This is a genomic window from Mycobacterium sp. PO1 (assembly GCF_017312405.1).
Taxonomy (GTDB): domain Bacteria; phylum Actinomycetota; class Actinomycetes; order Mycobacteriales; family Mycobacteriaceae; genus Mycobacterium.
The window spans coordinates 1-57,671 of sequence record NZ_BLTG01000036.1 but is presented as its reverse complement, the minus strand read 5'-3'; the positions used below and the strand labels follow the sequence as shown (position 1 = coordinate 57,671).

The following is a 57,671-nucleotide window of genomic DNA, read 5'->3' as shown; positions in this document are numbered from 1 at the left end:
CGGGTGGCGACCCAGTCGCCGATCTCGAAGGGCTGCTCGAAGAGCACGAGCAGCCCCGAGATGACCTGCCCTACGGAGTTCTGCAGCGTCAGGCCGAGCACGATCGAGCCGATGCCCAGCGCGGTGAACAGACCGCCGACGTTGGCGCCCCAGATGAACGCGAAGATCAGCGCGACACCGACGGTGATCAGGACGAACCGGGCGACGTCGAGGAAGATCGACGGAACCCGCTTGCGCCAACTGCCTTCCGGCGCGCTCTGGAACACCGTCGCGTTGAGGCCGGACAGCAGCAGGACCAGGACGACGAACCCGAGCACGGTGGCCACCACCCGCACGGTGGTGGCATCGGCGCGCACCTCGGTCGCTTTGAGCAGCAACAACAGCAGTGCCCCCAGCGGCAGCACGTAGTTGCGCACCAGGCTCACCGGCCGGGCCAGATAACTGTCGCGCCGCAGCAGCGCGTTGTGCACCTCGGTGAGCACCACCAGCGAGATGGGCAGTGCCACCGCGATCGCGATGGCCCACCAGAACCACGGCGCGGAGAAGATCTCGCTCATCGCTGGTCACCCGAGAGACGCCACAGGTGTTCGACGCGATCGTTGGCGACGACCTCGCCGTCGGCGGTGAAGTCGCGGATATCCCGCATCGCCTCGTACACCGGACGGGTCACATAGACCCCGGCCGTCGCCGGGCTCTTGTGCGCCTGGTAGGCGAGGTTGACCGCCGAACCCCAGATGTCGTAGACGAGGTTCGACTGTCCGAGCAGACCACTGGTCACGATGCCGGTGTTGATCCCGGCCCGCAGGCTGAGCCGGTGCCCCGTCTCGCCGTTGAACCGATCGATGATGTGCTGCATCTCCACGGCCAGGTCGACCGTCCGGCGCGCGCTGTCGAGCCGGGGCACGGTCAGACCGCAGCTGGCCAGGTATCCGTCGTGCAGCGTGCGCACCCGCTCGACACCCAGATTGTCTGCCGCGGCGTCGAACTGGCGAACCAGCCGGTTCACCACCGCCAGCGATTCCTGCGCGGTCAGCTGTTCGGCGAGGTCGTCGAGTCCGTCGACGTTGGCGAACAGCACCGTCACATCCTGGTGCTCCTCGGCGATGTTCTCCTCCCCGTCGCGGTAGCGCTCGAGTACCGGTTCGGGCATGAGCGACAACAGCAGCCGGTGGTTCTCGGCGCGTTGTTCGGTGAGCTGTCGCTCCTTGGTCTGCAGATTGCTGCTCATCTGGTTGAACGCGCGGGTGAGATCGCCGAATTCGTCGCGCGAGGTGACGGGCAGCTCGACATCGAAGTCACCGGCGCCGATCTGCTCGGCCCCGGCCTCCAGCCTGCGGATCGGGCGCACGAACACCCGGGCCAGCAGCAGCGCGGCGATGCAGACCACCAGGACGATCGCGACGGTGGACAGCACCAGGGTGCGGGTGAACGTGGCGACGGGAGCGAACGCCTCGGCCACGTCGATCTTGGCGACGAGCACCCAGTTCAATCCCGCGGTCTGCACCGGTGAGTACGCCTGCAGCGTCCGGCGACCCTCATAGTCCTCGGTGATCAGAGTTCCGGTCGCCCCCTGCAGGGCCTGCCCGACCGCGTCGGTGTCCACGGGCTGCACGAGAATGGTGCTGCCCTGGCGGATCGCCTCGTCGGCCACTTCGACGGGCGTGCCGGCGGCCACCACGTCGCTGCGGTAGGCGTCGGGGTCCTCCAGGAACAGTCGTGACTCCGAGCGCATCAGCAGATCGGGCCCGACCAGGATCGTCTCACCGGTTTTGCCCAGCCCGGCACCCTGCCAGTCGCCGTTGAACGTGAGACCGCGGTTGAGGTTGTCCACCGGCAGCGCGAGCGCCATCACGCCCTGCACGTTGCCGGCCGGACCGATCGGCGACACCATCCAGGCGGTGGGCGTCCCCGACGGTTGGTAGGTGTCGAAGTCCCGGACCACGACCTCGTCGAGCGAGTTGGAGTTCATCGCCTCCTTGAACGCCTCGGCGAGGTTGCTGCCGCGGTAGGGCCCGTACTGGATGTTGGTTCCCAGGTCGATGCCCTTGCCGACGCTGTAGACGACGTTGCCACGGGCATCGATCAACAGAGCGTCGGCGGAGTGCTGCCGCTTGATCACCTGGCGGAAGAACTCGTTGTACTGGGCGTTCGCCGCCGACCAGGCACTGCCGTCCCCGGGATCGTCGATCTCGATGCGGTCCTCGGGGGTGTCGGCGGCCAGCGTGTAGGTGGTCTGCAGGTAGCGCTGCGAGTTGCCGCGGGGCAGCAGTGCCTGGACCCGGGCCTGAGCGGCGTCGCGGTCGGCGTCGGCGTCGGTCTCGCCGTAGTTGCGCTGGTAGAACTCGACGAGGGCCTGCTGCCGGTCGGGCGGCACCTCGGCGTCACGGAGCTCGTCGTATCCGGCGGTGAACGCGGCGATCGCCTGCTCGGCGGTGCTGCCGCGGGTGTAGACGACCATCGAGCTGGTCAGGTCCCGCATCGCTTTTTCCAGCATGCGGGCCTGGGCGCTGCGAATGAGGGTGAGCTGTTCGAACACCGATTCACGCAGCGATTCGCGGCCGGACTGAAAGCCGATCGCGCCCACCACGGCCACCGACAGCACGCTGGTCAGCAGCAGCATCAGCAGCAGCTTGGACTGGATGCTGATGCGCGAGAAACGCCGTGGGGTGTCCGGCACACTTGCCCTTCCGTCGCTGGCGAAACTCCGGTGCTACACCTGTCGGAACGGCAGCGTCGCGGTCTGCTTCCGCAAGCGGCGCGGGCCAGCCTACCCTGCGGGGTGTTCGCTCGGGGCGGGCTGGTGGCGGTCGACTGTTTCCAGCCAAGTCGCCGATTCATGGCCTCCAGGACAGGTGTTCCGCGTATTTTTACGCCCGCGGCAACTTTGCCGCAGCGGTGTCAGTCAGGCGGCCCCGAGGAGATGTCCCATGAACCATGCCAAGTACATCGGTCGGGTGGGAGGGCTCGCGGTCGCACTGGGCGTCGGGCTCGCCGTGGCCAGCGCGCCGGGGATCGCCGCGGCCGAGACCGCAGATTCGTCGAGGGATTCCTCGACCACGAGTCAGGCCGGCGACTCGGGAGGTTCGGCGTCGTCGGGGGCCGCCGGCGCCGCGTCGTCGGACCGCACGGACGATACGACGACACAGCAGGAGGAGTCCGCCGCCTCGGATGACGGGGGACAGGGTCTCGGCGCCGACGAGGATTCGGACGCGGACTCCGATCTCGGGGACGACCTCGCAGACGACCTCGACGAAGCCGGTGATGGCGCAACCGACGTCGGCGAGGGCACCGACCTCGACGCTCCGCAGGTCACCGACGCCGGCGCGGACCTGGACGAGGACGCGACCGACGACGCGGTGGTCGCGTCCGGGTACGCCACCGAAGCGCCGGCCTCGGCGCCCGCCCAGGCCGCTGATGTCGCGATCGAACAGCCCGCACCGCAGCCGGTTCCCGACGCTCCCGCACCTGCGGTGCTGCCGATGGCGTTGGCGACGCTGGCCGGTGCCCGGGAGGAGTCCGAGCGCGCCGCGCTGCGCAGCAGCGCCGTCGCTCCACCCGAGATCGAGTTGCTGGCCGATCCCTCGCCCAACGTCCTGGTCATCGGCGTCGACGGCACGAATCTGAGCAGAGTGCTCGCCGATCTCGCGAACACCAACTTCTTCGGCCTGATCCAGGACGGCACCACCGCACCGGCGAGCATCGCCGGACACACCACCATCTCCAACCCGTCGTGGACGTCCATCCTCACCGGGGCGTGGGGCGAGAAGACGGGCGTCATCAACAACGTGTTCACCCCGTGGACCTATGACGACTGGCCCACGGTGTTCACCCAACTCGAAGCGTTCAACTCGGCAATCCAGACCACGTCGATCGCCAACTGGAACGTCATCTCCGCCATCGCGGGCGCGGGCGCCACGCCGGCCGACGAGATCGTCGACATCGGCCAGATCGAAGGAGACACCGACTGGTTGCTGACCGACGACGCGGTCGGCGACGCCACCGAACTGGCGATCATGGCCGCCGACCCGATGGTCCCCAACTTCGTCTTCAGCTACTTCGTCGGCGTCGACGAGAACGGCCACATGTACGGCGGCGCCTCGCCGCAGTACGCCGCCGCGATCCGCAACGTCGACCGCAATCTCGGTGAGATCCTGCAGGCGGTCGACGCGTGGGAGGCCCTCACCGGCGAACAGTGGACCATCCTGGTCGTCACCGACCACGGCCACCAGCCGCAGCGGGGCTTCGGCCACGGGTTTCAGTCACCCGACGAGACGTCGACCTTCGTCATCGCCGAGAACCCGAACCTGTTCGCGGCCGGCGCGATCAACCTCAAGTACCAGATCGTCGACGTCACCCCGACCGTCATGACGCTGTTCGGCGGCACCCCGTCCACCGACTCCGACGGCGTGTCGCTCACCACGCTCGGCGCCAGCGATGTCTTCCCCGTCGACGACGACGAGGCGCTGCGGGGAGCGTTGCAGGACGCGATCGCGATGTACGGCTACCCCGACATCGGGACGAACATCGCGCTGGGGGTGCGCACCGTCGCCGCCACCGTGCCCTACATCGTGTACGGGCTCACCGAGAGCCTCACCGCGGGCCTGCAGCAGATCGTCGATCAGGACATCTTCCTGATCAGTCCGCTTGCGGCGCTGGCGATCGTGCCGGTCCGGCTGATCGGCAACCTCACCTACGTGGTGACCAACGTCGTCGCGCAGATCGTGGCCAGACTGACCGGGGTGACCGGTGCGAGCATCTTCCCGCTGTGGCCGCCGGCCCCGCCGTCGGTCGAATCTCCGCTGGACGCCGCGCAGCTGTGCGACGGGGACAACGCGGCGGCGCTGCCCGCCTGCGGTCAGATCGCCGTCTAGGGCTAGGACTGCATCGAAGCGATGTAGTAGGTCTCGTCACCGTCGGGATAACCGCCACCGATGGTGGCGATGTGGATGTGGTCGAAGTGGTTGAGCGTCTCGTTGCCGTAGTCGGCGGTCCAGCTCGGCGCACCGATGCCCGGATAGAAGCCCTGCCGCCAGATCACGTGCAGCACCCCCCAGCGTTCCGCATTGGCGAGTGCGTACCCGGCGATCTGGTTGCCGAGCTCGATGCCCTCGTCACTGTGGTAGTTCGGGATCATCACGTCGATCGCCAGCCCGTTGGGATGCCACTTCAACGGATCCTGGCGATAGCCGCCGATGGTGGTGATCTCCGGGAACAGGGCACTGATCGCCCGGGCGGCCCAGATGGTGTTGACCTGCAGGCCACCCTCCGGCGCGACGCCGGCGGGCAGGGCAAGGTCGAAGACGCGGCCGTCGACCGGGGCGCTGGCGGCCAGCAACTCCGCCTCCGAGAGCCGGACCCGCTCCGGTGCGGCACTCGGTTCCGCGCCCTGGGCGCTCGGTGGTGGCGACGGCTCGGGGGCGCAGCACGGCGGCGCGGCGTTCTGGGCGTAGATCATGCCGCCCGAGACGACCAGAGACACCACGACCGCGAGCCATCGGCCCCGGCCCTTGGCAAACACGTCCCTGCGCACGATCAGCACCTTAGTGGCGCGACCCCGCCATGCGGCCAGGTTTGCCGGCAATTGCGTCTGGCGCGTCGGTCGGCCGTTGGCCCGCACCGGGCCGCTGCAGGTCGCCGGCTCAGACGGATTCGCTGACTGGAAGGGTGACCGTGATTGTCGTGCCCTGCCCTGGTCCGGCGCTGGCGGCACTGATGTCGCCGCCGTGGGCCTCGGTCAGCGCCTTGGCTATCGCCAGACCGATGCCCGCACCGCCACCGACCCGGTTGCGCGACGGATCGGCCCGATAGAACCGCTCGAACAGGTGCGGCAGGTGCTGCGGTGCGACGCCTTCGCCGTCGTCGGCCACCCGTACGATCACCTGCCGGCCCACGCGATCCGCGCTCAGCTGCACCGCGCCACCACCGGGTGTGTGGCGCAAGGCGTTGTCGAGGAGGTTGGCCAGCACCTGCGCCAGACGCTGCGGGTCCGCCCAGACCGGTGGAACATCTCCACCGACGGCCACAGTCAGCGCGACCCCCTTGTCGTCGAATCGTTCGGCGACCGCAGCCGCGCAGCGCTCCAGCAGCGCAGCGACCGCCACACGGCAGAACGACACGTTCGCGGTGTTCTCCTCGGCCTGAGCCAGCGCCGCCACGTCCTCGGAGAAACGCACCAGCCTGCGGGTCTGGTCCCGGAGCACCTCGGCCGTCTCGGGCGTCAACATGCGCACGCCGTCCTCCAGCGCTTCGATGTAGGCGTCGAGCACCGACACCGGCGTGCGGATCTCGTGGGCCAAGTCCCCGAACAGACGTCGCCGGGTGGCCTCCACCGACTCCAGCCGTGTCGCCATCTGGTTGAAAGCGCGGGCGAGGCTGTCGAACTCCTCACCCAACTCTTGCGGTGCGACCCTGATCTCGTAGCGGCCGTCGGCGACCGCGGTGGCCGCCGACGCGACTTCGGCAACCGATCGCTGCAGGCGCCGGCCGGCGTAGCCGCTCACCGCCAGCGCGGCCAGCGCCGAGACCGCGACCGCGCCTCCGATCGACAGGGCCGTCGCGTATCGGTACGCCTCCTCGGCGTGCAGTTCCTCCAGCGAATCAGCCGGAACGCCGGCCCGGTGCAGGTGCTCGCGGAACAGCGGAGGGCCGACGATCGCGGCCACCACCCACACCGCGGCCGCCGCGACCAGCAGCACGAGGGCCTGGGCCGCCAACAGTCGTACGCCGATCCCGGCCCGCCGCCACCGAGATCGCATCATGACCGCCGCCCCGCGCTGTCCATGGCACCATCGTCCCCCCAGCTGCGGAAGAACTTCGGCGCTACGGGAGTTTGGCCACCGTCAGCAGTAACGCGGAGTCGGCGAGCGCGACCAGCGAGTGCCGGGCATCGGGAACCTTCAACAGGTCGCCCGCGCGCGCGTCCCACTGCTCGTCACCCGAGGACATCCGGACCGATCCTTTGATCACGTACACGGTTGCCTCGCCGGGATTCTCGTGTTCACCCATCTCCGCGCCGGCAACCATCCCGATGACGGTCTGGCGCAGGACCTTCTCGTGACCGCCGACCACGGTGTCGGCGGCGTTGCGGTTGTTGGCGGTCGCGAGCTGCAACTGCTGGCGGGCCAAAGCTTCGATCGACACCTTCTGCATGTCTGCCATTCGATGCCCGGCAGCACCCGCTCGTCAACCCGGCAGGGCGCCGCTCAGAACGGTGCGACCCGCGCAGCACTGACCACCGCGCCGTGGCCGGTGGCGTCATGGGTGAATCGCAGCTCCGAGGCGTTGGCGACGATGGTCCACCCCAAGGCGCGGTAGGTTCGCTCGGCCAACGGAGTCGGGGCCGCGGCGCCGAGATTGCCGTCCACCCACGAACCGGTGCCGTCGGTGTTCACCCGCACCCCGTGGTAAGGACCGCTGCCGTCAGCGTGCTGTTGCCAATTGCGAGCGGCCGTCTGGCATCCCACGAACGTGGTCTCGACGATGCACTGCGGGTCACCCGCCGCGGTGGTCACCACGACGTAACCGAACTGGTTGGGCGGAATCGTCGTCACCTCGGCAGACGGCACGGCACCGGGCAGCTGCTCGGTGGCACGGGCCAACGCCGGCGACCGGTAGGACGCCACGGTGAAGCCGAATCCGGACAGTGGGGCCAGGTCCTCGGCCTCGCCGTCGGGTGTCCAGATCGCCAGCGGACGGTCGTCGAGCGTCGTCGTCGCGACCTGAGGGGACGGCGCCCACGACAGCATCGCGTCCATCGCGGGCACCGAGTCGAAATGGTCGAAGTTGACCACCCCGTCGCCGTCGTGGGGGACGCAGGTACTGCCGTCGACGATGTGTCGGGTGCCCGAGTCGGTTTCGGTCCCGTCGCGGCACACCGCGTCCTGCCACTGCTCGACGGTGCCCGATACCGGCGGCGTCCCGGCCGCGTTTGCCGTGCCATCGGGTGTCTGCGGCGCCGAGCAGCCCGCCACCGCGACGAGCACCCCCAGCGCCGCCGCGACGCTGCGAACACAGTCTTTGCTCCCGGCCCATGTCATGGCCGTGAATGTAGCGGCGGGACGTGCGCCGGCCGGCTCGACGCGCCGCGCCGAAGCCCGACCGTGACCGAGCACCGCAGGTCTGGCCCGCCCTGTCGTCGCCGCAGTTGGGTAGGCTCCGCCTGAAGGGTGCGGTGCCGCGATACTGACTGCCGGATACCGACGACCAGCCGATGGTCACCGGCCCCGACGCGAGCCGCCACGAACTGACCGAAACCGATGCCGGGAGAACACCACATGAGCGCCGAGCAGCCGACCATCATCTACACGCTGACCGACGAGGCGCCTCTGCTGGCGACCTACGCCTTCCTGCCCGTGGTCCGCACCTTCGCAGACGCAGCCGGCATCTCCGTCAGCTCCAGTGACATCTCCGTGGCCGCGCGCATCCTGGCCGAATTCCCCGACTATCTGACCGAGGAACAGCGGGTGCCCGACAACCTCGGGGAGTTGGGCAAGCTGACCCAGCTGCCCGAGACCAACATCATCAAGCTGCCCAACATCAGCGCCTCGGTTCCGCAGCTGCTGGCCGCGATCAAGGAGCTTCGCGAGAAGGGCTACAACCTGCCCGACTACCCGGGCGAGCCGAAGTCCGACGAGGAGAAGGAGATCAAGGCGCGCTACTCCAAGGTGCTCGGTAGCGCGGTCAATCCGATACTGCGCGAAGGCAACTCGGACCGGCGCGCACCCCAGGCGGTCAAGGCGTATGCGCGTAAACACCCGCACAGCATGGGGGAGTGGTCGCAGGCCTCCCGCACCCACGTCGCCACGATGAAGCACGGCGACTTCTACCACGGCGAGAAGTCGATGACGATCGACAAGGCCCGCACGGTGAAGATGGTCCTCAAGACCGACAGCGGCGAGACCGTCCTCAAGCCCGAGGTGGCCCTCGACGAGGGCGACATCATCGACAGCATGTTCATGAGCAAGAAAGCTCTGTGCGAGTTCTTCGAAGAGCAGATCGAAGACGCCTACAAGACCGGCGTCATGTTCTCGTTGCATGTCAAGGCGACCATGATGAAGGTCAGCCATCCGATCGTGTTCGGCCACGCGGTCAAGGTGTTCTACAAGGACGCGTTCGCCAAGCACCAGCAGGTCCTCGACGAGCTCGGCGTGAACGTCAACAACGGCATGTCGGATCTGTACTCCAAGATCGAGTCGCTGCCCGCCTCGCAGCGCGAGGAGATCATCCGCGACATCCACGCCGTGCACGAGCACCGGCCCGAGCTCGCGATGGTGGACTCGGCGCGCGGCATCACCAACTTCCACTCGCCGAGCGATGTCATCGTCGACGCCTCGATGCCGGCGATGATCCGCGCTGGCGGGAAGATGTACGGCGCCGACGGCAAGCTCAAGGACACCAAGGCCGTCAATCCGGAGTCGACGTTCTCGCGGATCTACCAGGAGATGGTCAACTTCTGTAAGACGCACGGCCAGTTCGACCCGACGACGATGGGCACCGTGCCCAACGTCGGTCTCATGGCCCAGCGCGCCGAGGAGTACGGCAGCCACGACAAGACCTTCGAGATCCCGGAGGACGGCGTGGCCGACATCGTCGACGTCGAGACCGGCGAGGTGCTGCTGAGCCACAACGTCGAGGCCGGCGACATCTGGCGGATGCCCATCGTCAAGGACCCGGCGATCCGCGACTGGGTCAAGCTTGCCGTCACGCGGGCGCGGGCGTCGGGCATGACCGCGGTGTTCTGGCTCGACACCGAGCGCCCGCACGAGGCCGAGCTGCGCAAGAAGGTCAAGGCCTACCTCAAAGACCACGACACCGAGGGACTCGAGATCCAGATCATGCCGCAGGTGTGGGCCATGCGGTACACGCTGGAGCGGGTCATCCGCGGCCAGGACACCATCGCCGTGACCGGCAACATCCTGCGCGACTACCTCACCGACCTGTTCCCCATCCTGGAGCTGGGTACCAGCGCCAAGATGCTCTCGATCGTTCCGCTGATGGCCGGCGGCGGAATGTACGAGACCGGCGCCGGCGGCTCGGCGCCCAAGCATGTTCACCAGCTGATCGAGGAGAACCATCTGCGCTGGGATTCACTGGGTGAATTCCTGGCGTTGGGGGCCAGCTTCGAGGACATGGGCCGCAAGTCGGACAACAAGAAGGCGACCCTGCTGGGCAAGACCATGGACGCCGCGATCGGCAGACTCCTCGACAACAACAAGGGCCCGTCGCGGAAAGCCGGTGAGCTCGACAACCGGGGCAGCCAGTTCTATCTGGCCATGTACTGGGCGCAGGAGCTGGCCGAGCAGACCGAAGACCCCGAACTCGCCGAGCACTTCGCCTCCCTGGCCAAGTCCCTGGCCGAGAACGAGGACAAGATCATCGCGGAGTTCAACGACGTGCAGGGCAGCCCCGCCGACATCGGCGGCTACTACTACCCGCAGGACGAGAAGCTCATGACCGTCATGCGGCCCAGCACAACCTTCAACGAGGCGCTCGAAGCGGCCAAGAGCTGAGGCGAGCCGCACGCTTCACCGGCGGCGGGGCGGCCGGTTGCCCTACCATGCGGGCATGAGACGCCCCGGCGCGACGGTTCTGATCGCCGCGATGCTTCCGCTGGGCGGCGTGGTCACCGCCGGCTTCGCCGCCGCCGAACCGCCCCCGCCGTGCGCGTTCACCCTGTCGGCGCCGCAGGTGGTGCACCACGACGGGGTCGACGCCGTGGCGGCGACGGTGGCGCCCGCCGACTGCGGTCCACCCGCCGCGCCCCATATGAGCGTGGCCTGTGTCCAACCGGCAGACGCCGGCGCGCCGATGCAGTGTGCGCAGGGCACGGGTGCCCAGCCGGCCCAGGTGTACTTCACGCCACTCGTCCCGGGAGTCACCTACACCGCCACCGGCCGCGGTTGTGGTAGCTGGATCGGCACCGATCCGGCTCCGCTATGTCAGCAACTCGGACCGCTGACTGCGGCATTCTGAGAACAGCGCACACCGCTAGCTACCCTCTCTAATTCGCCGAAATGGTTAATTAAGGATTCGCTCACGCGGCTGATCTCAATCGAGTAACGTGCGTAACATCGGACCCAGGCACGCCGATACAAAGCTAACACCGGCAGTTGTCGAGGGGTAACTATGCGCGTGGTATTGGGTCTGTCACTGACAGCGACAAGTGCAGTCTGGGCGCTGGTCGACACCAAGGACGGTGCGATCCTGGCTGACGAAGTCGTCGCTCTCGATTCGGTAAACGAGATAGCCAGAGCGACGGCCCGCAGCGTGCAGGCATTCGCCCTGCAAAGCGACCGCGACATCGACGGCATCCGCATGACATGGACCGACGACGGACGCGATCACGGCATCCGGCTGCGCTCCAAGCTGCGACTGTTCGGTTTCGACACCATCGAGCACGTCACGGAGGAGGAGGCTCGGGAAGGCCGCAACCAGACGGCCCGCCACATCGCTCCCCACCTGACCCTGGCCTACGGGGCCGCTCGCGCGCATCCCGCCGACGAGGCGCACCACCTGCTGCGGCGGCTGACCTCCCGCGTGCCCGTCGCCCGCGCCACCATCGCCCGGGTGCCGATGCGCATCACCATGGCGGCGAGCATCGCCGCAGTGTGTGCCGTCGCGGCGCTCGGGGTCTTCGCGACCATGGGCGGTTCTCCGTCGCAGCCGGTCGAGACCGCCAACGCCGAGCCGGCGCCGGCAGCAGCGCCCCCGGCAGCGCTCACCCCGCCGGCCCGGACCGACCCAGCGCCGGTCGCGGCGCCCGCGCCTGCCCGCCAGCCCGCGGCACCGGCGCCCCAGGCGCCGGTGGTGGACACCCCGGCGCCCGCATCGGCGCAGATCGTCGCCGAACCGCAGCCTGCCTCGGCTCCCCAGGTCGTCGCCGACCCGCAGCCCGTGTCGGCTCCCGAGGTGATCGCTCAACCGCGGCCCGTCTCGGCGCCGCAGGTCGACACCGACACCCAGCCCGCCTCGGCCGCGCAGGTCACTTCCTCGCAGCCGGCGACCACCCCGCACCACATGATGGTGTCGCAGCCCGCTTCCGGGCCCGACACCCTCGACGCTCCCGCCGTCGCCACGGATCCGACCGCCGCGGGCACGCTGCCCGCGGAGGCGGCCCCGGTTGCCGTGCGCGTGGGCCAACCGCACCTGACCGACAGTGCGCCGCTGGCGGGGCCGTCCCCGGCCCAGGCGGTGAAGAATCCGGCCACCGCGCCGGCTCCGCCTCAGAACCCTCTCGACATCCTGTCGGCGCTGCCCTGATTCAGGGCCGCTGATGGCACCGGCGCCGGCGACCCTGGCACTGGCACTGGCACTGGCGCTAATGCCGCCACGCTGAGAGTGCCGAGACTGCTCTCGATGCCGCCACTGCTCACGATGCCGTAGTACTACTCAGTCGCGGAGCGTCGCGGGCGGGCATGCTTGAGGTCATGGCGCACCCCGTCCGCCCGACCGACTCCACGCCCGACGTGATTCCCCCGGGCCGAGACCGAGCAATCGACGTCGCCCGTCTCGCGGCGCTCGTCGTCGTGATGTTCGGGCACTGTGCGTTGCTACTGGCGACCATCGACACCCGCGGAGTGCGTATCGGCAACACCCTCGGGGCGCTGCCCGCGCTGACGCCGGTGACGTGGGTCCTGCAGGTGATGCCGCTGTTCTTCCTGGCCGGCGGTGCGGCCGGCGCCTACGGTTATCACGCCGGAACATCCTGGGGGAGTTGGCTGTTCACGCGTGCGCAACGCTTGTGTCGACCGGTGTTCTGGTATCTGGCGGCGTGGTCTGCCATTCTGCTGCTGGTTCGGGCCGTCCTGGGGGAGGCGTCCGAGGCGCGCCTTGGCGGCGAAAGCGTGGCGCTGCTGTGGTTCCTCGGGGTCTACCTGCTCGCCCTCGCGTTCGTGCCGGCACTGACCCGGTTGACCACCTCCTGGGCGCTGACCGGGCTGCTCGTTTCGCTGCTGGTGGCGATCGCTGCCCTCGATGCGGTCCGTTTCGCGGTGGACTCCCCGATGGTGGCCGTGGCCAACTTCGTGCTGGTGTGGCTCATCCCGGTGGTGTTCGGTGTCGGGTACGCGCATCGTCTCCTCGGGGTCCGGACTGCGGGCGTGGTGGCCGTCGTCGCGTTCACGGCCCAAGTCGGCCTCGTCGCCCTCGGGCCCTACGAGGTGTCGCTGGTGGTCACCGGGGCCGACCGGGTGTCCAACGTGTCGCCGCCGACGCTGGTCCTGGCCCTGCAGTGCGTGTGGATGTCGAGCGCGTTCGTGGTCGTGGCGAGGTCGATCCAGCGGTGGGCGCAGCGCCGCCGGGTCTGGCGTGTCGTGGCCCGGGGCAACGCCGGGGCGATGACGCTGTACCTGTGGCACATCCCGGCCATCGCGGTGGCCGCCGTCGGACTGCACCTGGTGGGGCTGGACGCCTATGACGTCCACGAGCCAGGCTTCTGGGGCCGATTGGCGTTGCGCGCGTTGGTGTTCGCCGCGGTGATGCTGGCGCTGTTCTGGTTGCTCGCCCCGCTGGAACACCGGCCGCTGCCATGGTGGGACGCGCCGGTGCGGGCGGTCGGTGCACGCGCTGGTGTCGCCGGCCTGTCCGTCTGCGCCGCCGGTATCGCACTGGTGCTGATGGCGAAATCGGGACTCGGGGAGGCGCCCGGCTGGTGCGCGCTCGCCGGCTTCGTGGCCACCGCCGCACTGGGCCGGATCGCCGCCGGCCGACCGACGACACCGCGACCCGGGCGCAACTATCCAAATAACGAACGAATTCGGTTGTCCATCAAGCAATCCGGTGGGCAATCCGGCCGATAATCTTGATCCCATCCAGTTTTCACGACAGTATCGAGTGGATGGGTCACGATCCGGACTACGCCGAGGTTCTCAAGGGCGCCTCGCTGCGTGTCACCCGCCCACGGATGGCAGTGCTGCACGCCGTGGAGCACCATCCGCACGCGGACACCGAGCTCATCATCCGGGCCGCGCGGGAACGACAACCCGACGTGTCCCGCCAGACCGTGTACGACGCGCTCAGTGCGCTGACGACTGCCGGGCTGGTGCGCCGTATCCAGCCGGCCAACTCGCTGGCCCGCTACGAATCCCGGGTCGGCGACAACCACCACCACGTCGTGTGCCGCAGTTGCGGCACGATTCGCGATGTGGACTGTGCCGTCGGCGACGCACCGTGTCTGACGGCATCCGACGAGCAGGGCTTCGACGTCGACGAGGCCGAAGTCATCTACTGGGGGCTGTGCCCCGACTGCTCTGCGCAGCACACTTCCCGATCACACCCGTGATCACAGCTCGACCACCGCAGGAAGATGGAAGGGAAACACACTGTGTCATCATCTGATACCTCCGACGCCAAGCCGCCGTTCCCCGAGGAAGCGACGCACAGCAGCGGCAGCGAGAGCGAGAACCCGGCCATCCGTTCCCCGGAGCCCAAGGCACACCGACCTCTGACCAACCAGGACTGGTGGCCGGAGCAGATCGACGTCACCAAGCTGCACGCCCACTCCAGCAAGGGCAACCCGCTGGGCGAGGATTTCGATTACGCCGGCGAGTTCGCCAAGCTGGATCCGGAGGCGCTCAAAGCCGACGTGATGTCGGTGATCACCACGTCGCAGGACTGGTGGCCGGCCGACTACGGCAGCTATGCCGGCCTGTTCATCCGGATGAGCTGGCACGCCGCGGGTACCTACCGCATCTATGACGGCCGCGGCGGCGGCGGCCAGGGCATGCAGCGTTTCGCGCCGCTGAACAGCTGGCCGGACAACGCCAACCTGGACAAGGCGCGTCGGCTGCTGTGGCCGGTGAAGAAGAAGTACGGCAACAAGATCTCGTGGTCGGACCTGTTGGTGTTCGCCGGCAACGTCTCACTGGAGTCCGCGGGCTTCCAGACCTTCGGGTTCGGCTTCGGCCGGCCTGACTTCTGGGAACCCGAGGAAGTCATCTTCGGCGAGGAAGAGGAATGGCTCGGCACCGACAAGCGCTACGAGGGCTCAGCCCAGGGTGCTCGCGAGCTCGAGGAGCGCTACGGCGCCACCACCATGGGCTTGATCTACGTCAACCCCGAAGGTCCCGAAGGCGAGCCGGATCCGTTGAAAGCCGCTCACGACATCCGCGTCACGTTCGGCCGGATGGCGATGAACGACGAGGAGACCGCTGCGCTGATCGTCGGCGGGCACACGCTGGGTAAGACGCACGGGGCCGGCGACGGCGACCTGGTCGGACCCGAACCCGAGGGCGCCCCGGTCGAGCAACAGGGACTCGGCTGGAAGTGCGCGTTCGCCTCCGGCAAGGCCGCCGACACCATCACCAGCGGACTGGAGGTCGTGTGGACCCCCACTCCGACCAAATGGAGCAACTCCTACCTGGAACTGCTCTACGGCTACGAGTGGGAGCTGACCAAAAGCCCCGGCGGCGCATGGCAGTTCGAGGCCAAGGACGCCGAGGCGATCATTCCCGGTCCGTTCGGCGGCCCGCCGCGCAAGCCCACCATGCTCGTCACCGACGTGTCGATGCGCGTCGACCCGATCTACGGCGAGATCACCCGCCGGTGGCTCGACCACCCCGAGGAACTCAACGAGGCCTTCGCCAAGGCCTGGTACAAGCTGCTGCACCGTGACATGGGGCCGGTGTCGCGGTACCTCGGACCGTGGATCCCCGAACCACAGCTGTGGCAGGACCCGGTGCCTGCGGTGGAGGGCGAGCTGATCGGCGAGTCCGAGATCGCGTCGCTCAAGGCGAAGGTCCTTGACGCCGGGCTGTCCGTGCCGCAGCTGGTCAAGACAGCGTGGGCGTCGGCGGCCAGCTTCCGCAGCACCGACAAGCGCGGCGGTGCGAACGGCGCACGGTTGCGCCTGGAGCCGCAACGCAACTGGGAGGTCAACGAGCCGGCCGAGCTCGACAAGGTGTTGCCGGTGCTGGAGAAGATCCAGCAGGAGTTCAACGGCTCGAGTGCGAAGAAGGTGTCGCTGGCCGATCTCATCGTGCTGGCCGGTTCTGCGGCGGTCGAAAAAGCCGCGAAGGACGCCGGTTTCGAGATCGACGTGCACTTCGCGCCCGGTCGCACGGACGCGACACAGGAGACCACGGATGTCGATTCGTTCGCGGTGCTCGAGCCGCGCGCCGACGGCTTCCGCAACTACGTGCGCCCGGGGGAGAAGGCCCAGCTCGAGGAATTGCTGCTGGACCGCGCCTACATGCTCGACGTGACCTCCCCCGAACTGACCGTCCTGATCGGCGGCATGCGGGCTCTGGGTGCCAACCACGGCGGGACGAAGCACGGCGTGTTCACCGACAAGCCCGGGGTCCTCACCAACGACTTCTTCGTCAACCTGCTCGACATGGGCACCGAGTGGAAGGTCTCCGAGACGACGGAGAACGTCTACGACGGTGTCGACCGCGCTACGGGGACCAAGAAGTGGACCGCGACCGTCAACGACCTGGTCTTCGGTTCGCACTCCATCCTGCGGGCGCTGGCCGAGGTGTACGCCCAGGACGACAACCAGGGCAAGTTCGTCGAGGACTTCGTCGCCGCCTGGGTGAAGGTGATGAACAACGACCGGTTCGACCTGCGTTGACCTGGCTGCCCGGGGGCCGGCTGCTACAGCCGGTTCTCGGGCACCAGCACCGCCCACACCACCTTGCCGGCGGGTACGGGGATTACGCCCCAGGCCCGGCTCAGCGCGGCGACGATGGCCAGCCCGGAAATCGCACAAGCAGAGTCGGCCGTGTCCTCCCGGCGGGCCGGAAGGTGCGGGCTGCTGTCGTGGACCGCAACGGTGAGCCGCCCGTCCATCGTCTCCAGCCGAAGAGTGGGACAGCTGAGGGTGTGGTCGATGACGTTCTCGACGAAGATGGTGGCCACCGTGCTGGCCGTGAGAATCATTTCCCGGCAATCCCACTGCGTGAGCCACTCGTCTACCAGTTCGCGGGAACGCCGCAGAGTGCTCCGATTCCTGGCCACCTCACAGTGGGCGCGGCGGCGGAACCCGACGCCGTCCTCGACTGACCGTGCGACCGACCGTGCGGCGGACTGCGCGGTTGCGTGCACCGGCACGTAGCGTGCCGCACCACTGCGGGTGATCGCGTCTCGCCCGTCCTGATGTGCGCACACCAAGACAACGGGAACATCGGGCCACGTGCTCACATGCCAACGTGCGCTGCTGAACGCCGCCCACGCCGATTCCGACGGCACCGACAACGCGGTGACGTCGACGAGGACTGCCCGCGGTTCCTCCAGCGCCGCCTTGATCACGCTGTCCCGGACCTCATGGTAGGTACGTTCGTCCAGCGTCCCGGCCATGGTCATCAGCGCGCCGACCGGCGCAGTCACCGCCGCGATGCCGATGTCGCCGTGCTCAACCATCGTCCAAGCGGCATTCGGTTTCGACGAGCCGCTCACGTCGCGCGGTCAACGCTGTGTCGGTTTCACCGACCAGCACGCAGTAGCCGTGCCGCGGAGTGGGCGACGTCGCCGACTCGACCAGTTCAACTGCCAGCCCGAATTTTTCGTACAGCCGCCGCCGGACCGGGTGCCCGCCAGTCCGTAGGCGGTGGGAGATGTCGCCATCGATTCCACGAAAGCGAAATCCTCGGGCAAACGTCAGGCGCCGACACATAGAGCCGCCACGCCGACTGCAGAGCTGTCGGTCGTCATGGCCCCGGCGGCCGGGGTGTCCGCATCATTGCCCATGAAGCTCGGACTACCCGATGTGGGGGCCGGTAACCGGCACATCGGAACAAAGCCCGCTCGTCGGTCCGCAATGCGAACAGATTCGGACATCAGACGAAGCATTGTCGCGGGATTGTTTCGCGAACAACTTTTTCGGCCCTCCAGAGGGATAGGAACCGTCCCGCGACCGGGGCGGCCGCCAATGCCGATCCGAAGGGCTTTCATGCGACTGGCGATAGTAGGCGCAACACCGGACAACGCGAGAGTGGCGGGAGGCAACGACGGCTGCTATGACATCGCGAGCCTGGCAAACGCTCTGGCAGGCAGGGGGCACGACGTCACGCTCTACACCGCCTCGCCGACAACTCCGGAATCCCCCGGCGACTACCAGGTGGTCACGCTGCCGGCTGAATCCGGCTTCGACGGGCCGCCCGAGGCGTTGATGCCGCTGATCGGTGATCTCGGACGTCAGTTGGTCGACGAATGGTCGCATCGCCCTCCGGACGTGGTGCACTGCCACGGCTGGGCATACGGGATGGCGAGCCAGCTGGCGGCCAACCGACGTCCTGTGCCCACGGTGCAGTCCTTTCACGGACTGGGCACCCTGATGCGTCTGCCCAGGGATGAGGCCGGCACGTTGGAAACCCGGATCAAACTGCAGACGCTGCTGGCCAAAAACGCCACCGCGGTCGCTGCCGCGTGCACCGACGACCTCTTCGAGCTGGTTCGGTTCGGATGCCCGCGCACCAAGATCTCGGTGGTGCCGACCGGCATCTCCGTCGACGAGAACAGCGTCGGTTTGGCGCACGCATCTCGCGGACAGGACGATCACGAGGTCGTCGCCGTCGCGAGCGGACCCGCACGCCCGGATCGGCTGACCGAAGTGGTGAGGGCCGTCGCGGTGCTTCCACACACTCGGTTACGCATCGTCGACGACGGTGGCGAAGACCAACGCGACATCCACCGGATTCTCGCCCTGGCGGAGAAACTGGGCCTCGGTGACCGTTGCCGGGTCGCGTCTGTGGACAACGACGGTGACCTCGATGCGGTACTGCAGTCGGCGGATGTGGTCGTGTGCCCTGCCTCCTACGACGCCTATGGCACCGTCGCGCTGCAGGCGATGGCCAGCGGCACCGCGGTCGTCGCCGCGGCAACCGGCGGTATGCGCGACGCGGTCATTCCCGACGTCACCGGAGTTCTGGTACCACCGGCCAATGTGGACGCGCTGCGTCGGGCGTTGAAGTCGATCCTCGGCCAGCCGGTACTGCGGGAGGGCATGGGGCTGGCCGGACGTTCCCGTGCGAGGTCCCGGTACAGCTGGGATCGCATCGCCGTCGATGCCGAGGTGACCTATCACGACGCTGCCACACGTCCCAGCGGTGTCGCTCGCCGCGCGATGGCGTGAGACGGCCGAGCCAGTCACCCGCGACCTCGAGAACGCTGCACATCGACGCCGGCTCTCAGCTCTCACGCGTGACGATCTGCCGTGCAGTGACATTCGCGTCCAGAAGCGATGCAGCACCTCTTCGTGCGGATGGCTGCGCGTCGACCTCATCGGCGCCGTGTCTCGAATCTCTGACCCAGTCCGAAATCACCGCCCGAAGGGGCATTTCGCAGATGCACGTGTCGAGGCTGCTGAGCCAGTCGCTGTACCGCCTGCGCGAGGCATTGGCCGGGGGAGGGCCGGCCAGCACGGTCGCCTGATCGAGCCTCCCGGTGGTGCGGGGCGGCCTGTCCGGCACCGTCGTGTCCGCAGCCCTTCTGTCGGGCTGATTCGGTAGGGTCCTGCGCGTGAATTCGAGCGCCACCGAGAAGAGTCGATCGACCGCCCTGCCCTCGCTGAGCACCCGGCTCGCCGCCGAGCTGGCGGTGGGTGAGAACCAGGTCGCCGCCGCCATCCGGCTGCTCGACGAGGGCTCGACGGTGCCGTTCATCGCCCGGTACCGCAAAGAGGCCACCGGCAGCCTCGACGACGCCCAGCTGCGTCAGCTCGACGAGCGTCTGGGCTATCTGCGCGAGCTCGACGACCGCCGCAACGCGGTGCTCGCCTCGATCGATGAGCAGGGCAAGCTGACCGCCGAACTCACCGCGGCGCTGATGTCTGCCGACACCAAGGCCCGAGTCGAGGACATCTATCTGCCCTTCAAGCCCAAACGGCGCACCAAGGCCCAGATCGCTCGCGAAGCGGGCCTCGAGCCGTTGGCCGACCGGCTGCTCGCCGACCCCACCCTGGTACCCGAGACCGCCGCCGCCGACTTCATCGGCACCGCCGTCGCCGACACCGCCGCGGCACTCGACGGTGCCCGCCACATCATCGTCGAGCGCGCCGCCGAGGACGCCCGGCTCGTGGGCGCCTTGCGCGAACGGTTCTGGGACAACGGCTGGGTGCGCACCCGGGCCGCGTCGGAGACGGCGGAGAAGACCGCTGCGGCGCAGAAGTTCCGGGACTATTTCGACTACTCCGAGCCGCTGACCAGTATGCCCGGCCACCGGGTGCTCGCCGTGCTGCGGGGCGAGAAGGAGCAGGCCCTCACGCTGACCCTCCACGGCGGCGTGCCCGACGACCCAGACGCCGGCGCCGACGAGGTCTACCAGGCGATGATCGCCGCGGCGCTCGGCATCGACCGCGCCGCTCCGGGAGCGGCAACCCCGTGGCTCAGCAACACCGTCGGCTTCGCGTGGCGCACCCGGCTGTCGGTGTCGGCGTCGGTGGACGCGCGAGTGCGGCTTCGTCGCGGCGCCGAAGAGGACGCCGTGTCGGTGTTCGCCAAGAACCTCAAGGATCTGCTGCTCGCCGCGCCTGCCGGTAATCGCACGACACTGGGACTCGATCCCGGGTTCCGCACCGGGGTCAAGGTGGCCGTCGTCGACGGCACCGGCAAGGTCCTCGACACCTGCGCGATCTACCCGCACCAGCCACAGAAGCAATGGGACACCGCGAAAGCCACGCTGGCCGCTTTGGTCGCCCGTCACGGTGTCGAACTGATCGCGGTGGGCAACGGCACGGCGTCGCGCGAGACCGACCTGCTGGCAACCGAATTGATCTCCGAGATCCGGTCGGCGGGCGCCGCCGTCCCGGCCAAGGCCATGGTCAGCGAGGCGGGCGCGTCGGTGTACTCCGCTTCGGCATACGCCGCACACGAACTGCCCGGCCTCGACGTCACACTGCGCGGTGCGGTGTCGATCGCGCGCCGCCTGCAGGATCCGCTGGCCGAACTGGTCAAGATCGAGCCGAAGTCGATCGGCGTCGGCCAGTACCAGCACGACGTCACCCCCGCCCTGCTGAGCCGCAGCCTGGGCGCGGTCGTCGAAGACGCGGTCAACGCCGTGGGCGTCGACCTCAACACCGCCTCGGCACCGCTGCTGGCGCGGGTATCCGGTATCACCGAGACGCTGGCCGAGGCGATCGTCGCGCACCGCGACCAAGCCGGCCGGTTCGCCAGCCGGCGCCAGCTGCTCGACGTTCCGCGCCTGGGCCCCAAGGCATTCGAACAATGCGCCGGCTTCCTGCGGATCCGTGACGGGGAGGACCCGCTGGATGGTTCCGGCGTGCATCCCGAGGCGTATCCCGTCGTCCGCAGAATCCTGGACCGGGCCGGGGTCGGTCTGGCCGAGATCATCGGCGACCAACGGGCGTTGCGCGCCATCCGACCCGCCGACTTCGCCGACGACCGGTTCGGTATCCCCACGATCACCGACATCCTCGCCGAATTGGAAAAGCCCGGTCGTGATCCGCGGCCGGCGTTCGTCACCGCCAGCTTCGCGGCCGGGGTGGAGAAGGTCGCCGATCTGAAGGTCGGCATGGTGCTCGAAGGGGTGGTCACGAATGTGGCCGCGTTCGGGGCGTTCGTCGACGTGGGTGTGCACCAGGACGGTCTGGTGCACGTCTCGGCGATGGCCGACCGTTTCGTCTCCGATCCGCACGAGGTGGTGCGATCCGGGCAGGTGGTGCGCGTCAAGGTGGTCGATGTCGACGTCGAACGCCAGCGCATCGGGCTGAGCCTGCGGTTGAACGACGATGTTCGGGCACAAGGTGCCGATCGACGCACCGACGCGACCCGGCCTGTACGCGGTGACCAGCGTCGCGCCGCTCAGCAGCGCAACCGGCCACGCGGGGACAACGCCCCGCGGCGCGACCGCGCCGCGGGCGGCTCGATGGCCCAGGCGTTGCGGGACGCCGGTTTCGGGCGGTGAGCATGTCAGCCCGCCGACGAGCGCGCGCACGTGCAGGTGTGCTCGCTGCGGCGGGCAGCGTGGTCCTGGTGGCGGCGTGCACCCGCCACGTCGACGACGCCACCGCGACCGCGGGTTCGGTCGCGGCGCCGATCCTCACCACCCAGGTCGCCGACCTGTTGAGCCCCGACGTCCGCGGCGAGGAAGGCAATCTGTTCGCGGTCGTCGAACCACAGCGCTGCGCGGGGCTGGCCCGTGAAGTCGACCCGCCCTTCATCCAGGCGCACCGGCCGCTGGCCACCGACGGCGGACACTGGACGACCCCGGACGGATCGATCTACATCGAGGAGATGGTCGCGGTCTACCGCTACGACTTCGATCCGGCAGCGGCGCTGGACCTGGTGCGCCGCACGGCTGACGAGTGCCGCGACCAGACACTGACCGTCACCACGATGAAAGACCGCACCTATCTGTTCGACGTCGCTCCGGGGAGCGCGCCCCAGCCGCAGAACAGTGTGCTCTGGCAGCTGCGTGCGGTCGACTGGAATTGCGACAACACCTTCGTCGCGGCACACAACGCCGCCGTGGAGATCACCGCATGCGGAGAGTCGGGGAACCCCGGTGCCGCCGATCTCGCCGAGGAGGCGCTGGCCCGCATCGAGGCGTTGGCGAACACCGCCGCCTAACGGGCAGCACGCCGATTCGCGAGGAGGGTCGGCAACAACGCCTCAGCGCACTCACGCGGAAACTCCTCGTGCGCGAAGAGTTTTCCTCGCGCGATCACGTCGAGCTGCACCGGTCCGGAAAAAGTGGTGACCATCTGACGGGTCCACGACAGCGGAAAGAACGCATCCCGCTCACCGTGCGCCAGGTGGACAGGCACGGCGATCCGGTGGTGCAACTCGGTCAGCGCGCCGAAGGCGCCGAGGTCGAACTGCCGGCCGAAATCCCCGGCCGCTCGACGGCGAGCCGCGTCGTGACGCAGAGGGCGGAGGAAGAACTCGGCGAACTCACCGTCGAGCAGATCACGATCGGTGAAGCAGTCACCCAGGACGAGCTTGTTGCGGCGAATCCGCGGTTTGTTGACGAGGTAGGCCAGCAGGTTCTCGAAGCGGGGCACCACACGGATGGCCAGAAACGAACGGAAGCGAAGACTCGGGCCCTGCGGCTGCTCGGTGTCGATCAGGCCCCAGGAACGGACCCGGGGATCACCGGCGAGGGCGTGACGGGCGATGAGCCCTCCGCTGTCATGGCCGACCACCGCCACATCGCCGAAGTTCATGGCGTCCACCACCTGCCGAACCGCCGCGGCGTGATCACCGATGCCGAAGCGGGAGTCCGGGCCGAACCGGCTGTCACCCGCCCCGACCAGATCGACGACATGGCAACGGAGGTGGGGGCTCAGGTGGGGCAGCAGACCGCGGAACGTTGCGCCCGACACCGGCCAGCCGTGGACGAACAGCACATCGGGGCCGGTGCCCACACTGCGCACCGCGACCTGCCCGTTGCCCACGCAGATGTGGCGGTCGGCGGGCCGGCGGAACAGGTCGGCGGCCTCCGCCCGGGTCAACGTCGACATCGCAATGCCCTCCTTCGCGGGAAGATCCGCTGCCCGCCGATCTCGGTAAAGCTTGGATTCCTCACCGGGGCGCCGCAATGACCTGACGAGGTAACGACTGCGGCGTTCCAGGCTGGATTACTGTCGCTGTCGTGCACCGACACGGGGCGCAGAGATACGCCGACGATCGCCGCGGGCTGTATTCGACCTTGCTGCGGCACTGGCGCAGGCGCCGAGGGATGAGCCAGCTCGACCTCGCGCTGGCGGCCGACGTGTCCACCCGTCACCTGAGCTTCCTCGAAACCGGCCGGTCGTCACCGAGCGTCGAGATGGTTCTGCGGCTGGCAGCTGCGCTGGATGTACCTCTGCGGCAAGCCAATGCGATGCTGCGCGCGGCCGGCCACCCACCGCGATACGCCGAGCCCGCCGAGGGCTTCCCGCCAGAGGTGTCCTCGGCACTGGAGCTGATGAAAAAGCACCACGAGCCGTTTCCGCTGTTCGTGATGGACCGCAGCTACCGGGTGCTGGACGCCAACGAGGGCGGCCGAGCGGTGCTCGGTGCCGCGCTGCCGGAGCTGGCACCCGGACATCTCGGCGAGGCGAATCTGGCCCTGCTCACGCTCGATCCCGGCATCGGCGGACGCGTCATCGTCAACCACGCGACGGTGGCGCGCGAACTGATGTGGCGGCTGCAGCGGGAGATGCTGGCCGACCCCGACAACGGGTCGTTACGCGAACTCCTCGACCACGTCGAAGCATCGCCCGGCCTGGATCAGGACTGGCGGCGCCCCGATCCCACGACGCCGTCCGCTGCGACCGTGGAGTTGAAGCTCAGGGTCGGCGCGGCGACGTGGTCATTTCTGCTGCTGGTCAGCGTTCTGCAGGCGCCGCTGGAGGTGAGCGTCGAAGACATCCGCATCGAGCAGTGGTTTCCCGTCGACGGGGTCACCGCAGCGGGGTGCGCCGAGTTGGCGCGCGATCAGCCCAGCGCGGGCTGACCTCCGTCGTCACCGAGCAGTGCCGGTGAGGTGTCCTTGAGCGCGACCCCCGAGCGTCCGAGTTGACGGGCTCCGGAGATCAGCGCGGCGGTGGTGCGGGCAGCGCGGTGATATCCCAGCCCGTCCGGCGGGTGGATGTTGGAGATGCAATTGCGGTCGGCGTCGGTGCGGCCCGGCCGCGGCAGGTGGGTCAGGTAGATCCCCAGGCTGTCGGCGACCGACAGCCCCGGCCGCTCACCGATCACCATCACGAGCGTGGCGACGTCCAGCGCCGCGCCGATGTGGTCACCGAGTGCCACCCGCGCCTGCGTCGCGATCACCGGTGGCGCCAGCCGGTAACGGCCGGCGAATTCGTCCACCAACGCACTCAGCAGCCCGACACCGTGATCGACCAGTGCGCGCGGCGACAACCCGTCGGCCAGCACGATGCCGACGTCGGCGCCGGTGGACGGAAGCGCGCTCACGTCGGCCGGGGTGCGGCCGAGGTCGGGCCTGCGCAGGTACTCGCTGCGGGACTCCGCGCGGCTGCTGACCAGCACCGGCGCCCCGAGCCCGACCGCCTCGACCTGCTCGGCGAACTGATCGGCGTCCAGCGGGACATGCACGGCGTCCCGGGCCGCGGAATGCGCGGCTTTGAACTCCAGCACCCGCCGCGACGGCAGCGCATTGCCCGCCCGGCCCAGTCCGATACGCGCCTGTGTGGTGCGCCGCAACGGTGCCCAGACATCGTCTGCGGGTCGGTGGTCCGCGTCGTTCACTGACCCGACGCCAATCCGAGCAGGGGGGAGCCGGCGGGGTCGACGGGCAGCACCCGGCCCTCACCGTCGGCCATACCCAACCGGGCCAGCCACGCTTCGAACTCCGGCGCCGGCCGCAGTCCCAGAGCCTTGCGCACGTACAGCGCATCGTGAAACGCCAGGCTCTGATAGCCGAGCATGACGTCGTCGGCGCCCGGCACGGTGATCACGAATGCCGCCCCCGCGACGCCGAGCAGCGTGAGCAGCGTGTCCATGTCGTCCTGGTCGGCCTCGGCGTGGTTGGTGTAGCAGACGTCCACCCCCATCGGCAGACCCAGCAGCTTCCCGCAGAAGTGATCTTCGAGCCCGGCCCGGACGATCTGCTTGCCGTCGTAGAGGTATTCCGGCCCGATGAATCCGACAACGGTGTTGACCAGCAGCGGATCCAGCGCGCGCGCCACTGCGTAGGCTCTGGTCTCCAACGTCTGTTGATCCACCGGACGGCCTCCGGTACCCAGGTGCGCGCCGGCCGACAATGCCGAACCCTGCCCGGTCTCCAGATACATCACGTTGTCGCCGATCGTGCCCCGGCCCAGGCTGCGGCCCGCCTCGTTGGCCTCGGTGAGCATGGCCAGCGTGATGCCGAAACTGGTGTTGGCGCCCTGTGTCCCGGCGATGGACTGGAACACCAGATCGACCGGCGCACCGCGGTCGATCAACTCCATGGTCGTCGTGACGTGGGACAGCACGCACGACTGCATCGGGATCTCGAAACGCTGCCTGATCTCGTCGAGCAGATGCAGCAGATCCGAGGTGTGTTGCGGTGAGTCGGTCGCGGGGTTGATGCCGATGACCGCGTCGCCGCAGCCCATCAGCAGCCCATCGAGGGTGGCCGCGGCGATGCCGCGCGGGTTGTCTGTCGGGTGGTTGGGCTGCAGACGGGTCGCCAACGTGCCAGGCACCCCGATCGAGGTCCGAAACGCCGCACTGACGGTGCACGCGGCCGCTACGGCGATCAGATCCTGGTTGCGCATGATCTTCGACACCGCCGCGACCATCTCTGGTGTCAGTCCCGCAGCCACCGCGGCGATGCGCTCGGCGCTGTCGTCCTGGCTCGCCGCGTCGAGCAACCAGTCTCGGAAGCCTCCGACCGTCAGATGGGAGATCTGCGAGAAGACCTGCCGATCGTGGCTGTCGATGATCAGTCGGGTGACGTCGTCGGTTTCGTAGGGGACGACGGCTTCGTCGAGAAACGTCGACAGCGGCAGATCGGCGAGCACCCAGGCCGCGGCGGCACGTTCGGCGTCGGACTCCGCCGCGCATCCGGCGAGTTCGTCACCGGAGCGCAGCGGAGTCGCCTTGGCCAGAACGTCGACCAGACCGTCGAACTGGTAGGTGTGTCCGGAAATCTGCTGGCGATAGGTCAATTCAGCTCTTCCTCGGCTGCGGCCAGAGCGGCGAATTCCTCGTCGGGGGAGTTCGCCACCAGGTGGTGCCGGCTGTAGAGCCCGAAATAGGCCATGAACAACGCGAATACGATCAGGCAACCCAGCGCGGCGACGCTGTCGACCAGGAAGGTGGCGATGACCGCGAGTACCGCGATGACGAGCGCGAAGCCGGTGGTGACCAAGCCACCGGGGGTGCGGTACGGCCGCTCCATCTCGGGAGCCCGGACCCGCAACACGATGTGGCTGACCATCATCAGCACGTAGCTCAGCGCTGCGCCGAAGACAGCCATGTTGAGCAACAACGCACCCTGGCCGGTCAGTGACAGCGCGAACCCGATGACGCCGGGCACCACGAGGGCCAACGTGGGCGCCTTGCGCGAGTTCGTCACCGACAGGGCGGTCGGCAGGTAGCCGGCCCGGGACAACGCGAAGAGCTGGCGCGAGTAGGCGTAGATGATGGAGAAGAAGCTGGCGATCAGACCGGCCAGGCCGATGTAGTTGACGACCTTGGCCATCGTGCCGTCGCCGAGGGCCTCGACCAACGGGTTACCCGACTCCGACATCGCCGCGGCGCCACCGGCTCCGGGCGTGAGCACCAGCACCGTCAGGCACGTTACGAGCAGCACCGCGATGCCGGCGATGATGCCGCGGGGAACGTTGCGGGCCGGGTTGGCGGCTTCCTCGGCAGCCAGCGGGACACCTTCGATCGCCAGGAAGAACCAGATCGCGAACGGGATCGCCGCCCAGATACCCAGATAGCCGAACGGCAGCCACTCCGAGGCGCCCGCCGCGTCAGTCACGGCGATGTCGGTCAGATTCGCCGCGTCGAACTGCCCTATCGCCGAGATCGCGAAGATCACCAGACCGAGCAGGGCGATACCGGTGATCACGAACATCACCTTGAGCGCTTCGCCGACTCCGGAGAGATGGATGCCGATGAAGATAGCGTAGGCGGCCAGGTAGACCCACCAGCCGTCCTGGATGCCGAACAGGTTCAGCGATTCGACGTAGGCACCGATGAAGGTGGCGATGGCCGCCGGCGCGATGGCGTATTCGATGAGGATCGCGGTGCCCGTGGCGAAGCCGCCCCAGGGACCCAGCGCACGCCGTGCGAACGTGTAGCCGCCACCGGCCGCGGGCAGGGCCGAGGACATCTCAGCCATGCCGAGAACCAGGGCGAGGTACATGCCGGCGATGATGACGGCGGCGATGGCCAAACCGCCGAACCCGCCCTGGCCCAGTCCGAAGTTCCAGCCGGAGTAGTCGCCCGAGATGACATAGCCGACGCCGAGGCTGGCCAGCAGCAGCCACCCAGCGGTTCCCGTCTTCAGCTGGCGCTTCTGCAGGTAGTCATCCGACTCGTTGTGCTCTTCCACGCCACGTCGCGGGTGGTGGGGGTGACTGTCGCTACTCATGGCATGAGACTCCGTTCGTAGGTGTGAACTAGCACACTATGCTCCACCCGGTTGCACCACCGTTGCAGATTTTCACCGAAACCAGTTGGGACACAATGCAATAACGAGACACAATTCACGCGCAGGCCATCACCGACGGCGGCGCGACCGCATCGTCGCGCCGTCGGCGCGCACAAAGCGCGTGTCAGCGTTACGCTCCTGCCGATTCGTCGAGCACCGGACAGAACTCAAAGGTCGGCCAGTCGACCTTTAGAAGGAGCTTATGGGCTGGGTCTCACCTTGTCCAGCCGTGAGGCGCATGTAACAGCACGTCGGAGCACCGCGATACACCGCACACACCGAATCCGTCGTCGGAAGGGGATCACCGTGGGCACGGTGATGGGACTGTCTCTGACCGCCGACATGGTGGGTTGGGTGTTGGTGGACGTCGACGCCGGTGGACTGCTCGACCACGATGTCCTGGAGGTCACCGCCGGCGCGGAGATTGCAGGCGCGGCGGTGTTGGGTGCCCATGCCATCGCCGCCACCGCCGGTCACGAGATCGACCGTGTCCGCATCACGTGGAGTGACGACGCCGGACACGACGGGTTGCGACTGCAGAGTCGACTTCGCAGCCTGGCTCTGTCGCCCGTCGAGGCGGTGCCGCAGTCGCGGGCGCTGGCGGTGCTCGTCGACCCCGAGGACGCCGACCTGCCGGTCGACATCGCGCTGGCCTACGGTGCCGCGATGGCGGCCGCCGACCACGACGAGACGATCCCCGACCCGGTGGGCGTCGACCCGGTCCGGCGGAGTCCTGCGCGGCGGCTTCTCACCTCGGCGCTCGGTGTCGCAGCAGCCGTGGCAATCGGTGTCTTCTTTCTCGGAGCGGCCGGTGGTCCGGACGTCGCTCCCGCCGCGACGGCGGTCGAGCAGCCCAGCGCCGCCGAGCCGGGCTGGGTTGCGGTGCCGGTGACACCGCCGAACACGGTCACCATTCCGGCCCGGAAAGTGGTCGCTGTGCCATCCCCGCGTAGTGCCCGGCCCGAGCCGGTGTCCAGCTATCAACCGGCACAGTCCGCGGCCACCGTTCCCGCTCCGCAGGTGGCACCGGCCCCGGCGGCTGTGACGGCCGCCGAGCCCGAGGGGCAGCCGCTGCTGAGCGAGACACCACCAGAGGTCGTACCGCATCTGGGCGGCCAGCAACCGGAGGCGGTGCCTCAGCTGGGCACTCCGCAACCGGGGGCGGTGCCGCACCACGGCGGCCCGCAGCCGGATGCGGTGCCGCCCCTGGGCGGCTCCGAACCGCGGGCCGTCACACAGCCCGACGCTGCCGGCCCGGTGCCGGCAGCCCCCGTGGGCACAATGGCCGAACCGGCGGCCGTCCCCCACGTCTCCGAGTCGATGTCACCCCATGCTCCGGGGCCGTCGACCGTCGTCACGGGAGGCGCACCCGCACCAGAGATGACAGATTCGGCGAACCTGTTCACTGCGCTGCCCTGACGCAGTACCGTCGAGGCCGTGACGGCGGCGACGCAGAACCTCTCGCAACCCATCCGTGCCGACGGGCTTGTCGACCTGGCCCGCGGGCTGCGCGATCTAGTCCGATCACAGGCTGCCGACTCTGAGCGTGCCCGCACGCTGACGCCCGACATCGTCGAGGCCATGTGGTCGTCGGGTCTGATGTCGTCGTTCAATCCCGGAGCCGCCGGCGGCGTCGAACCATCGTTCGCCGAGATGATCGAGACATGGATCGAGATGGCTTGGCAGGATGGCTCGTTCGGGTGGATCGGGATCGCCAATCTGCCCTCGGCGTTCGCTGCCGCGACCTACCTGCCCGAGGACGGGTTCGCCGAGGTGTTCAGCGCCCGGTCGAACCGGGTCACGATGGGCGGCCAGTTCTTCCCGAACGGACAGGGCGTCGCCGTCGACGGTGGTTACCGGTTGACCGGATCCTGGAGTTTCGGTTCGGGCACCGGCCACGCGGAGTACGTCGCGGCCGGGTTCCTGCCGATGGTGGACGGCGAGATGCGCTGGGCCGGTGAGGGAATCCCCGATATGCAGGTTGCGATCGTCCCGCGTGATCAGGTGGTGTTCAAAGACGGCTGGCATGTGCAGGGGTTGAAAGGCACCGGCTCCTACGACTACGCGATCGACGATGTCTTCGTCCCGCAGTGCCGCACGTTTGCGCTGTTCACCCGTGAGCCTGCGCGGGGGAGTTCGCCTGCCACCAGGATGGGGATGATGCCGGTGACAGCCGCCGGTCACGCGGCCTGGGCGCTCGGCGTGGCCAAGAGCATGCTCGACGACGTCGCCGAGTTGGCCGAGACCAAGTTCCGGATGAGCGATATGGCGGCGCTGGCCACCCGGCCGACATTTCAGAAGGGGTTGGCCCATCACGTCGCTGCCTGGCGGGCTGCCCGGTTGCTGGTGCTCGATGCGTTCGGCACCGCCGAGTCCGCGGTGGCGGCTGGGGGAGAGCTGACCCCGACGCTGCGCGCCGACATGCGCGTGGCCGCGGTGTTTGCCACCGACACCGCACGCGAGTGCGCCGAGTGGGCGCATCTCGCGGCGGGCACGAGCGCGATTCGGGAAGGTAGCCGACTCGAACGGGCCTTCCGGGACATCTACACCGGCACCCAGCATGCGTTCATCAGCGAGAAGGTCGCGATCGACGCGGCGCAGATCTGGCTGGGGATCGTGGAGGACCAGTTCGGGCTCTGATCGCGGAGCGATCGATCCGGCCGCAGATCGCGGAGCGATCGATCCGGCCGCAGATCGCGGAGCGATCAATCCGGCCGCAGATCGCGGAGCGATCGATCAGGCGACGATCTCGCGCAGGAAGCGCCTGCTGGCGAGCAGGTAGCACACGATGGCGCCGACCTGCATGACCGGCACGACACTCAGCAGCGCCCAGCCCAGCGACATGTCCCCATGGTCTGTCCGCAGCGCGTCGCTGATCAGGCCGGTCAGAAGCGGCCCGACCGACCCGAGGATCGCACTGAAGAACAGAAAGATCGCCGACGCGGTCGCGCGCTGCTCGGCTGAAACGAGGCGCTGGATGGCCGCGATCGACGGCGCCATGTAGGCGGTGCCGACCACGTAACTCAGCGCGATGAAGCACACCGAAAGCGTGGAACTGTCCACCAGGAAGCCGAGTGTCGAGAACGGGATCAGCGCGGCGGTCATGGCGGCGACCAACCAGAGCAGCCAGCGGCCGTCGATGCCGGACAGCTTGTCGGCGATGCGGCTGACAACGATCAGCCCGACGATTCCGGTCAGGCCGCTGGCGATGCCGTACTGCAGGCCCACGTCACCCAGTGTCATCCCGCGGGCGCGCATCAAAAACGCCGGCGCGAAGGTGGTCAGGGCGTAGCCTGCCACGGAGATGCACGCGGCACCGCTGACGATCGCGAGATAACTCGGCTTGCGGAGAATGTCCCACCATCTCACCGGAAGCTGTTGTACAGCAACCATTTCGACGTGTTCGGCCGGTACGTTCTGGCGCCGGCCGACGACGGCCAGCACGACGGGCACGAAGGCGACGCTGAGCGCTCCCATGGCGACGAAGGCCCAGCGCCAGCCCAGCGCCTCGGCCAACAGTCCGCCGCCGATGAGGCTGGCCGCCGAGGCCAGCGGAATCGCCAACGTGATGACCGCAAGCGGCGCCGCACGACGCTCGGGCACGAAGTTGCGTGCCACGTAAGCGTGCGCCGCGGGGGTGGATCCCGCTTCCCCGATCGCGACGCCGACCCGGGTGAGGGCGAGTTGAAAACCGGACTGAACGGCACCGCCGAGCATCGTCATGGCGCCCCACAGGGTCAGGCATCCGGAGATCACCAGCCCGTAGGCGCCGCGGTCGGAAATCCTCGCGATCGGGATCCCGATGAGCGCGTAGACCGCGAGAAAGCCGAATCCGTTGATGATTCCGATCGCGGTGTCCGACAACGCCAGATCCTGGCGGATGGGTTCGGCGAGCACCGCGGGCAGGAAGCGGTCGGCGTAGTTGAGCGTCCCGACGACGGCGAGCACCGACACCGCCGCCCACGCCCGACGGGGCCTGTGGGTGCCGGTATCGGTCGCTGAAGTCTGCGACGGTGCGGACATGCAATCTCCTCGATCGCCGGATGGCGTTACAGATCAGAGAAAGATTGTCACCATGTGGGCGGCACCGTTCGGTAATCGCGAACTTCCCGCGCGAGCGCGCGCTTGCGGTCACGCTGGGGCGCAGGCGGGCGCCGGGCTTCACACGCTGGTCGCAGCGATCCACGCCCCGGGGTCGAGCGCGGCGGTGGTGTCACGGTCGGGCCGAACCGGGCCGACCGTTCAACCAGGATCAGACAGGCCAGTTCCAGACCGACATGTCGCCGCGCGGGTACTCCATGCAGACGTCGGTGGCGTGGGCGACCACACCCTTGTTGTTGAAGAAGATCTTCGCCCAGTTACCCCAGCGCGTCGCGACCTGCTCGTAGAACACGTTCGTCGCGGTGTTCTCCGAATACTGGCGCCGACCCACCGGGTCGAGCGAGAAGAACCAGTGGATGCGGTCGAAGGCCATCTGCTGGACGTCTGGCGGTCGGTTGCTGCGGTCGATCATGTATCGCTCGTAGTACACCGGGCTGGTGTCGCGCACCGCCGCCAGATACTGCTCGACGTCGCACGTGGTGTGGATGATCCGGCGTGGGATCGGATAGTCCTCGGTGGAATCGGCCATGGCCGGTCCGGCTCCGCCGAAGAACACCATCGCGGCTCCCGCGAGCCCCAGCCCCATCCGCGCGAGGCGACCTCTCGGTCCTGTCATCGTCACTCCTACCTCGTCGTTGCCTGTCGGTCCGGTCGTGTGTGCGCCGGCGTCATCGGTCAGCCGCCTCCGGTGACGGGGTTGGACGACAGGATCAGGAATCCGCCGTTCTTCCACACCCCCCAGCGCCCGCCCCACGCGGAGGTCCACACGACAGGCTCGCCGATCCAGAACTCGGCGGGTTTGGGCGGCGCCCACGCCGGCACCGGCTCACCCTGACCGGGGGCCGGTGGCGGCGGCTGGGCCCCAGCCGGTGCGCCGCCCCCCGCCATCATCCCCGCCGCCAGAGCGGCGACGGTGGCGGCGGTGGTCAGCGCCGAGAAACGCCGGGACCGACTCATTGCCGGGCCTGATCCAGGATGGGCAGGCGGTCCGGGCAGTAGGTGCGCAGACCCGCTGCCAGGAATTGCCACGCCTGTTCGGTGGTGGAGTCGTTCTCCAACTGGTTGTGCACGAAATCCGCGGCCTCGAACGCGTTCGCGTCGACACCGGTGGCGATCCGCTTGCACGTGATCTTGCCGATCCACGCGTTGTAGTCCTTCTGGCCGTAGATCCCGTAGGTGTTCAGCTCGTTGGTGAACGCCGTGTCGGGGTCGGCGACGGCCGGGGCGGCGAAGCCCAGAGCTGATCCCAGCCCGACGGCGGCCGCGGCCGCACCGATTATCAACCGCTTCATCAAGGTCTCACTCCATCCGACGGATTCGTCTGCAGCTCAACGGCTTTGGGCCAGGGCGACGGTTTGGGCCGGGTTCGCACCCGTTGCGGCCACCAGAACCACGGGCCGAGCAGGGCGGCGATCGACGGGGTCATGAAGGACCGCACCACCAGGGTGTCGAACAACAGACCCAGGCCGATCGTCGTACCCACCTGGGCGATGACGGTCAGTTCACTCACCGCCATCGACATCATGGTAAGTGCGAACACCAGTCCGGCGGCGGTTACCACCGAGCCACTGCCACCCATGGCCCGGATGATGCCGGTACCCACACCCGCGTGGATCTCCTCTTTGAGCCGGGAGACGAGCAGCAGGTTGTAGTCGGCGCCGACGCCCAGCAGCACGATCACCGCCATCGCGAACACCATCCAGTGCAGCTCGATGCCGAGGATGTGCTGCCACAGCAGGATCGACAGACCGAACGATGCGCCCAGCGAGATGGCCACCGTGCCCACGATGACCGCCGCCGCCACGATCGCGCGGGTCAGGATCAGCATGATGATGAAGATCAGTGACAGAGCGGCGATCCCGGCGATCATCAGGTCGTAGTTGTTGCCGTCCTTCATGTCCTTGAAGGTCGCCGCGGTGCCGCCGAGGTAGATCTTGGACCCTTCCAGCGGCGTGCCCTTGACCGCTTCTTTGGCCGCGGTCTTGATGTGGTCGATCTTCGCCACGCCTTCGGGACTCAGCGGATCACCCTCGTGGGAGATGATGAAACGCACCGCGTGCCCGTCGGGAGACAGGAACTGCTCGAGGCCGCGCTGGAAGTCCTCGTTCTCGAAGATCTCCGGCGGTAGATAGAACGAGTCGTCGTTCATCGAGTCGTCGAACGCCTCGCCCATGGCGTCGGCGTCCTCGGACATCGCCGCCATCTGGTCCTGCATGCCCTTCTGAGACTGATACATCGTCAGCATCATCGTGCGCATGGTCTTCATCGTGTCGATCATCTCGGGCATCAACGCGACCATCTGGGGCATCAGCTCGTTGAGCCGGCGCATCTCCGGAAGGATTTCCTTGAAGTCGTCGGTCATGATGTTGATGCCGTCGAGGGTGTCGAACACCGACCGCAGGGCCCAACACACCGGGATGTTGTAGCAGTGCGGTTCCCAGTAGAAGTAGTTGCGGATGGGACGGAAGAAGTCGTCGAAGTTCGCGATGCTGTCCCGCAGGTCGGCGATGTCGACGTACATGCCTTCCATCTTCTGCACCATGTTGTTGGTGATCGCCGCCATCTGGCCGGTCAGGTTCGACATCTTCTGCATCGTGGCGATGGTGTCGTTCATCTCGTCGGCCTGCACCAGCATGTCGGCCATCCGGTCCTGCATGTACTTCTCGTTGAGCCGCTGGGTGGTGCCCTGCATGCTCATCTGGAACGGGATCGAGGTGTGCTTGATCGGTTTGCCGTCGGGGCGGGTGATCGCCTGCACGCGGGCGATGCCCTCGACCTTGAAGATGGCCTTGGCGATCTTGTCGATGACCAGGAAGTCCGCCGAGTTGCGGAGATCGTGATCGCTTTCGATCATCAGCAGCTCGGGGTTCATCCGGGCCGGGTCGAAGTGCCGGTCGGCCGCGGCGTACCCCTCGTTGGCGGGCAGGTCGGGCGGCAGGTAGTCGCGGTCGTTGTAGTTGGTCTTGTAGCCGGGCAGGGCCAGCAGACCGACCAGAGCCAGCGCGATGGTGGCCACGAGGATCGGTCCCGGCCAGCGCACCACCGCCGCACCGACCTTGCGCCAGCCCCGGATGCGCATGGCCCGCTTGGGTTCCAACAGCTTGCCGAAGCGGGTGACGACGCTGATGATCGCCACCATCAGGACCACGCCGGCGAGCATGACCACGAACATGCCGATCGCCAGAGGCACGCCCAGCGTCTGGAAGTACGGCAACCGCGTGAAGCTCAGGCAGAACGTCGCGCCCGCGATCGTCAACCCCGACCCCAGCACCACGTGCGCGGTGCCGTGGAACATCGTGTAGAACGCGGTTTCTTTGTCCTCGCCCATACTTCGGGCTTCCTGATAGCGGCCTATCAGGAAGATGGCGTAGTCGGTTGCCGCCGCTATCGCGAGTGTCACCAACAGGTTCGTGGCGAAGGTCGAGAGCCCGATCACCTCGTGATAGCCGAGGAAGGCGACCACGCCGCGGGCCGTGGTCAGCGACAGCACCACCATGAACAGTGTGATGACGACCGTCAGGATCGAGCGATACACCAGCAGCAGCATCACGATGATGACGGTGAACGTCGCCATCTCGATGGTGCGCATGCTGCGGTCACCGGCGATGTGCTGGTCGGCCGCGAGCGCCGCGGGTCCGGTCACATAGGCCGTGACGCCCGGCGGCGGATCCAGGTTGTTGACGATGCCCTGCACGGCCTTGACCGACTCGTTGGCCAGCGCCTCGCCCTGATTGCCGGCGAGCTTGACCTGCACGTAGGCGGCTTTGCCGTCGGTGCTCTGGGATCCTGACGCGGTGAGCGGGTCACTCCAGAAGTCCTGCACCGACTGCACGTGCGTGGTGTCGGCCTCCAGCCGCTGGACCAGTTCGTCGTACCAGGCGTGCGCCTCGTCACCGAGCGGTTCCTGACCTTCGAAGACGATCATCACCGAGCTGTCGGAGTCGCCCTCCTCGAACAGCTCGCCGACCTTCTTCATCGAGATCATCGACGGCGCGTCGTCGGGGCTCATCGACACCGCCTGCATCTCGCCGACCGTCTCCAGCTGCGGAACGGTGACGTTGACGACGACGATGAGCGCGATCCACCCGAGCAGGATCGGCACGGCGAACGCGCGGATCATCCGCGGGATGAACGGACGCTTCTGCGGTTGGGCGGGTGGGAACGCGTCGGTGGGTGCGTCGCTGACGGGGGCGCTCATGCCGACTTCACAAAGCAGAAGGTCTGAGCGTTCAAGCCGGTGTTCGTCCTCTCGTCCTTCACCTCGTCGTCGACGATGATGCGGCACGTGATCGAACTGCTGTCACCCTGCGCGACGATGTTGGGCGCGGCCGAGGGCTCGGTGGTCTCCAGCGTCAGCGACCACGGCAGCGCGGCACCGTCGACGCGTTGCGGCTTGGCGTCGAGGTCGAGGTAGTTGATGTCGGCGTAGGAGCCGTTGCCGGCGATCTCGTAGCGCACGACCTTCGGGTCGAACGGTTCGGGCAGGTCGGCGAAGTTCTCCGGCGTCTCGATGATGCCCTCCGAGCCGAAGAAGGTCCGGATGCGCGATACCGTCAAGCCGGCGATCACCACCACCACTATGATCAGCAGCGGAAGCCACACCTTTTTGGCGACTGCGATCACGCCCTCTGCCCCCGACTTCTGTCGCGCATCTGACCCCTGGTTCCCGTGACTCTTGTTCGGCTGATCGTAACTTAGCCGATATAACTTCTCACTCGGCCACAGGCTAGCTCAAGTCATTGTGGCGCTGCTAACTGCTTTGCGTCACCTGCGTGCCAGGTCACTTTTGCGTCAGCTCTTGACCCCCTTTCGGTCCGCTGTTACACATAGCGACAGCACGATGTGCTGAGCGGTCGCACAACAAGGGTCTCCTGCAGGCGGAGAAGCCCCGCGGAACCGTCGGAGGAGCGCCCATGGCAACACCACGATCAGCGGGCACGACCACGACGAGCGCGGCGACAGCCACCGGAACCGCCCACGGCTCGGGCCCGAGATCCGTCCCGGGGGCGGGGCCGGCCACCGGGGCCGAGCCTCAGGTTTACTACGACCCCTACGACACCGGGATCGTCGCCGATCCCTACCCGGTGTACGCGCGGCTGCGCGACCAGGCACCGCTGTACCACAACCCGCGCTACGACTTCTGGGCACTGTCCCGGCACGCCGACGTCGAACGCGCGCTGCTGGACTGGAAGGTGTTCTCCAACCGCCGCAGCGACATCCTCGAACTGGTCAAGTCCGACTTCGACATGCCCGAGGGCGTGATGATGTTCGAGGACCCGCCCGAACACACGATGCTGCGGGGGCTGATGGCACGGGTGTTCACCCCGCGGCGGATGGCCGAGATCGAAGACCGGATCCGGACCTACTGCATCAACTGTCTCGACCCGCTGGTCGGGACCGACGGGTTCGACATCATCGCCGAACTCGCGGCGATGATGCCGATGCGGGTCATCGGCATGTTGCTGGGCATCCCGGAATCGGAGCAGGTCTCGGTGCGCGACGCCAATGACGCCAACCTGCGCACCAGGCCCGGCACCCCGATGAAGGTCACCGATGCGAGCAGAATCGCCGACGGCCGCATCTACGCCGACTACGTCGACTGGCGCGCAGCCAACCCGTCCGACGATCTGATGACGGCGCTACTCAATGTCGAGTTCACCGACGAGCACGGTGTGCACCGCAAGCTCACCCGCCCGGAGGTGCTGCACTACACCCAGGTGGTGGCCGGCGCCGGTAACGAGACGACCGGCCGTCTGATCGGGTGGCTGGCCAAGGTGCTCGCCGAACATCCCGAACAGCGGCGCGAGATCGCCCGGGACCGCTCCCTGCTGACGCGGGCGGTCGACGAGACCCTGCGCTTCGAACCCACCGGCCCCCACGTCGCAAGGTATCTGGCCGCGGACTTCGACTACGCCGGCACGACGGTGCCCGCGGGCAGCGCCATGCTGCTGTTGTTCGGTGCGGCCAACCGCGACGAGCGGCGCTACCGCGATCCCGACACCTTCGACATCCACCGCGACAACATCAGTCATCTCACCTTCGGCAAAGGCCTGCACTACTGCCTGGGCGCCAACCTGGCCCGGCTCGAGGGCCGAGTCGCCCTCGACGAACTCCTCAACCGGTGGCCGGAGTGGGACATCGACCACGACAGCGCGCGGCTGGCGCCGACCTCGACGGTGCGTGGCTGGGAGTATCTGCGAATCCTGGTGCGGTAGCGCAGCCCGGGGAACCGGTCAGCGCCGTCCCGACAACCGGTCAGGCGTCCCGATCAGGCATCGCCGCTGTCGGCCGCGTCGAGGACGCTGACCGCAATGCCGTAGGGCAGGAACCGCACCCGCCGCGCAGGGTCGGTGTTGTTCTTGTTCGCCCGAAGCGCGTCGAGTTCGGTGGGGTAGACCTCTTCGATGTGTGCGCCGCCGTCCTGGCCCACGGTGTAGATCGCCCATACACCGTCGCCCGTCTCGCCGGTCGTCTCCGGCTCCGGGCGGGTGCGCGTCCCGCGGGTGAACTCGTCGAACAGCATCGACCATCCGGCGCGCTCACCCGACGTGTTGACGAACTTGCCCAGCCCGTCCAGCGCGTCGCGCAGCCCCTCGCCCGCTTCGCGGACGACGCGCTCGAAGTCTTCCGGGTCCAGCCCGAACGGACCGTTGTTGCTGCTCATCGTCGTGCCTCCTGACGGCCGCGCTCCCGCGCAGCAGATACCTCCAGTGTGCCCGCGCCGAGAGCGCGGTGTCGACTACCGCTGGTCTGAGGTGGTAGGCAACGTTATGGCCTTCACCCGAGTCGACCTGCTGTCGACGGCGCAGCGGTCGCTGGCCGCGGCCGGCGCCCACGACCGCGACGGCTGGATCGGTCTGTTCACCGCCGACGGCACGATCGAAGACCCCGTCGGGTCGCGACCACACCGGGGCGCGGCGGCGATCGGCAGGTTCTACGACACCTTCATCGGCCCTCGCGCCATCACCTTCCATCCCGACGGCGACATCGTCGTGGACACCACGGTCATTCGCGACGTCGAGCTGATCATCGCGATGACGCCGACCCTGACGTTGCGGGTCCCCACGTTCATTCGGTACGACCTGCGCGGATACGAACGTAACGACGACTCCGAGCTGAAGGTGTGCGCGTTGTCGGCCTACTGGGAGCTACCGGCGATGATCGCGCAGTTCGCACGCAGTGGCCTGGGCGCGGTGCCCAGTGGGATCACCTTGGGCCGCACCATGCTCACCGAGCAGGGCCTCAGCGGCTGCGCGGGCTTCCTGCGCGGCTTTCGCGGTGTCGGGAGCGGGGGGAAGGGCCGGTTCACCGATCTGCTGGACGCCGCCTGCGAGGGTGACGAGCTCGGTCTGCGACGCCGTGTCGGCGACGCGTCGATCACCCAGGGCGACAGGGCCCCGATGACCACCTCGGAGTTGCTCAAGAACCTGTCCGGAGGCAGCTGGACCAAAGCGGTGCAGTCCGGGGCCTCGGTGGCGGCCCGGGTCGAGCGGTCCGGACGACGCTGGGTGCTGATCGGCGAGACCGGACCGGATCGGGGCTCGTTCGGCCGGTTGCGCCTGTTCGGCGAGGCAGTGTCCTGAGGGCGATGTCGGCCACCATGTCGGCCACGATGTCGGCCCCCATGTCGGCCACGTTGACGCAACCTCGTGCGTGGACGTGAGAACGTAACAGCACCATGGATCCAGCTGATTTGGTGACGTACGAGGAGTTCGGGCGCCGGTTCTTCGAGGTCGCGGTGACCGAGGAACGCGTCGGTGACGCGATCGGCGCGATCGCCGGCGACGCCTTCGAGATGGGCCCGATCGCGCAGGGACCCGGCCGGCTGGCGAAGGTGACGGCCAAAGTGCGGATCATGGCGCCCCGGGTCACCCGCGATCTCGGCGAGACCATCACGTTCTCGATCCGCATTCCACTGGAAATCGACATGGTCGTCGATCTGCGGATCGACAAACCGAAGTTCATGGTCTTCGGCGAGATCTCGTTGCGCGCCACCGCTCGCGCCGCCAAACCGCTGCTGCTGATTCTCGACGTCGAGAAGCCGCGCTCGTCCGACATCGCCATCCACGTCACGTCGAAGTCGTTGCGGGCCGAGGTCGTCCGCATCGTCGGCGGCGTGGACGCCGAGATCAAACGGTTCATCGCCGCGCACGTCGCCGGCGAGATCGACAGTCCGGAGTCCCAGCAGGCCAAGGTGATCGACGTCGCCGAACAGCTCGACGCGACATGGACGGGTATCTAGACCGGCGCCAGCACGGGCCGGCGCGGACTGCGCCCACCGCCGCTGGAGCGACCCCGGACGTGGCGCCACAGCCAAGGCATCAGCATGTTCTGGGTCCACAGCACCTGGGAGTACGCCTGGGAGCGCACTGACGGCGGGGGTGCAGACGGGTCGACGCCGGCCCAGTCGTGACTGCTGCCGGGCAACCCCAGCGCCTCGGCTGCGGCGGCCGCGAAGAGCATGTGCCCCCTGGGGGAACCGTGTACCCGATCCACGCTCCAGGTCTCGGGCTGCGCCATCGACGGCGCATCGAACAGATCGACCAGCCCGAATCCGTACCGCTGCGCCGCGGCGCGGATCTCGTCGTTGATGCGCAGCACGCGGGTGTTGAGCACCCGTCCGATCGGCAGGATTCTCGCCACGTCGGGAAACGTCGTCGTCACGACCGTGGCGCCGGAACCGGCCAACGTCCGGTGCACTTGGTCGAGCCGTGCCAGCGCGCCGTCGAAACCGGGACCGGGCCGGGTCACGTCGTTCATACCGATACACACCGTGACGAGATCCGGGCGCATCGACAGGGCGCGGGGTAGCTGATCGACCAACACATCGCGGATCTGATTGCCGCGAATGGCCAGGTTGGCGTAGCGGAAACCGGGATTGTCGGCGCTGAGCCTCAACGCCAGACGGTCGGCGAACCCGAACAGCCCGGCGTCGTCGTCGCCGTCCCAGAGTCCCTCGGTCTGGCTGTCGCCCAGCGCGACGTAGCGGGCGAATCCGGCCACGCCGGTGACTCTAGAGCGTGAGCGCCGGTGGCGCACCCGGCGAGCCGGCACAACCAACCCGCCGGCGAGCCGGCACAACCAACCCGCCGGCGAGCCGGCCCAACGAACCAGCCGGCCCACTAACCCAGCCGGCCGAGCCGGCTCACCGTCAAGACGACCCCGGTGACGCTGAGCTGGTTGAGGATGTCCTCCAGGCGGGTCCGGGGCAGATCGGCACGCCATTGCGGCACCGTGCCCGACAACCGCACCACGCCCGGGGCAAACGTGATGCCGGTCAGCACAAGCCCCCGGGCCAGCTCCGGCAGCTGTATCGGATACGCCGGGGTCCGCGCGGGTAACCGCCAGCCCCTGGAGCCGACCGTCAGCCGGCTCGCCGTCAGCCACAGGGTGGAACCGTCCACCCGCGCCGCCACCTCGAGGTGACCCAGCCGGGGCCGTCGCGCCAGCCGCAACCTGGCCACGCCGTCGGGGCCGACCTCCCCGGCGAAGCGTGGTGCGGCCGAGCGGAACATCTCGTCGAGCACGGCCGCGGGCACGTCGAGCGTCAACTCCACCGGCGCGGCGACCAGCACGGGCGGGGCGCCGGGCTTCATGTGCACGTTGTGCGCCACCACGGTGGCCCGCCCGAAGGTGCTGCTCCGCCAGCGGACGTCGTCGGCGGTCAGTCGCACGTCATTGAGCTGACCCACCGACAGCCCCCGCGCGTCGAGCCGCGACTCGAACCCGGTGACCGTCATCGTCAGATCACCGTCGTCGAGACGCACTGTGAGCCGTCGCCCCAGCACCAGCCGCCGGATCGTGAGGAACAACGTCCGATATGCGGCGGCGGCGCCGCTGTTCACCGGCACCATCGCGGTGGCCGACCACAGCGAGGTGAGCATGTCGATCGGCCGGAACGGATCGAACCGGCGGACGGACCGTGTCGGCGGCCGCCGCCCCGCCGGCTCCGTGGGACGGGTCATCGTGTGCTCCATCCTCGCACGCGCCTGGTTCAGCTATGGTCCCGTCGTGCCGAAACTCAGTGCCGGGCTGCTGCTCTACCGCGGCGACGGTGATCGCCTCGAGGTGCTTCTCGGCCATCCCGGGGGTCCGTTCTGGGCGCGCAAGGACGACGGCGCCTGGTCGGTGCCCAAAGGCGAGTACGCCGAGGGGGAGGACCCGTGGACGGTCGCTCAGCGGGAGTTCAGCGAGGAGGTGGGAAAGCCGCCCCCGACCGGGCCACGCCTGGATCTCGAACCGGTTCGACAACCCGGCGGCAAGATCGTCACGGTGTTCGCCGTGCATGCCGACCTCGATCTGACCGGCACCGTCAGCAACACGTTCACCATGGAGTGGCCCCGAGGCTCAGGGCAACAGCGGGAGTTCCCCGAGATCGACCGCCTGGCATGGTTCGACCTGGCGGCGGCGCGGGTGAAGTTGCTCACGGGCCAGCGGCCGCTGGTCGACCAGTTGCAGGAGGCAGCCGGACCCGGCGGACCATCGGCGTCTCGATCGCGTTGACGGTCAGCGCGCGGCCGTGGATGCGCCAGCCCCGCGACGTCCTGAGGTATTCGTCGTCGTAGCGCAGGTGCCACACGACATCGGTCACCGTGTCGCCGCGGACGGTCCAGTGGTGGGCGATACAGGTGATCCTGCCCAGCACGTGATCGGCATCGTCGCCGGGTGCGTACACCTCACCGACGATGGCGTGCTCGGTGCGGGCCACCGCAGCCAGGCCCGACATGGCCGCCCGCACACCGGGGGCACCGTGGAGGCGGCGCACCGGGTCGAGCCGCGCGGGCGGCTCGGGGAGCCGCAATTCTGCTGTGCCGGTGAACAATTCGACGACGTCGTCGAACCTGCGGTCGTCCACCGCGGCTGCGTAGAGATGGACCAGATCGGCGATCGCCAGGCGGTCGGAAAGCGGGAGGGGCACGGCTAGAGGTCGAGCGTCAGCCCGCGTGCGCCCGCCGCCCGGGACACGCAGATCAGCATCGTGCCGGCGGCACGTTCCGGGTCGGTCAACAGCGTGTCCCGGTGGTCGACCTCGCCGGCGATCACCCCGGTGCGGCATGTGCCGCAGAACCCCTGCTGACAGGAGTACGGGGCGTTCACCCCGGCCCTGCGCAGCGCCGACAGCAGCGTCTCCTCTGCTCCGACGGCAACGACCTCTCCGGTGCCGGCGACGGTGACCTCGAAGGGCGTGCCGTCGACGACGGGCGGGGCGGCGAAACGTTCGAAGTGCAGCTCGACGTCCGCGCGGCCGACCAGTGCCCCGCGGATCGCGGTCAACATCGGTGCGGGCCCGCACGCGTACACCGCCGTGCCGGGAGGGCAGTCGCCGAGCAGTTCAGCGGCGGTGGGCAGGCCGTGCTCGTCGTCCGTGCGGATCTCGACTGCGGCCCCGAATGCGCCGACCTCGTCGAGGAACGGCAACGCGGCACGGCTGCGGCCCGTGTAGACCATCGACCAGTCGATGCCCAGCGCATCGGCCGCGCCGAGCATCGGCAGGATGGGAGTGATGCCGATGCCGCCGGCGATGAAGCGAAACGCCCGCGCGGGCGACCCGAAGCCGGGCACCGTGAGCGGAAAGGCATTACGCGGGCCGTGGGTGCGAACCGTCGCGCCTTCCGGCAGCTCATGCACCTCGAGGGACCCGCCACCGCCGTCGGGGATGCGGCGCACCGCGATCCGGTAGTGGTCGACAGCCGCCGGGCTGCCGCACAGCGAGTACTGGCGGACCAACCCGCTGGGCAGCACCACATCCAGGTGGGCGCCGGGATACCAGCGCGGCACGGCCGAGCCGTCGGCCGGGACCAGCGTCAACTCGACCACGTCCTGGTCGTGGGCGACCACTCGGCGCCGCGCCACCGTCAACGCCAGCGTGCGTGCCGTCCCGGACGGCGGCGCCAACCGGCGTCGCGACGACGCCGCCAGCAGCCCCGAGACGGCTGTGACGGCGACGCTGAGCGGGACATCGTGCCGGATTCGCCCGGAAGCGCTCGGCGGTGTCCTGCGGTAGTTGTCGAACAGCCTCATCACAGGTGCGCGGCGCGCGCCGCGGGGGAGGAGGCCAGGTACGCCACCGCCTGGGCGGTGGAGCCGAACTCCTCGGGGGAGTATCCGGGGCGGAAGTAGGACAGCGTGGCCGTGCCGAACAGGTAGCGGTAGCGCGGGAGCAGGCCCAGTTTCGAGTCGCGCATCCGCATCCGGTTGAACGTCAGCCAGTTCGCGTCGACATTCGGGTCGGTGCGCATCAGATACCAGGCGGCACGCTGGAAGAACACCGCCAGCATCGTCGCGGCCGTCGTCATCGCCCGGATGCGGCTGAAGTAGCTGTCGTGGAAGTAGACCGCCACATCGTGGGCGACGCTGCGGTGCTCGACCTCCTCACTGCCGTGCCAACGGAACAGGTCGACCAGCGTGGGATCGGCCCCGTAGTCGTCCCAGGTGCAGTTCAGCGCGAAATCCCCCATGACGGCGGTGTAGTGCTCGATCGCCGCGATCAGCCACAACCGGTCGCTGAGATGGTTGAGCCGACGAGTCGGATCGGTCGTCGACGGCGGTGCCAGTGCCTCCCTGAAGAGGTGTTCGACCTGCGCGACGATCGGCGCCGGGTCCACCCCACGGGCTTCCATGAACGAGTGCAGCACCTGCTCGTGCACGTCGGCGTGGGTGGCCTCCTGCCCGACGAAACCGCGGATGTCGTCAGCCAGTTTGGGGTCCTTGACCATCGGCAACGCCTCGTTGAAGGTCTGGACGAACCAGCGCTCACCGGCCGGGAGCACCAGGTTCAGGACACTGACCACGTGCGAGGCCGCCGGATGCCCCGGAATCCAGTGCAGCGGCGCGTCTGCGACATCGAACTGGACCTTGCGGGCCTGGATCTGAACGGGGCCGGGATCGACTTCATCGCGGAAACGACGCGGACGCAACATTGCGGGCACTCCATCGGTGGTGAACTCGAGGGTCTTCCCGCCAGTCTAGAACCCGCGCGACCGGTTACCGGGACCGCGGGTCCCGGATAGCTGTCAGGGTTGGGGCGACGTGTTCGCGACGATCGGCGCGCCCATGCCGGGCGGCGGACCCGCGACCACCGGGGAGCCCGCACCGGGTGCGCCGGGGATCGGCACCATCGGGGTGGGCGTGACGGTTGTCACACCGTTGGCCCCGACGCGGGGGCCGCCCGTGGGTCCCATGGCGGCGATCTGGTCGGCCGCGGCCTGGGTGCAGTCCAACTTCAGCAGCATCCGGCCGCCGCTGGTCACCTTCTGGTGATCGACCAGGCAGGAGGACTGTGGCAACGCGCTGCCCGTCGAACCGCCGAAGTACGCCTTCACGCCCTGGCTCTTCAGGATCGCCAGCGCGCGTCCGTACTGCTCACCGACCACGTTGTAGGGGGAGGTCTCGACCGACGGCTGCGACAGCGCCACGCCGGCGCCCATCAGCGCGGCCGTGCCGGCTACGACGAGCCCGCTGCCGAGCACAGCGACTTTCCTCACGCAGTTCTCCTCGCCTCGTGGTGCGCTGCGAACATATCGCAGCCGTGCCGAATGTGAAACCGCTGCAGAAGCCGTCGGCGTTACAGCATCGAGCGTGACGCCGGTGCGCAGTTTCGCCGGGCGCTGTGCGCAACAACGACGGACTCAGCGTTTCCTGGGCGCCGTCGGCGCGGCTGCAACGGGTTGCGGATGGCCGCTATCGGCGCGGCTCGACCGAGTTGCGCATCGCCTCGCACAGCGCAGCCGCCCGGGCGTCGGTGAACACGTCTTCGAGCAGCACCTGACGTCCGTGCGGGCCACCCAGCGGAACCCGCCAGTTCGGGTACTCGTCGGTCGTGCCGGGCTGATTCTGGGTGCGCACCTCACCGACGGCGTCGGCCAGCGACAGCGCCAGCAGCCGCGACGGGGTGCGGCCCAGGTAGCGGTGCAGGGCCAACACCACCGTGTCGACGTCGGCACCGTCCCCATCGTCGAGACCGCCACCGTCGTCGAAGCCGTCACCGTCGTCGAAGCCGTCACCGCCGTTCGCGCCGTCACGGTCGGCAGCGTGGGCGCCGTCCTCGTCACGGTCGTCGCCGAGCAGACCGACCCGGCGCAACTCGGCCATCCAGGCCTGCTGCGCGGCCCGGTCACTGGCGAGCTCCTCCTCGGCCGGGCGCGTCAACAGGTCCAATTCGGCCCGTAGTCGCACGTGTACGCCGGCCAGATACCCCGCCGTCGGCGGCAGGTCGTGGGTCGTGACCGCGGACAGGCAGTACTCGCGCCACCGCTCGGCAGGCAACGGGCGTCCCTCGTCGTCCTGCTCGAACCACAGGATCGACGTGCCGAACAGTCCGCGGTCGCGCAGGTAGTCGCGCACCCAGGGCTCGACGGTGCCCAGGTCCTCGCCCACCACCACCGCACCGGCGCGGTAGGCCTCCAGCGCGACGATGCCGATCATCGCCTCGTGGTCGTAGCGCACGTAGGTGCCCTCCGTGGGCGGCGCACCCTTCGGAATCCACCACAACCGGAACAAGCCGATGATGTGGTCGATGCGCACCCCACCCGCGTGTCGAAGTACCGCGGCAACCAGCGCGCGGAACGGCTCATAGGCCGCCTCGGCCAGCCGGTCGGGCCGCCATGGCGGCTGCGACCAGTCCTGACCGAGCTGATTGAACTCGTCGGGCGGGGCGCCCGCCGTCACCCCCAGCGCCAGCACGTCCTGCAGCGCCCACGCGTCGGCGCCGTCGGGATCGACGCCGACGGCGAGGTCGGCCATGATGCCCAGCGCCATCCCCGCCTGCACGGCAGAGTGCTGCGCGGCGCCGAACTGCTCGTCGACGACGAACTGCAGCCAGCGGTGGAAGTCCACCTCCGCCTCGTGCTCGATGGCGAAGCGGGCCACCGCCTCGCTGCGCGGGTGCTGCAACTCGGCAGGCCACCCGTGCCAGTCCGCGCCGTGATGTTCCGCCAAGGCGCACCAGGTGGCGAAGTCGTCGAGGCTGCGGCCTTCCCGAGCCCGGAATGCGGCGTAGGCGATCTCCCGGCCGGCCGAGAACTCGACGAGGTAGACGCTCTCCAACGCCGCGCGCTTGGCCTTCCAGGCGCTGTCGCGGTCGATCTGCTCGGCGCGCGCGGCACGGGACTGCACCTGATGCCGGGCTTTGCGGATCCGACCCCGGTGGCGCAGTGAGGCGTACTCGGGAATCGCCTCCACCCGCAGATAGATCGGGTTGACGAACCGGCGCGACGTCGGCAGGTAGGGCGAGGGTTCCATGGGCGCGGTCGGGGCGGCCGCGTGCATCGGGTTGACCAGCACGAAACCGGCTCCGTGCTGGGCGGCCGACCAAACGGCCAGGTCGGTGAGGTCGGTCAAATCGCCGACGCCCCAGGAGTTCTCGGAGCGGACGCTGTAGAGCTGGGCGGCCAGGCCCCAAGCGCGGCCACCGCCGAGCCGGGCCGGCACATCCAGCTTGGCGGGCGTGACGATGACGGGCGTGCTGATGTCGGTGGAACCGATCTGCATGTGCAGGTGGTGGTAGCCGATCGGCACGTCGGCCGGCAGTTCGAAGGTGGCCTCGCCGACCGAGCGACCGTCGAGGTCGAACGGCGGCCGGTTGTTCTCCAGCTGCCGCAGACCGGTGCGCACGCTGCCGTCCTCCAGGCGCATCCACAGCCGGACCGGATCACCGTGGGTGACGTGCACCCAGAACGGTGTCGTCACGCCGTGGCGCCCGACGATCGACGGCGGCAACGACCGCGTCCAGTACTGCCGGTCGTGATCGGCCAGGGCGGCGGTCCGGTCCTCCTCGGTGGCGGCGGGCACACCCAGCGCCTCGAGGACGGCGATCAGCGTGGTCGCGCCGGCACTGACCCGACGGCCGGTCCAGTCCTCGTAGTCCGCCGCCACCCCGTACCGCTGGGCGAGGTCGATCAACGAGGAGGGCGGTTGCGCCGCCACTTCGGTTGCCATGCCGCCAATCTTGCCTGCCGTTGCGCATCTGAGCCCAACATCCCCGCCCAGGGACCCGGGCGGGCGCCGTCGCGCAGGGACGGCCGGTAACCTCGCGGGCATGGCGACCGAACCGCCGATCGGCGGCGAGGTGAGCCACCGCCGGGCCCGGCTGGCCGTGGCGGCCCTGTTCTTCAGCAACGGCGCGCTGTTCGCCACGCTGCTGCCGCGCTATCCCGAGATCAAATCCGATCTCGGGATGTCCAACGCCGGATTCGGTGCGGCCGTGGCGGCCTTCTCGGCCGGGGCACTACTGGCCGGCATGGCGGCGGCCGTGCTGATCCGCCGGTTCGGGTCGGCGCGGGTGGCCTTGGTGACGACCACGCTTCTGGCCGGGTTCATCGTGGCCGCCGCGATGGCACCCGCGCCGTCGATGTTCGCCGGCGCCTTGTTCGTCGCCGGGGCCAGCGACGGGGTGACCGACGTCGCCCAGAACGTCAACGGACTTCGGCTGCAACGACTTTACGGCCGCTCGATCATCAACTCGCTGCACGCGGTGTGGGCGGTGGGAGCCATCGCGGGCGGGTTGACCGGGGCCGCGGCGATCGCGCTGCACATTCCGCGCGGCGGGCATCTGGCCGGTGCGGCGACGTTGTTCTGCGGCCTGGTGATCATCGCCTATCCACACCTGCTGCCCGGCGCCGACCACGACGAACACCCGTCGGCCGGGCGGGTCGCCGACGTCCCGGTGCCTGCGGCGGTCTGGGTCACGCTGGCGGCGCTGGTCGGCATTGCCGTCGCGGGCGCCACCGTCGAAGATGCCGGCAGTTCGTGGGCGACGCTGTATCTGCGCGACAGCCTGGACGCCCCGGGCTCGGTGGCGGCGCTCGGTTATGTCGCACTGGTGGGGTCCATGTTCGTCGGGCGGATGCTCGGCGACCGGCTGGTCGATCGCTTCGGCGACCGTGCCGTGACCCGCGCCGGCGGGGTGGTGGCCGCCGCCGGGATGGGTGCCGCACTGGCGTTCCCGTCTGTGCCGGGCACCATCGCGGGTTTCGCCGCGGCGGGACTGGGCGTCGCGACTGTGGTGCCCGCGGCGATGCGCGCGGCCGACGAGCTGCCGGGACTGCGGGCCGGAACCGGCCTGACGGTACTGACCTGGCTGATGCGCGTCGGATTTCTGGGTGCTCCGTTGATCGTCGGCGTGGTCGCCGACACGGCGAGCCTGCGGGTGGGACTGCTCAGCGTGCCGATCGCCGGCGTGGCGCTGGTGCTGCTGGCCCGGGCGTTGACCGCCAGGCGTGGCAAAACGTCCGGCTTTACACCCCTGGACACGCCGTGAACAGCCACAATGAGGAGGCGCCCGCACGCTGGTACAGTTACGTACCGCCGTGGCAGCCTCCGCGCTGCCGCACCGTCGATCGAAGGAGCTCGGGATGACTGCGGAAGCCACCACCCGCCGCCCAGCCGACGGCCGCCCGGTGGTCGACACCACCCACGGCCCGGTCCGCGGGGTCGACAACGGCATCGTCAAGACCTGGAAGGCCGTGCGCTACGCCGCCGCGCCGGTCGGCGAACTGCGGTGGCGCGCACCCCAGCCGCCGCAGAGGTGGACCGAACCGGCCGACGCGTCGCGCGTGGGCCCGGTGTGCCCCCAGCCCACCGACCCCAAGATCCCGATCGACCTCGGCGCACCCCAGGGCGACGACTTCCTGTCGCTCAATGTCTGGGCGCCGCCCGACACCCAGCCCGGCGACGGCAAGCCGGTGATGGTGTGGGTGCACGGCGGAGCCTACGTGCTCGGCTCTGCCAGTCAGCCGCTCTACCACGGCGCCGCGCTGGCCACCGGCGGCGACGTGATCGTGGTGACCGTCAACTACCGGCTCGGTGCGTTCGGCTTCCTGGAGCTGCCCACCCTGGGCGCCGACAGCGAACGCTTCGCCACCAACCTGGGCCTGCGCGACGTGCTCGCCGCCCTGGAGTGGGTGCGCGACAACATCGCCGCATTCGGCGGAGACCCGGCCAGGGTGACGCTGTTCGGTGAGTCCGCAGGCGGCGGGGTGGTCACCACGCTGCTGGGCAGCCCCGCGGCCGCCGGGCTGTTCAGCGCGGCGATCGCGCAGAGCTCGCCGGCGACGTCGTCCTATGACACCGAACGCGCCCGGCGGGTGGCCGCACGCTTCCTCGAAGTGCTCGACCTCGGAACGGGTGATCTCGACCGCCTGCACGGGTTACCGACCCAGGCTGTCGTGGAGGCGTCACGCACGGTGTTCGACGAGGTGCCGGTCAACACGCCGGGCCTTCTCGCGTTCGCCCCGATCGTGGACGGCGACGTGGTCCCGGACTACCCGGTCGCCACCGCACGGCGGGGGATGACACACCCGGTGCCGCTGATCATCGGCACCAACAAGAACGAGGCCGCGCTGTTCCGGTACATGAAGTCGCCGTTGATGCCCGTCACACCCGAGCGCGTCAAGGCGATGTTCGCCCAGATCGCCTCCGAACAGCCGGACGTGCGGTTGCCCAGCACCGCCGACCTGGATGGGACCTACCGCGGCCGCGGCAAGGTCAAGGGCATGGGTCTCAGCAGCGACCTGGGCTTCCGGATGCCCTCGATCTGGTTCGCCGACGGGCACCGCGCGGTCGCGCCCGTCTACCTCTACCGGTTCGACTTCGCCACCCCGTTCCTCAAGCTGGTGCGCCTGCACGCCGCGCACGCCACCGAGCTGCCGTTCGTGTGGGGCAATCTCGGCTCCGGCCGCAAGGACCCGACATTCGCGCTGGGTGGACGCAAGACCGGGCAGCAGGTCTCCGAGAGGTTGCGTGCCCGCTGGACGAGTTTCGCGCGGCACGGGCGTCCCGACGGCCTGGGCGGGGAACCGGCCTGGCATCCCTACGACGCCGACCGCCGGGCCACCCTCGTCATCGACAAGACCGACACCGTGATCGACGACCTCGACGCCGACGTGCGCCGTGCGTGGGGCGATGACGTGCTGAGTTTCCGGTAGGAAGGCGGTTCCGCTCGTGGATCTCCTCGAAGTGCTGCCACCGCCGATGCGCGACCCGGTGTTGTTCGCGATCCCGTTCTTCCTGCTGCTGCTGATCATCGAGTGGAGCGCCGCGCGCAAGCTGGAGCATCTGGTCGACGAGACCGGCCGACCGAGTTCGGGCTCACATCAGGCCCGCGACTCGTGGGCCAGCATCTCGATGGGCCTGGTTTCGGTGTTCACCATGGGCGCCTGGAAGTTCCTGGCGCTGCTCGGGTATGCGGCGATCTACGCCTATGTGGCGCCGTGGCAGTTGTCGGCAGGGCAGTGGTACACCTGGGTGATCGCGCTCGTCGGGGTGGATCTGCTGTTCTACGCCTATCACCGCACCGCTCATCGGGTGCGGCTGATCTGGGCCACCCATCAGGCCCACCATTCCAGCCGCTACTTCAATTTCGCGACCGCGCTGCGGCAGAAGTGGAACAACAGCGGGGAGATCCTGATGTGGATTCCGTTGCCGCTGTTGGGCGTTCCACCGTGGATGGTGTTCTTCAGTTTCTCGGTGAGCCTGATCTATCAGTTCTGGATCCACACCGAGCGCATCGGCAGGATGTGGGCGCCGTTCGAGTTCGTGTTCAACACGCCGTCGCACCATCGCGTGCATCACGGCATGGATCCCGAGTACCTGGACAAGAACTACGGCGGCATCCTGATCATCTGGGACCGTCTTTTCGGCACGTTCCAGCGCGAGCTGTTCCGGCCGCACTACGGGCTGACCAAGCCGGTGGACACGTTCAACATCTGGACGCTGCAGACTCACGAGTACCGGGCGATCGCCCGTGACGTGCGCGCCGCGACCGGGTTGCGGGACCGGCTCGGTTACCTCTTCGGGCCACCGGGCTGGCAGCCCGCCCACGCGGCCCAGACGACGACGCCCGCCCACGTCAAGCCGTAATGTGCGGGTCATGAAGACGGTGTTCGACGCCGCGGTCGACGCAGCCCTGATCGACCGTTCGCTGGCCGGAACCACACTGGGGTCGGTGTGGCTGGACACCGACCGTCCGGAGCATCCCCCGGCAGCCGGTCCGACGACGTGTGACCTGCTCGTGGTCGGCGGGGGATACACCGGCCTGTGGAGCGCGCTGCACGCGGCGCGCCGCCACCCCGATCGCCGCATCGTGCTCATCGAGGCCGACCGGATCGGCTGGGCCGCCTCCGGGCGCAACGGCGGATTCGTCGACGCCAGCCTCACCCACGGCTACGAGAACGGAAAGTCCCGCTGGCCCAACGAGATCGATGCCCTCGAGCACATGGGGATGGAGAATCTCGACGGCATGCAGGCCGAGATCGCCGAACTCGGGCTGCAGGTCGACTGGCAGCGCACCGGGATGCTCACGGTGGCCACCGAACCGCACCAGATCGAGTGGCTCGACGAGGCGGCCGGGCAGGGCCAGGGTACGGCGCTCGACCAGGCTCAGGTCCGCGCCGAGGTGGACTCGCCCACCTATCTGGCGGGCCTCTTCAGCCCGGACACGTGCGCGATCGTCGACCCGGCGAAGTTGGCGCTGGAACTCGCCCGCGCCTGCGTCGAGGCCGGCGTGGACGTGCACGAACACACCACCGCGCGGCAGCTCATCTCCGGCGGGGCGGCGCTGCGGGTCCACACCGACGGCCCGGTCATCACCTGCCGTCAGGTGGTGCTGGCCACCAACGTCTTTCCCAGCCTGTTGCGCCGCAACCGCTTCCACACGGTGCCGGTCTACGACTACGTGCTGGCGACCGAGCCCCTGTCGGAGGCGCAACTCGACCGCATCGGCTGGCGCAACCGGCAGGGCGTCGGCGATTCGGCCAACCAGTTCCACTACTACCGGCTGACCGCGGACAACAGGATCGTGTGGGGCGGTTACGACGCGATCTACCACTTCGGTCGTCGCATCGACTCGTCGTACGAAGACCGCACCGAGAGCTACCGCCGGTTGGCCGCTCACTTCTTCATCACGTTCCCTCAGCTCGACGACGTGACGTTCACCCACCGCTGGGCCGGACCGATCGACACCAACACCCGCTTCTGCGCGCACTGGGGTCTGGCGCGCGAAGGTCGGGTGGCCTACGTCAACGGCTTCACCGGACTCGGGGTCGCGGCCACCCGGTTCGCCGCCGACGTCTGCCTGGACCTGCTCGACGGGGCGACCACCGCGCGAACCGGGCTGGAGATGGTGCGCAAGAAGCCGTTGCCGTTTCCGCCGGAGCCGCTGGCCAGTGCCGGTATCCAGGCAACGCGCTGGTCGCTGGACCGCGCCGATCACTCAGCGGGCCGGCGCAATCTGCTGCTGCGCGCCCTCGACGCCGCCGGACTGGGCTTCGACTCCTGAGCGGCGCGCACCCCGAGCGCGGCGTGTAACGCCCCGTTATCGGGCCGCGATGAGGCAGTTATACCGTCTGCATCAAAAGAGTCTCGTTCGGGTATCAAACCTGATACCACTCGAGGGGCGGTAGCCGACACCTCACTTCACGGGGAGAGCGGAGGGGGCAGTGCCTACTCAGATGCCTGTTGGGTCGCCTGTCGAGACACCCGCGCGGAGACCTTCTCCGGTGTCCCGGTGGTCACCGCGACGACTGCGACACCTGCTCCTCGCGCTGATCGCTCCGGTTCTGGCCCTGACCCTGGTCACTCCTGCGGCCGAAGCCCAACCCGGAGTCCTGGTGTATCCGGGCATGGAGATTCGGCAGGACCGCGTGCGCTGCACTCTCGGCTACGTCGACCCGCAGACCAGGGTGGCCTTCACCGCCGGCCATTGCCGCGCATCCGGGCTGGTCACCGACCAGAGCGGCCATGTCATCGGCACCCAGGGCTCGTTCCGGGACAACACTCCCGACGGCACCACGATCGACACCAACCACCAGATCACGGACTGGCTGGTGGTTCATCTGGCCAGCGACGTCGCGGTCAACAATGTGCTGCCCGGCGGCCGGGTGCTCGTCACCGATCCCGGTGTGGTGCCCGTGGCGGGGATGCCGGTCTGCCATTTCGGGGTGGTGACGGGGGAGAGCTGCGGCACCGTCCAGGCGGTCAACAACGGGTGGTTCACGATGGCCAACGGCGTGGTGAGCCAGAAGGGCGATTCCGGTGGTCCGGTCTACACGCCGACTCCGGACGGGCGCACGGTGTTGATCGGCATGTTCAACAGCACCTGGGGTAGCTTCCCCGCCGCAGTGTCCTGGCAGGTGACCAGCCAACAGGCCCGAGAGGACGTCATCTCGGCGGCTTCGGCGACGCTGCAGGCCCCGGCGATCCCCTGACACCGAACCTTTCCTGGCACGAAGTCAGTCCAGGAGTTCGAACACCGGAATCGACGGAGCGACCCGCGCCAGCTCGGCCGGCCCCGAGGTCGGCGTCAGACCGCCGACATGGGTTTTGACCTGCCAATACCAGCGGCGGAGATAGCGAATCAGCAGTTCGGGCTTGGCCTCGTCTTCGACCTCGACGACGGTGTGGCGCGCGGGACGTCGCGGCGGACCCAGCTCGACCTCGCCGGCGGCCCGTACGTTGCGCGCCCACTGGGTGTTCCCGCGCGGAGAGACCAGATAGGCCCGCCCGTCGGCAGTCAGCAGATTGACCACCACGGCGTGCGACCGCCCCGAGACGCGGCCTCGCACCCGCAGCGCAGTGCTGCCCTGGATGCTGATCCCCGATTCGGCGAGCCGGCGGATGGAGGCGTTGAACACCCGTGCGCCCACCCCGGGTACGTCGTAGCGCTGAGTCATCGATCGATCCTTTCCCTGACCATTAACGAGAGCATTGCTCTCAAATCAGCGTGACACGCGAACGAGGTCAAAGCAAGAGCGGTGATCTCGTTCTGTGCCAGACTGGTCCCGTGGGCAAACGTCAGGAGTCCCGCGACCGCATCGAACGTCGCATCGTCGAACTGGGCCGGGACCAGCTGATCAGCAAGGGAGCAGCGGGACTGTCGCTGCGCGCGATCGCGCGTGAGCTGGGCATGGTGTCCTCGGCGGTGTACCGGTACGTGGCCAGCCGCGATGAGTTGCTGACGCTGCTGCTCGTCGACGCCTACACCGAACTGGCCGACGCGGTCGAGCGCGCCCGGCCCGACACCGGCACGTGGCGCGAGCAACTGACCGCGATCGGCCGCGCTGCGCGCCGGTGGGCGCTGGGCCAGCCGGCGAGCTGGGCCCTGCTCTACGGCAGCCCCGTACCCGGCTACCACGCACCGCGCGACAGGACCGTGGGTCCGGGCACCCGGGTGGTCGGCATGGTGTTCGCCGCAGTGAGTCTCGGCATCGCCGACGGAGATATTCCCGACCCCGAAGGCGTTGTGGCCCCGCAACTCTCCCGCGATCTGGCGCTGTTGCGCAGTGAGTATGACCTTCCCGCGGGCGATGTGGCGGCCACCAGGTGCCTGACCGTGTGGGCGACGCTGATCGGCGCGATCAGCCTGGAAGTCTTCGGCCAGTACGGCGCCGACACATTCTGCGATCCGGCCGCGGTCTTCGACACCCAGATGGAGCTGATGGCCGATTTTCTGGCGCAGAATTAGAACACGTTCTAGCTTGCGTGGCGCGGGAGCGATATTCTCGAACCGATGCTTGACCAGACACCTGTCCAGATCGCCTGGGTGACGAACGACCTGACCGCCACCGAGACGACGCTGAGCGCGCTGCTGGGCGTCACGAGATGGTTCCGCATGCCCGGCGTGCACTTCGGTCCGGACGGCTGCACCTACCGCGGAGAACCCGCCGACTGCTCGGCTGACATCTCGCTCAGCTACGCCGGCGACATGCAACTCGAGGTGATCGCGCCCACCTCGGGCGACAGCGTGTACAGCGAGTTCCTCGAGCGCTGCGGCCCCGGTCTGCACCACATCTGCCGGGACGTGGGCGACGCCGACGCGTTCACCGCCGCGCTCGACGAGGCCGCGCACCGGGGCGCTCCCGCGGTCATGGTCGGCACGATGCCGGGAGGTATGCGCTTCGCCTATCTGTCCGCGCCGGAGTCGGGGGTTCCCTATCTGGAGATCGCCTACCTGCCGCCGGAGATCCGCGCGTACTTCAGCCATCTGAAAGACCAAGTGAACCAGGAGCAGAATTGAGCATGCAGCACATCCCCGAGACGGTGTCCGTCGCCGACGTCGACGACTGGTCCGACGAGACCGACGTCGTCGTGCTCGGTTTCGGCATCGCCGGCGGTTGCGCGGCCGTCAGCGCCGCCGCAGCCGGCGCGCGAGTTCTGGTCTTGGAGAAGGGCGCCGACGCCGGCGGCACCACATCGATGGCCGGCGGCCACTTCTATCTCGGCGGCGGCACCGCCGTGCAGCGCGCCACGGGCCACGACGACACGCCCGACGAGATGTACAAGTACCTGGTCACCCAGTCCCGGGAACCCGAGCACGACAAGATCCGGGCGTACTGCGACGGCAGCGTCGAACACTTCGACTGGCTCGAAGGTCTCGGGTTCCAGTTCGAACGCAGCTACTACCCGGGCAAGGTCGTCGTCCCGCCCGGTACCGAGGGGCTGTCCTACACCGGGAACGAGAAGGTGTGGCCGTTCTGCGAGCAGGCCGAGCCCGCTCCCCGCGGACATTCGGTTCCGGTGCCGGGTGAACTCGGCGGCGCCGCCATGGTCATCGACCTGCTGCTCAAGCGCGCCGAGTCGCTCGGTGTCACGATGCGCTACGAGACCGGTGCCACCGCACTCGTCGTCGACGGCAACGGTGCCATCGTGGGCGTGCGCTGGAAGCACTTCGGCGAAAGCGGTTACGTCAAGGCCGATTCCGTGGTGATCGCCGCGGGCGGCTTCGCGATGAACGCGGACATGGTCGCCGAGTACACGCCCGCGCTGGGCCAGGAGCGCAAGACCAAACACCACGGGATGGTCGCGCCCTACATTCTGGGCAACCCGAACGACGACGGGCTGGGAATCAAACTGGGCGTCTCGGCCGGGGGCGTGGCAACGAACATGGACCAGTTGTTCATCACCGCGGCCGCCTATCCGCCCGAGATCCTGCTGACCGGCGTCATCGTCAACTCCGAGGGCAAGCGGTTCGTCGCCGAGGATTCCTACCACTCGCGCACCTCGGCGTTCGTCCTCGAACAACCCGACCAGACCGCGTATCTGATCGTCGACGAGGCACACATGCAGATGCCGGAGATGCCGTTGATCAAGTTCATCGACGGCTGGGAGACGGTGACCGAGATGGCGGAGGCTCTGGGCATCCCGGAGGACAACCTCGCCGCGACGCTCGAGCGCTACAACACCCATGCCGCGGCCGGCGAGGACCCCGATTTCCACAAGCAGCCGGATTATCTCGCGGCGCAGGACCACGGGCCGTGGGCGGCGTTCGATCTGTCGCTCGGGCGGGCGATGTACTCCGGGTTCACGATGGGCGGCCTCAAGGTCTCGGTCGACGGTGAGGTGCTGCGCGGGGACGGCAGCGCGGTGCGCGGGCTGTACGCGGCGGGCGCCTGTGCGTCGAACATCGCCCAGGACGGCAAGGGCTACGCGAGTGGGACGCAGCTGGGCGAAGGCTCGTTCTTCGGGAGGCGGGCGGGAGAACACGCAGCGAGGAGGGCGGGAGAACATGCAGCGCGGCGGGCGGGAGA

General features: G+C 68.5%; 51 protein-coding genes and 1 pseudogene (1 of these 52 running past the window's edge). 26 read left to right on the top strand and 26 right to left on the bottom strand.

The genetic code is table 11. The features are described from left to right. Together J3476_RS14390 and J3476_RS14385 are read right to left on the bottom strand one after the other, a co-directional pair. Window positions 1-557 carry the 5' portion of a mechanosensitive ion channel family protein gene (locus J3476_RS14390; protein WP_207067111.1) on the bottom strand. 838 nt of this gene lie to the left of the window's left edge, so only the first 557 of its 1,395 coding nucleotides appear in the window; the start codon lies at window positions 555-557; its stop codon lies beyond the left edge, outside the window. Beyond that, a complete protein-coding gene (locus J3476_RS14385; protein ID WP_207067145.1) occupies window positions 554-2,620 on the bottom strand; it encodes an adenylate/guanylate cyclase domain-containing protein in 2,067 nt (688 codons plus the stop codon). The genes J3476_RS14390 and J3476_RS14385 overlap by 4 nt, the downstream gene beginning before the upstream one ends. Before the next feature lie 307 nt (window positions 2,621-2,927). Between J3476_RS14385 and J3476_RS14380 the strand changes: the two genes are divergently transcribed. Then, a complete protein-coding gene (locus J3476_RS14380) occupies window positions 2,928-4,871 on the top strand; it encodes an alkaline phosphatase family protein (protein ID WP_207067110.1) in 1,944 nt (647 codons plus the stop codon). 2 nt (window positions 4,872-4,873) lie between these two features. Here the strand turns inward: J3476_RS14380 and J3476_RS14375 are convergent, their stop codons facing one another. The 4 genes from J3476_RS14375 to J3476_RS14360 all read right to left on the bottom strand — a co-directional run bounded on the left by J3476_RS14375 (window position 4,874) and on the right by J3476_RS14360 (window position 8,036). Beyond that, window positions 4,874-5,569, bottom strand: a complete 696-nt coding sequence (locus tag J3476_RS14375; RefSeq protein WP_373889066.1) for a glycoside hydrolase — start codon at window positions 5,567-5,569, stop codon at window positions 4,874-4,876. A gap of 70 nt (window positions 5,570-5,639) precedes the next feature. After that, window positions 5,640-6,755, bottom strand: coding sequence for a cell wall metabolism sensor histidine kinase WalK (locus J3476_RS14370; RefSeq protein WP_286183034.1), 1,116 nt, complete (start codon window positions 6,753-6,755; stop codon window positions 5,640-5,642). Window positions 6,756-6,819: 64 nt separating this feature from the next. Further along, complete coding sequence (locus J3476_RS14365) at window positions 6,820-7,149, bottom strand: cupin domain-containing protein (protein WP_207067107.1); 330 nt, start codon at window positions 7,147-7,149, stop codon at window positions 6,820-6,822. A gap of 53 nt (window positions 7,150-7,202) precedes the next feature. After that, window positions 7,203-8,036: a hypothetical protein gene (locus tag J3476_RS14360; protein ID WP_207067106.1), complete on the bottom strand. Its 834-nt coding sequence runs from the start codon at window positions 8,034-8,036 to the stop codon at window positions 7,203-7,205. A 237-nt stretch (window positions 8,037-8,273) separates the two neighbouring features. Here J3476_RS14360 and J3476_RS14355 point away from each other — a divergent pair, with 237 nt between their 5' ends. The 6 genes from J3476_RS14355 to katG all read left to right on the top strand — a co-directional run bounded on the left by J3476_RS14355 (window position 8,274) and on the right by katG (window position 16,567). Further along, window positions 8,274-10,508 (top strand): NADP-dependent isocitrate dehydrogenase, encoded by a 2,235-nt coding sequence (locus J3476_RS14355; RefSeq protein ID WP_207067105.1) that lies wholly within the window; start codon window positions 8,274-8,276, stop codon window positions 10,506-10,508. A gap of 55 nt (window positions 10,509-10,563) precedes the next feature. Beyond that, a complete protein-coding gene (locus J3476_RS14350) occupies window positions 10,564-10,971 on the top strand; it encodes a hypothetical protein (protein ID WP_207067104.1) in 408 nt (135 codons plus the stop codon). A 153-nt stretch (window positions 10,972-11,124) separates the two neighbouring features. Further along, on the top strand, window positions 11,125-12,258 hold the full coding sequence (locus J3476_RS14345; protein WP_207067103.1) for a hypothetical protein: 1,134 nt from the start codon (window positions 11,125-11,127) through the stop codon (window positions 12,256-12,258). 167 nt (window positions 12,259-12,425) lie between these two features. Next, complete coding sequence (locus tag J3476_RS14340; RefSeq protein ID WP_207067102.1) at window positions 12,426-13,796, top strand: acyltransferase; 1,371 nt, start codon at window positions 12,426-12,428, stop codon at window positions 13,794-13,796. Window positions 13,797-13,834: 38 nt separating this feature from the next. Continuing rightward, entirely contained in the window at window positions 13,835-14,278 is a 444-nt protein-coding gene (locus J3476_RS14335; protein ID WP_207067101.1) for a Fur family transcriptional regulator, read from the top strand. A 24-nt stretch (window positions 14,279-14,302) separates the two neighbouring features. Continuing rightward, complete coding sequence (katG, locus tag J3476_RS14330) at window positions 14,303-16,567, top strand: catalase/peroxidase HPI (protein WP_207067100.1); 2,265 nt, start codon at window positions 14,303-14,305, stop codon at window positions 16,565-16,567. Between the two features lie 23 nt (window positions 16,568-16,590). On the opposite strand, the gene J3476_RS14325 is transcribed toward katG, so the two are convergent. Beyond that, the gene (locus J3476_RS14325; RefSeq protein WP_207067099.1) at window positions 16,591-17,355 is read right to left on the bottom strand and encodes an STAS domain-containing protein; all 765 of its coding nucleotides are present in this window, start codon (window positions 17,353-17,355) and stop codon (window positions 16,591-16,593) included. 571 nt (window positions 17,356-17,926) lie between these two features. Here J3476_RS14325 and J3476_RS14320 point away from each other — a divergent pair. From J3476_RS14320 to J3476_RS14305, 4 genes and pseudogenes are all read left to right on the top strand, one after another. Beyond that, on the top strand, window positions 17,927-19,066 hold the full coding sequence (locus tag J3476_RS14320) for a glycosyltransferase (RefSeq protein WP_207067098.1): 1,140 nt from the start codon (window positions 17,927-17,929) through the stop codon (window positions 19,064-19,066). A gap of 164 nt (window positions 19,067-19,230) precedes the next feature. Next, a pseudogene (locus J3476_RS27960) lies at window positions 19,231-19,365 on the top strand (sigma factor-like helix-turn-helix DNA-binding protein); the annotation flags it as partial. Between the two features lie 87 nt (window positions 19,366-19,452). Further along, on the top strand, window positions 19,453-21,855 hold the full coding sequence (locus J3476_RS14310) for a Tex family protein (protein ID WP_207067097.1): 2,403 nt from the start codon (window positions 19,453-19,455) through the stop codon (window positions 21,853-21,855). Between the two features lie 38 nt (window positions 21,856-21,893). Continuing rightward, on the top strand, window positions 21,894-22,520 hold the full coding sequence (locus J3476_RS14305; RefSeq protein WP_286183033.1) for a sensor domain-containing protein: 627 nt from the start codon (window positions 21,894-21,896) through the stop codon (window positions 22,518-22,520). Here the strand turns inward: J3476_RS14305 and J3476_RS14300 are convergent. After that, on the bottom strand, window positions 22,517-23,413 hold the full coding sequence (locus J3476_RS14300) for an alpha/beta fold hydrolase (protein WP_207067095.1): 897 nt from the start codon (window positions 23,411-23,413) through the stop codon (window positions 22,517-22,519). The two genes, J3476_RS14305 and J3476_RS14300, sit on opposite strands and share 4 nt — an antisense overlap. Window positions 23,414-23,544: 131 nt before the next feature. Here J3476_RS14300 and J3476_RS14295 point away from each other — a divergent pair, with 131 nt between their 5' ends. Beyond that, entirely contained in the window at window positions 23,545-24,390 is an 846-nt protein-coding gene (locus J3476_RS14295; protein ID WP_207067094.1) for a helix-turn-helix transcriptional regulator, read from the top strand. On the opposite strand, the gene eutC is transcribed toward J3476_RS14295, so the two are convergent. Genes eutC through eat form a run of 3 tightly spaced genes read right to left on the bottom strand, consistent with a single transcriptional unit; the run spans window position 24,372 to window position 27,990 of the window. Further along, window positions 24,372-25,148, bottom strand: a complete 777-nt coding sequence (gene eutC, locus J3476_RS14290; RefSeq protein ID WP_207067093.1) for an ethanolamine ammonia-lyase subunit EutC — start codon at window positions 25,146-25,148, stop codon at window positions 24,372-24,374. The two genes, J3476_RS14295 and eutC, sit on opposite strands and share 19 nt — an antisense overlap. Then, window positions 25,145-26,554 (bottom strand): ethanolamine ammonia-lyase subunit EutB, encoded by a 1,410-nt coding sequence (locus J3476_RS14285; protein WP_207067092.1) that lies wholly within the window; start codon window positions 26,552-26,554, stop codon window positions 25,145-25,147. Before J3476_RS14285 ends, eutC begins: the two co-directional genes overlap by 4 nt. Beyond that, window positions 26,551-27,990, bottom strand: coding sequence for an ethanolamine permease (eat, locus tag J3476_RS14280; protein ID WP_207067091.1), 1,440 nt, complete (start codon window positions 27,988-27,990; stop codon window positions 26,551-26,553). Before eat ends, J3476_RS14285 begins: the two co-directional genes overlap by 4 nt. A 366-nt stretch (window positions 27,991-28,356) precedes the next feature. Between eat and J3476_RS14275 the strand changes: the two genes are divergently transcribed. Continuing rightward, on the top strand, window positions 28,357-29,469 hold the full coding sequence (locus J3476_RS14275; protein WP_207067090.1) for a hypothetical protein: 1,113 nt from the start codon (window positions 28,357-28,359) through the stop codon (window positions 29,467-29,469). A gap of 18 nt (window positions 29,470-29,487) precedes the next feature. Beyond that, window positions 29,488-30,690, top strand: coding sequence for an acyl-CoA dehydrogenase family protein (locus tag J3476_RS14270; protein ID WP_286183031.1), 1,203 nt, complete (start codon window positions 29,488-29,490; stop codon window positions 30,688-30,690). Window positions 30,691-30,786: 96 nt separating this feature from the next. Here the strand turns inward: J3476_RS14270 and J3476_RS14265 are convergent, their stop codons facing one another. The 6 genes from J3476_RS14265 to J3476_RS14240 all read right to left on the bottom strand — a co-directional run bounded on the left by J3476_RS14265 (window position 30,787) and on the right by J3476_RS14240 (window position 36,774). Then, window positions 30,787-32,073: an MFS transporter gene (locus J3476_RS14265; protein ID WP_207067089.1), complete on the bottom strand. Its 1,287-nt coding sequence runs from the start codon at window positions 32,071-32,073 to the stop codon at window positions 30,787-30,789. A gap of 229 nt (window positions 32,074-32,302) precedes the next feature. Continuing rightward, window positions 32,303-32,767, bottom strand: coding sequence for a DUF5078 domain-containing protein (locus tag J3476_RS14260; RefSeq protein WP_152517258.1), 465 nt, complete (start codon window positions 32,765-32,767; stop codon window positions 32,303-32,305). A gap of 59 nt (window positions 32,768-32,826) precedes the next feature. Beyond that, window positions 32,827-33,108 carry a hypothetical protein gene (locus tag J3476_RS14255; RefSeq protein ID WP_207067088.1) on the bottom strand — a complete coding sequence of 94 codons (282 nt, stop codon included), beginning with the start codon at window positions 33,106-33,108 and terminating at the stop codon, window positions 32,827-32,829. After that, a complete protein-coding gene (locus J3476_RS14250; protein WP_207067087.1) occupies window positions 33,105-33,443 on the bottom strand; it encodes a DUF732 domain-containing protein in 339 nt (112 codons plus the stop codon). Before J3476_RS14250 ends, J3476_RS14255 begins: the two co-directional genes overlap by 4 nt. Next, a complete protein-coding gene (locus tag J3476_RS14245; RefSeq protein ID WP_207067086.1) occupies window positions 33,443-36,349 on the bottom strand; it encodes an RND family transporter in 2,907 nt (968 codons plus the stop codon). The genes J3476_RS14250 and J3476_RS14245 overlap by 1 nt, the downstream gene beginning before the upstream one ends. Continuing rightward, window positions 36,346-36,774 carry an MmpS family protein gene (locus J3476_RS14240; RefSeq protein WP_207067085.1) on the bottom strand — a complete coding sequence of 143 codons (429 nt, stop codon included), beginning with the start codon at window positions 36,772-36,774 and terminating at the stop codon, window positions 36,346-36,348. The genes J3476_RS14245 and J3476_RS14240 overlap by 4 nt, the downstream gene beginning before the upstream one ends. Before the next feature lie 290 nt (window positions 36,775-37,064). On the opposite strand from J3476_RS14240, the gene J3476_RS14235 reads away from it, so the two are divergent. Continuing rightward, on the top strand, window positions 37,065-38,366 hold the full coding sequence (locus J3476_RS14235; RefSeq protein ID WP_207067084.1) for a cytochrome P450: 1,302 nt from the start codon (window positions 37,065-37,067) through the stop codon (window positions 38,364-38,366). A gap of 53 nt (window positions 38,367-38,419) precedes the next feature. Here J3476_RS14235 and J3476_RS14230 read toward each other — a convergent pair whose 3' ends face one another. Continuing rightward, window positions 38,420-38,815 (bottom strand): hypothetical protein, encoded by a 396-nt coding sequence (locus tag J3476_RS14230; RefSeq protein ID WP_207067083.1) that lies wholly within the window; start codon window positions 38,813-38,815, stop codon window positions 38,420-38,422. 106 nt (window positions 38,816-38,921) lie between these two features. On the opposite strand from J3476_RS14230, the gene J3476_RS14225 reads away from it, so the two are divergent. Then, window positions 38,922-39,734 carry a nuclear transport factor 2 family protein gene (locus tag J3476_RS14225; RefSeq protein ID WP_207067082.1) on the top strand — a complete coding sequence of 271 codons (813 nt, stop codon included), beginning with the start codon at window positions 38,922-38,924 and terminating at the stop codon, window positions 39,732-39,734. A gap of 95 nt (window positions 39,735-39,829) precedes the next feature. After that, window positions 39,830-40,393 (top strand): hypothetical protein, encoded by a 564-nt coding sequence (locus J3476_RS14220; RefSeq protein WP_207067081.1) that lies wholly within the window; start codon window positions 39,830-39,832, stop codon window positions 40,391-40,393. Here J3476_RS14220 and J3476_RS14215 read toward each other — a convergent pair. Beyond that, the gene (locus tag J3476_RS14215; protein ID WP_207067080.1) at window positions 40,390-41,154 is read right to left on the bottom strand and encodes an SGNH/GDSL hydrolase family protein; all 765 of its coding nucleotides are present in this window, start codon (window positions 41,152-41,154) and stop codon (window positions 40,390-40,392) included. The genes J3476_RS14220 and J3476_RS14215 overlap by 4 nt on opposite strands. A gap of 119 nt (window positions 41,155-41,273) precedes the next feature. Further along, complete coding sequence (locus J3476_RS14210) at window positions 41,274-42,116, bottom strand: hypothetical protein (protein WP_179967512.1); 843 nt, start codon at window positions 42,114-42,116, stop codon at window positions 41,274-41,276. Window positions 42,117-42,162: 46 nt separating this feature from the next. Here J3476_RS14210 and J3476_RS14205 point away from each other — a divergent pair, with 46 nt between their 5' ends. Beyond that, on the top strand, window positions 42,163-42,654 hold the full coding sequence (locus J3476_RS14205; protein WP_207067079.1) for an NUDIX domain-containing protein: 492 nt from the start codon (window positions 42,163-42,165) through the stop codon (window positions 42,652-42,654). Here the strand turns inward: J3476_RS14205 and J3476_RS14200 are convergent. The 5 genes from J3476_RS14200 to malQ all read right to left on the bottom strand — a co-directional run bounded on the left by J3476_RS14200 (window position 42,575) and on the right by malQ (window position 48,087). Beyond that, entirely contained in the window at window positions 42,575-43,069 is a 495-nt protein-coding gene (locus J3476_RS14200; protein WP_207067078.1) for a nuclear transport factor 2 family protein, read from the bottom strand. The two genes, J3476_RS14205 and J3476_RS14200, sit on opposite strands and share 80 nt — an antisense overlap. Before the next feature lie 2 nt (window positions 43,070-43,071). After that, entirely contained in the window at window positions 43,072-44,172 is a 1,101-nt protein-coding gene (locus J3476_RS14195; RefSeq protein ID WP_207067077.1) for a PDR/VanB family oxidoreductase, read from the bottom strand. After that, window positions 44,172-45,071 (bottom strand): metal-dependent hydrolase, encoded by a 900-nt coding sequence (locus J3476_RS14190; RefSeq protein WP_207067076.1) that lies wholly within the window; start codon window positions 45,069-45,071, stop codon window positions 44,172-44,174. The genes J3476_RS14195 and J3476_RS14190 overlap by 1 nt, the downstream gene beginning before the upstream one ends. A 93-nt stretch (window positions 45,072-45,164) precedes the next feature. Next, window positions 45,165-45,635 carry a hypothetical protein gene (locus J3476_RS14185; protein ID WP_152517271.1) on the bottom strand — a complete coding sequence of 157 codons (471 nt, stop codon included), beginning with the start codon at window positions 45,633-45,635 and terminating at the stop codon, window positions 45,165-45,167. A 196-nt stretch (window positions 45,636-45,831) separates the two neighbouring features. Continuing rightward, the gene (gene malQ, locus J3476_RS14180) at window positions 45,832-48,087 is read right to left on the bottom strand and encodes a 4-alpha-glucanotransferase (protein WP_207067075.1); all 2,256 of its coding nucleotides are present in this window, start codon (window positions 48,085-48,087) and stop codon (window positions 45,832-45,834) included. 100 nt (window positions 48,088-48,187) lie between these two features. Between malQ and J3476_RS14175 the strand changes: the two genes are divergently transcribed. From J3476_RS14175 to J3476_RS14155, 5 genes are all read left to right on the top strand, one after another. Continuing rightward, window positions 48,188-49,408, top strand: a complete 1,221-nt coding sequence (locus J3476_RS14175) for an MFS transporter (protein ID WP_207067074.1) — start codon at window positions 48,188-48,190, stop codon at window positions 49,406-49,408. A 94-nt stretch (window positions 49,409-49,502) separates the two neighbouring features. Continuing rightward, window positions 49,503-51,074 (top strand): carboxylesterase/lipase family protein, encoded by a 1,572-nt coding sequence (locus J3476_RS14170; protein ID WP_207067073.1) that lies wholly within the window; start codon window positions 49,503-49,505, stop codon window positions 51,072-51,074. Between the two features lie 46 nt (window positions 51,075-51,120). Beyond that, entirely contained in the window at window positions 51,121-52,008 is an 888-nt protein-coding gene (locus J3476_RS14165) for a sterol desaturase family protein (RefSeq protein WP_207067142.1), read from the top strand. A gap of 10 nt (window positions 52,009-52,018) precedes the next feature. Further along, window positions 52,019-53,425 carry an FAD-binding oxidoreductase gene (locus J3476_RS14160; RefSeq protein WP_207067072.1) on the top strand — a complete coding sequence of 469 codons (1,407 nt, stop codon included), beginning with the start codon at window positions 52,019-52,021 and terminating at the stop codon, window positions 53,423-53,425. Window positions 53,426-53,645: 220 nt separating this feature from the next. Continuing rightward, complete coding sequence (locus J3476_RS14155; RefSeq protein WP_286183026.1) at window positions 53,646-54,353, top strand: hypothetical protein; 708 nt, start codon at window positions 53,646-53,648, stop codon at window positions 54,351-54,353. 24 nt (window positions 54,354-54,377) lie between these two features. Here J3476_RS14155 and J3476_RS14150 read toward each other — a convergent pair whose 3' ends face one another. Next, window positions 54,378-54,818, bottom strand: coding sequence for a nitroreductase/quinone reductase family protein (locus J3476_RS14150; protein WP_207067071.1), 441 nt, complete (start codon window positions 54,816-54,818; stop codon window positions 54,378-54,380). A 110-nt stretch (window positions 54,819-54,928) separates the two neighbouring features. Here J3476_RS14150 and J3476_RS14145 point away from each other — a divergent pair, with 110 nt between their 5' ends. The 3 genes from J3476_RS14145 to J3476_RS14135 all read left to right on the top strand — a co-directional run. Further along, window positions 54,929-55,609 (top strand): TetR/AcrR family transcriptional regulator, encoded by a 681-nt coding sequence (locus J3476_RS14145; protein ID WP_207067070.1) that lies wholly within the window; start codon window positions 54,929-54,931, stop codon window positions 55,607-55,609. A gap of 45 nt (window positions 55,610-55,654) precedes the next feature. Beyond that, a complete protein-coding gene (locus tag J3476_RS14140; RefSeq protein ID WP_207067069.1) occupies window positions 55,655-56,161 on the top strand; it encodes a VOC family protein in 507 nt (168 codons plus the stop codon). Between the two features lie 2 nt (window positions 56,162-56,163). Beyond that, window positions 56,164-57,671, top strand: a 1,508-nt coding sequence (locus tag J3476_RS14135; protein ID WP_207067140.1) for an FAD-binding protein, incomplete at its 3' end; no start/stop codon positions are given.

What these genes read in the sequence shown, in the direction of transcription:
- J3476_RS14175 (WP_207067074.1), top strand. Translation starts at nt 48,188, where the DNA reads ATGGCGACCGAACCGCCGATCGGCGGCGAGGTGAGCCACCGCCGGGCC.
- J3476_RS14225 (WP_207067082.1), top strand. Translation starts at nt 38,922, where the DNA reads ATGGCCTTCACCCGAGTCGACCTGCTGTCGACGGCGCAGCGGTCGCTG.
- J3476_RS14220 (WP_207067081.1), top strand. Translation starts at nt 39,830, where the DNA reads ATGGATCCAGCTGATTTGGTGACGTACGAGGAGTTCGGGCGCCGGTTC.
- J3476_RS14370 (WP_286183034.1), bottom strand. Translation starts at nt 6,755, where the DNA reads ATGCGATCTCGGTGGCGGCGGGCCGGGATCGGCGTACGACTGTTGGCG.
- J3476_RS14160 (WP_207067072.1), top strand. Translation starts at nt 52,019, where the DNA reads ATGAAGACGGTGTTCGACGCCGCGGTCGACGCAGCCCTGATCGACCGT.
- J3476_RS14150 (WP_207067071.1), bottom strand. Translation starts at nt 54,818, where the DNA reads ATGACTCAGCGCTACGACGTACCCGGGGTGGGCGCACGGGTGTTCAAC.
- malQ (WP_207067075.1), bottom strand. Translation starts at nt 48,087, where the DNA reads ATGGCAACCGAAGTGGCGGCGCAACCGCCCTCCTCGTTGATCGACCTC.
- J3476_RS14245 (WP_207067086.1), bottom strand. Translation starts at nt 36,349, where the DNA reads ATGAGCGCCCCCGTCAGCGACGCACCCACCGACGCGTTCCCACCCGCC.
- J3476_RS14360 (WP_207067106.1), bottom strand. Translation starts at nt 8,036, where the DNA reads ATGACATGGGCCGGGAGCAAAGACTGTGTTCGCAGCGTCGCGGCGGCG.
- J3476_RS14235 (WP_207067084.1), top strand. Translation starts at nt 37,065, where the DNA reads ATGGCAACACCACGATCAGCGGGCACGACCACGACGAGCGCGGCGACA.
- J3476_RS14325 (WP_207067099.1), bottom strand. Translation starts at nt 17,355, where the DNA reads ATGGTTGAGCACGGCGACATCGGCATCGCGGCGGTGACTGCGCCGGTC.
- J3476_RS14355 (WP_207067105.1), top strand. Translation starts at nt 8,274, where the DNA reads ATGAGCGCCGAGCAGCCGACCATCATCTACACGCTGACCGACGAGGCG.
- katG (WP_207067100.1), top strand. Translation starts at nt 14,303, where the DNA reads ATGGAAGGGAAACACACTGTGTCATCATCTGATACCTCCGACGCCAAG.
- J3476_RS14335 (WP_207067101.1), top strand. Translation starts at nt 13,835, where the DNA reads ATGGGTCACGATCCGGACTACGCCGAGGTTCTCAAGGGCGCCTCGCTG.
- J3476_RS14265 (WP_207067089.1), bottom strand. Translation starts at nt 32,073, where the DNA reads ATGTCCGCACCGTCGCAGACTTCAGCGACCGATACCGGCACCCACAGG.
- J3476_RS14210 (WP_179967512.1), bottom strand. Translation starts at nt 42,116, where the DNA reads ATGACCCGTCCCACGGAGCCGGCGGGGCGGCGGCCGCCGACACGGTCC.
- J3476_RS14340 (WP_207067102.1), top strand. Translation starts at nt 12,426, where the DNA reads ATGGCGCACCCCGTCCGCCCGACCGACTCCACGCCCGACGTGATTCCC.
- J3476_RS14385 (WP_207067145.1), bottom strand. Translation starts at nt 2,620, where the DNA reads ATGCTGCTGCTGACCAGCGTGCTGTCGGTGGCCGTGGTGGGCGCGATC.
- J3476_RS14345 (WP_207067103.1), top strand. Translation starts at nt 11,125, where the DNA reads ATGCGCGTGGTATTGGGTCTGTCACTGACAGCGACAAGTGCAGTCTGG.
- J3476_RS14250 (WP_207067087.1), bottom strand. Translation starts at nt 33,443, where the DNA reads ATGAAGCGGTTGATAATCGGTGCGGCCGCGGCCGCCGTCGGGCTGGGA.
- J3476_RS14260 (WP_152517258.1), bottom strand. Translation starts at nt 32,767, where the DNA reads ATGACAGGACCGAGAGGTCGCCTCGCGCGGATGGGGCTGGGGCTCGCG.
- J3476_RS14300 (WP_207067095.1), bottom strand. Translation starts at nt 23,413, where the DNA reads ATGTCGACGTTGACCCGGGCGGAGGCCGCCGACCTGTTCCGCCGGCCC.
- J3476_RS14255 (WP_207067088.1), bottom strand. Translation starts at nt 33,108, where the DNA reads ATGAGTCGGTCCCGGCGTTTCTCGGCGCTGACCACCGCCGCCACCGTC.
- J3476_RS14350 (WP_207067104.1), top strand. Translation starts at nt 10,564, where the DNA reads ATGAGACGCCCCGGCGCGACGGTTCTGATCGCCGCGATGCTTCCGCTG.
- J3476_RS14195 (WP_207067077.1), bottom strand. Translation starts at nt 44,172, where the DNA reads ATGAGGCTGTTCGACAACTACCGCAGGACACCGCCGAGCGCTTCCGGG.
- J3476_RS14165 (WP_207067142.1), top strand. Translation starts at nt 51,121, where the DNA reads ATGCGCGACCCGGTGTTGTTCGCGATCCCGTTCTTCCTGCTGCTGCTG.
- J3476_RS14190 (WP_207067076.1), bottom strand. Translation starts at nt 45,071, where the DNA reads ATGTTGCGTCCGCGTCGTTTCCGCGATGAAGTCGATCCCGGCCCCGTT.
- J3476_RS14230 (WP_207067083.1), bottom strand. Translation starts at nt 38,815, where the DNA reads ATGAGCAGCAACAACGGTCCGTTCGGGCTGGACCCGGAAGACTTCGAG.
- J3476_RS14140 (WP_207067069.1), top strand. Translation starts at nt 55,655, where the DNA reads ATGCTTGACCAGACACCTGTCCAGATCGCCTGGGTGACGAACGACCTG.
- J3476_RS14170 (WP_207067073.1), top strand. Translation starts at nt 49,503, where the DNA reads ATGACTGCGGAAGCCACCACCCGCCGCCCAGCCGACGGCCGCCCGGTG.
- eat (WP_207067091.1), bottom strand. Translation starts at nt 27,990, where the DNA reads ATGAGTAGCGACAGTCACCCCCACCACCCGCGACGTGGCGTGGAAGAG.
- J3476_RS14365 (WP_207067107.1), bottom strand. Translation starts at nt 7,149, where the DNA reads ATGCAGAAGGTGTCGATCGAAGCTTTGGCCCGCCAGCAGTTGCAGCTC.
- J3476_RS14380 (WP_207067110.1), top strand. Translation starts at nt 2,928, where the DNA reads ATGAACCATGCCAAGTACATCGGTCGGGTGGGAGGGCTCGCGGTCGCA.